Origin of the sequence: uncultured Aliivibrio sp., from assembly GCF_946479765.1 — a bacterium.
In the GTDB taxonomy this organism is placed as follows: Bacteria; Pseudomonadota; Gammaproteobacteria; order Enterobacterales; family Vibrionaceae; genus Aliivibrio.
The window spans coordinates 57,672-115,342 of sequence record NZ_CAMLHO010000001.1 but is presented as its reverse complement, the minus strand read 5'-3'; the positions used below and the strand labels follow the sequence as shown (position 1 = coordinate 115,342).

Annotated in this window: 52 protein-coding genes and 2 pseudogenes (2 of these 54 cut by a window edge); 15 read left to right on the top strand and 39 right to left on the bottom strand. The window is 38.4% G+C overall.

The annotated features are described in order from the left end of the window. On the top strand, positions 1 to 95 hold the end of the coding sequence (hemN, locus tag Q1K78_RS00555; protein ID WP_300173254.1) for an oxygen-independent coproporphyrinogen III oxidase. 1,279 nt of this gene lie to the left of the window's left edge; only the last 95 of its 1,374 coding nucleotides appear in the window; its start codon lies beyond the left edge, outside the window; the stop codon is at positions 93 to 95. A gap of 210 nt (positions 96 to 305) precedes the next feature. Here hemN and asnC read toward each other — a convergent pair whose 3' ends face one another. Then, positions 306 to 767, bottom strand: coding sequence for a transcriptional regulator AsnC (gene asnC, locus Q1K78_RS00550; protein WP_300173252.1), 462 nt, complete (start codon positions 765 to 767; stop codon positions 306 to 308). 162 nt (positions 768 to 929) lie between these two features. On the opposite strand from asnC, the gene Q1K78_RS00545 reads away from it, so the two are divergent. Further along, positions 930 to 1,706 (top strand): class I SAM-dependent methyltransferase, encoded by a 777-nt coding sequence (locus Q1K78_RS00545; RefSeq protein WP_300173249.1) that lies wholly within the window; start codon positions 930 to 932, stop codon positions 1,704 to 1,706. A gap of 17 nt (positions 1,707 to 1,723) precedes the next feature. Here Q1K78_RS00545 and Q1K78_RS00540 read toward each other — a convergent pair whose 3' ends face one another. Then, positions 1,724 to 2,152, bottom strand: a complete 429-nt coding sequence (locus tag Q1K78_RS00540; RefSeq protein WP_300173246.1) for a universal stress protein — start codon at positions 2,150 to 2,152, stop codon at positions 1,724 to 1,726. A gap of 182 nt (positions 2,153 to 2,334) precedes the next feature. Here Q1K78_RS00540 and ftnA point away from each other — a divergent pair, with 182 nt between their 5' ends. The 3 genes from ftnA (at position 2,335) to Q1K78_RS00525 (ending at position 4,542) form a co-directional block, all read left to right on the top strand. Next, the gene (gene ftnA, locus Q1K78_RS00535; protein WP_300173243.1) at positions 2,335 to 2,862 is read left to right on the top strand and encodes a non-heme ferritin; all 528 of its coding nucleotides are present in this window, start codon (positions 2,335 to 2,337) and stop codon (positions 2,860 to 2,862) included. Between the two features lie 107 nt (positions 2,863 to 2,969). Further along, a complete protein-coding gene (uspB, locus tag Q1K78_RS00530; protein WP_300173503.1) occupies positions 2,970 to 3,308 on the top strand; it encodes a universal stress protein UspB in 339 nt (112 codons plus the stop codon). A 49-nt stretch (positions 3,309 to 3,357) separates the two neighbouring features. After that, a complete protein-coding gene (locus Q1K78_RS00525) occupies positions 3,358 to 4,542 on the top strand; it encodes an NAD(P)/FAD-dependent oxidoreductase (protein WP_300173241.1) in 1,185 nt (394 codons plus the stop codon). 201 nt (positions 4,543 to 4,743) lie between these two features. Here the strand turns inward: Q1K78_RS00525 and Q1K78_RS00520 are convergent, their stop codons facing one another. After that, a complete protein-coding gene (locus Q1K78_RS00520; protein ID WP_300173238.1) occupies positions 4,744 to 5,352 on the bottom strand; it encodes a tRNA-uridine aminocarboxypropyltransferase in 609 nt (202 codons plus the stop codon). 2 nt (positions 5,353 to 5,354) lie between these two features. Next, positions 5,355 to 6,410: a hypothetical protein gene (locus tag Q1K78_RS00515; protein ID WP_300173236.1), complete on the bottom strand. Its 1,056-nt coding sequence runs from the start codon at positions 6,408 to 6,410 to the stop codon at positions 5,355 to 5,357. Positions 6,411 to 6,558: 148 nt separating this feature from the next. On the opposite strand from Q1K78_RS00515, the gene Q1K78_RS00510 reads away from it, so the two are divergent. After that, positions 6,559 to 7,194: a bifunctional 4-hydroxy-2-oxoglutarate aldolase/2-dehydro-3-deoxy-phosphogluconate aldolase gene (locus Q1K78_RS00510; protein WP_300173233.1), complete on the top strand. Its 636-nt coding sequence runs from the start codon at positions 6,559 to 6,561 to the stop codon at positions 7,192 to 7,194. 126 nt (positions 7,195 to 7,320) lie between these two features. On the opposite strand, the gene Q1K78_RS00505 is transcribed toward Q1K78_RS00510, so the two are convergent. The 22 genes from Q1K78_RS00505 to Q1K78_RS00400 all read right to left on the bottom strand — a co-directional run bounded on the left by Q1K78_RS00505 (position 7,321) and on the right by Q1K78_RS00400 (position 33,766). Continuing rightward, a complete protein-coding gene (locus Q1K78_RS00505) occupies positions 7,321 to 7,773 on the bottom strand; it encodes a low molecular weight protein-tyrosine-phosphatase (RefSeq protein ID WP_300173231.1) in 453 nt (150 codons plus the stop codon). Continuing rightward, a complete protein-coding gene (locus Q1K78_RS00500) occupies positions 7,766 to 8,920 on the bottom strand; it encodes an O-antigen ligase family protein (protein WP_366899235.1) in 1,155 nt (384 codons plus the stop codon). The genes Q1K78_RS00505 and Q1K78_RS00500 overlap by 8 nt, the downstream gene beginning before the upstream one ends. 373 nt (positions 8,921 to 9,293) lie before the next feature. Continuing rightward, positions 9,294 to 9,755, bottom strand: coding sequence for a hypothetical protein (locus Q1K78_RS00495; protein WP_300173226.1), 462 nt, complete (start codon positions 9,753 to 9,755; stop codon positions 9,294 to 9,296). 97 nt (positions 9,756 to 9,852) lie between these two features. Continuing rightward, positions 9,853 to 10,248, bottom strand: a complete 396-nt coding sequence (locus tag Q1K78_RS00490; RefSeq protein ID WP_300173224.1) for a VanZ family protein — start codon at positions 10,246 to 10,248, stop codon at positions 9,853 to 9,855. Beyond that, entirely contained in the window at positions 10,241 to 10,873 is a 633-nt protein-coding gene (locus tag Q1K78_RS00485; protein WP_300173221.1) for a hypothetical protein, read from the bottom strand. Before Q1K78_RS00485 ends, Q1K78_RS00490 begins: the two co-directional genes overlap by 8 nt. Positions 10,874 to 11,041: 168 nt before the next feature. Further along, positions 11,042 to 13,207, bottom strand: coding sequence for a choice-of-anchor A family protein (locus tag Q1K78_RS00480; RefSeq protein ID WP_300173219.1), 2,166 nt, complete (start codon positions 13,205 to 13,207; stop codon positions 11,042 to 11,044). A gap of 49 nt (positions 13,208 to 13,256) precedes the next feature. Beyond that, the gene (locus Q1K78_RS00475; RefSeq protein WP_300173216.1) at positions 13,257 to 14,021 is read right to left on the bottom strand and encodes a WecB/TagA/CpsF family glycosyltransferase; all 765 of its coding nucleotides are present in this window, start codon (positions 14,019 to 14,021) and stop codon (positions 13,257 to 13,259) included. Between the two features lie 17 nt (positions 14,022 to 14,038). Then, positions 14,039 to 15,226 (bottom strand): aspartate-semialdehyde dehydrogenase, encoded by a 1,188-nt coding sequence (locus tag Q1K78_RS00470; protein WP_300173214.1) that lies wholly within the window; start codon positions 15,224 to 15,226, stop codon positions 14,039 to 14,041. A gap of 3 nt (positions 15,227 to 15,229) precedes the next feature. Then, the gene (locus Q1K78_RS00465) at positions 15,230 to 16,285 is read right to left on the bottom strand and encodes a glycosyltransferase family 4 protein (protein ID WP_300173211.1); all 1,056 of its coding nucleotides are present in this window, start codon (positions 16,283 to 16,285) and stop codon (positions 15,230 to 15,232) included. A 1-nt stretch (position 16,286) separates the two neighbouring features. Continuing rightward, complete coding sequence (locus Q1K78_RS00460) at positions 16,287 to 17,423, bottom strand: sugar-transfer associated ATP-grasp domain-containing protein (RefSeq protein ID WP_300173208.1); 1,137 nt, start codon at positions 17,421 to 17,423, stop codon at positions 16,287 to 16,289. A gap of 7 nt (positions 17,424 to 17,430) precedes the next feature. After that, positions 17,431 to 18,762 carry a phenylacetate--CoA ligase family protein gene (locus Q1K78_RS00455; protein ID WP_300173206.1) on the bottom strand — a complete coding sequence of 444 codons (1,332 nt, stop codon included), beginning with the start codon at positions 18,760 to 18,762 and terminating at the stop codon, positions 17,431 to 17,433. A 373-nt stretch (positions 18,763 to 19,135) separates the two neighbouring features. After that, on the bottom strand, positions 19,136 to 20,218 hold the full coding sequence (locus tag Q1K78_RS00450) for a hypothetical protein (protein ID WP_300173203.1): 1,083 nt from the start codon (positions 20,216 to 20,218) through the stop codon (positions 19,136 to 19,138). Then, positions 20,215 to 21,519, bottom strand: a complete 1,305-nt coding sequence (locus Q1K78_RS00445) for a flippase (RefSeq protein ID WP_300173201.1) — start codon at positions 21,517 to 21,519, stop codon at positions 20,215 to 20,217. Before Q1K78_RS00445 ends, Q1K78_RS00450 begins: the two co-directional genes overlap by 4 nt. Before the next feature lie 412 nt (positions 21,520 to 21,931). Beyond that, positions 21,932 to 23,131, bottom strand: a complete 1,200-nt coding sequence (locus Q1K78_RS00440) for a VpsF family polysaccharide biosynthesis protein (protein ID WP_300173198.1) — start codon at positions 23,129 to 23,131, stop codon at positions 21,932 to 21,934. Then, positions 23,121 to 24,551: an oligosaccharide flippase family protein gene (locus Q1K78_RS00435; protein WP_300173196.1), complete on the bottom strand. Its 1,431-nt coding sequence runs from the start codon at positions 24,549 to 24,551 to the stop codon at positions 23,121 to 23,123. The genes Q1K78_RS00440 and Q1K78_RS00435 overlap by 11 nt, the downstream gene beginning before the upstream one ends. After that, positions 24,544 to 25,689 carry a VpsD family glycosyltransferase gene (locus Q1K78_RS00430; protein WP_300173193.1) on the bottom strand — a complete coding sequence of 382 codons (1,146 nt, stop codon included), beginning with the start codon at positions 25,687 to 25,689 and terminating at the stop codon, positions 24,544 to 24,546. The genes Q1K78_RS00435 and Q1K78_RS00430 overlap by 8 nt, the downstream gene beginning before the upstream one ends. 131 nt (positions 25,690 to 25,820) lie before the next feature. After that, positions 25,821 to 27,059, bottom strand: coding sequence for a UDP-N-acetyl-D-mannosamine dehydrogenase (gene wecC / locus Q1K78_RS00425; protein WP_300173190.1), 1,239 nt, complete (start codon positions 27,057 to 27,059; stop codon positions 25,821 to 25,823). Between the two features lie 106 nt (positions 27,060 to 27,165). Further along, positions 27,166 to 28,302 carry a UDP-N-acetylglucosamine 2-epimerase (non-hydrolyzing) gene (gene wecB / locus Q1K78_RS00420; RefSeq protein WP_300173188.1) on the bottom strand — a complete coding sequence of 379 codons (1,137 nt, stop codon included), beginning with the start codon at positions 28,300 to 28,302 and terminating at the stop codon, positions 27,166 to 27,168. Between the two features lie 9 nt (positions 28,303 to 28,311). Next, positions 28,312 to 30,537 (bottom strand): polysaccharide biosynthesis tyrosine autokinase, encoded by a 2,226-nt coding sequence (locus Q1K78_RS00415; RefSeq protein ID WP_300173186.1) that lies wholly within the window; start codon positions 30,535 to 30,537, stop codon positions 28,312 to 28,314. A 33-nt stretch (positions 30,538 to 30,570) separates the two neighbouring features. Continuing rightward, a complete protein-coding gene (locus tag Q1K78_RS00410; RefSeq protein WP_300173501.1) occupies positions 30,571 to 31,062 on the bottom strand; it encodes a polysaccharide biosynthesis/export family protein in 492 nt (163 codons plus the stop codon). Between the two features lie 57 nt (positions 31,063 to 31,119). Next, positions 31,120 to 32,352, bottom strand: a complete 1,233-nt coding sequence (locus tag Q1K78_RS00405; protein ID WP_300173184.1) for an outer membrane beta-barrel protein — start codon at positions 32,350 to 32,352, stop codon at positions 31,120 to 31,122. A 10-nt stretch (positions 32,353 to 32,362) separates the two neighbouring features. Continuing rightward, on the bottom strand, positions 32,363 to 33,766 hold the full coding sequence (locus Q1K78_RS00400) for an undecaprenyl-phosphate glucose phosphotransferase (protein ID WP_300173182.1): 1,404 nt from the start codon (positions 33,764 to 33,766) through the stop codon (positions 32,363 to 32,365). A gap of 558 nt (positions 33,767 to 34,324) precedes the next feature. Here Q1K78_RS00400 and Q1K78_RS00395 point away from each other — a divergent pair. After that, positions 34,325 to 35,122, top strand: a complete 798-nt coding sequence (locus Q1K78_RS00395; RefSeq protein ID WP_300173180.1) for an RbmA protein — start codon at positions 34,325 to 34,327, stop codon at positions 35,120 to 35,122. A 52-nt stretch (positions 35,123 to 35,174) separates the two neighbouring features. On the opposite strand, the gene Q1K78_RS00390 is transcribed toward Q1K78_RS00395, so the two are convergent. From Q1K78_RS00390 to glnA, 7 genes are all read right to left on the bottom strand, one after another. Then, the gene (locus Q1K78_RS00390; RefSeq protein WP_300173178.1) at positions 35,175 to 36,350 is read right to left on the bottom strand and encodes a right-handed parallel beta-helix repeat-containing protein; all 1,176 of its coding nucleotides are present in this window, start codon (positions 36,348 to 36,350) and stop codon (positions 35,175 to 35,177) included. 174 nt (positions 36,351 to 36,524) lie between these two features. Next, positions 36,525 to 37,526 carry an adenosine deaminase gene (gene add, locus Q1K78_RS00385; protein WP_300173176.1) on the bottom strand — a complete coding sequence of 334 codons (1,002 nt, stop codon included), beginning with the start codon at positions 37,524 to 37,526 and terminating at the stop codon, positions 36,525 to 36,527. 132 nt (positions 37,527 to 37,658) lie between these two features. Then, positions 37,659 to 40,211: an EAL domain-containing protein gene (locus Q1K78_RS00380; protein WP_300173174.1), complete on the bottom strand. Its 2,553-nt coding sequence runs from the start codon at positions 40,209 to 40,211 to the stop codon at positions 37,659 to 37,661. 28 nt (positions 40,212 to 40,239) lie between these two features. Continuing rightward, the gene (gene glnG, locus Q1K78_RS00375) at positions 40,240 to 41,637 is read right to left on the bottom strand and encodes a nitrogen regulation protein NR(I) (protein WP_300173172.1); all 1,398 of its coding nucleotides are present in this window, start codon (positions 41,635 to 41,637) and stop codon (positions 40,240 to 40,242) included. Positions 41,638 to 41,694: 57 nt separating this feature from the next. Beyond that, the gene (gene glnL / locus Q1K78_RS00370) at positions 41,695 to 42,738 is read right to left on the bottom strand and encodes a nitrogen regulation protein NR(II) (RefSeq protein WP_300173170.1); all 1,044 of its coding nucleotides are present in this window, start codon (positions 42,736 to 42,738) and stop codon (positions 41,695 to 41,697) included. A gap of 93 nt (positions 42,739 to 42,831) precedes the next feature. Next, positions 42,832 to 43,368, bottom strand: coding sequence for a DUF4124 domain-containing protein (locus tag Q1K78_RS00365; RefSeq protein ID WP_300173168.1), 537 nt, complete (start codon positions 43,366 to 43,368; stop codon positions 42,832 to 42,834). A 116-nt stretch (positions 43,369 to 43,484) separates the two neighbouring features. Further along, positions 43,485 to 44,894 carry a glutamate--ammonia ligase gene (gene glnA / locus Q1K78_RS00360; protein ID WP_300173166.1) on the bottom strand — a complete coding sequence of 470 codons (1,410 nt, stop codon included), beginning with the start codon at positions 44,892 to 44,894 and terminating at the stop codon, positions 43,485 to 43,487. Positions 44,895 to 45,453: 559 nt separating this feature from the next. Here glnA and typA point away from each other — a divergent pair. The 4 genes from typA (at position 45,454) to Q1K78_RS00340 (ending at position 49,925) form a co-directional block, all read left to right on the top strand. Beyond that, positions 45,454 to 47,289 (top strand): translational GTPase TypA, encoded by a 1,836-nt coding sequence (gene typA / locus Q1K78_RS00355; protein ID WP_300173163.1) that lies wholly within the window; start codon positions 45,454 to 45,456, stop codon positions 47,287 to 47,289. Between the two features lie 185 nt (positions 47,290 to 47,474). Then, positions 47,475 to 48,407 (top strand): virulence factor BrkB family protein, encoded by a 933-nt coding sequence (locus Q1K78_RS00350; RefSeq protein ID WP_300173160.1) that lies wholly within the window; start codon positions 47,475 to 47,477, stop codon positions 48,405 to 48,407. Continuing rightward, a complete protein-coding gene (dtd, locus tag Q1K78_RS00345; RefSeq protein WP_300173157.1) occupies positions 48,379 to 48,813 on the top strand; it encodes a D-aminoacyl-tRNA deacylase in 435 nt (144 codons plus the stop codon). Before Q1K78_RS00350 ends, dtd begins: the two co-directional genes overlap by 29 nt. A 212-nt stretch (positions 48,814 to 49,025) precedes the next feature. Beyond that, positions 49,026 to 49,925: a bifunctional GNAT family N-acetyltransferase/hotdog fold thioesterase gene (locus Q1K78_RS00340; RefSeq protein ID WP_300173154.1), complete on the top strand. Its 900-nt coding sequence runs from the start codon at positions 49,026 to 49,028 to the stop codon at positions 49,923 to 49,925. A 123-nt stretch (positions 49,926 to 50,048) separates the two neighbouring features. Here Q1K78_RS00340 and trmH read toward each other — a convergent pair whose 3' ends face one another. The 4 genes from trmH to gmk all read right to left on the bottom strand — a co-directional run bounded on the left by trmH (position 50,049) and on the right by gmk (position 54,037). After that, positions 50,049 to 50,735 (bottom strand): tRNA (guanosine(18)-2'-O)-methyltransferase TrmH, encoded by a 687-nt coding sequence (gene trmH, locus Q1K78_RS00335; protein WP_300173151.1) that lies wholly within the window; start codon positions 50,733 to 50,735, stop codon positions 50,049 to 50,051. Positions 50,736 to 50,852: 117 nt separating this feature from the next. Next, positions 50,853 to 52,979: a bifunctional GTP diphosphokinase/guanosine-3',5'-bis pyrophosphate 3'-pyrophosphohydrolase gene (spoT, locus tag Q1K78_RS00330; RefSeq protein WP_300173148.1), complete on the bottom strand. Its 2,127-nt coding sequence runs from the start codon at positions 52,977 to 52,979 to the stop codon at positions 50,853 to 50,855. Between the two features lie 53 nt (positions 52,980 to 53,032). Beyond that, positions 53,033 to 53,305, bottom strand: coding sequence for a DNA-directed RNA polymerase subunit omega (gene rpoZ, locus Q1K78_RS00325; protein WP_300173145.1), 273 nt, complete (start codon positions 53,303 to 53,305; stop codon positions 53,033 to 53,035). Between the two features lie 108 nt (positions 53,306 to 53,413). Further along, the gene (gene gmk, locus Q1K78_RS00320) at positions 53,414 to 54,037 is read right to left on the bottom strand and encodes a guanylate kinase (RefSeq protein ID WP_300173142.1); all 624 of its coding nucleotides are present in this window, start codon (positions 54,035 to 54,037) and stop codon (positions 53,414 to 53,416) included. 241 nt (positions 54,038 to 54,278) lie between these two features. Between gmk and Q1K78_RS00315 the strand changes: the two genes are divergently transcribed. From Q1K78_RS00315 to Q1K78_RS00305, 3 genes and pseudogenes are all read left to right on the top strand, one after another. After that, positions 54,279 to 54,707: a phosphate-starvation-inducible PsiE family protein gene (locus tag Q1K78_RS00315; RefSeq protein ID WP_300173139.1), complete on the top strand. Its 429-nt coding sequence runs from the start codon at positions 54,279 to 54,281 to the stop codon at positions 54,705 to 54,707. Positions 54,708 to 54,819: 112 nt separating this feature from the next. Further along, positions 54,820 to 55,110: a helix-turn-helix transcriptional regulator gene (locus Q1K78_RS00310; RefSeq protein WP_300173136.1), complete on the top strand. Its 291-nt coding sequence runs from the start codon at positions 54,820 to 54,822 to the stop codon at positions 55,108 to 55,110. Continuing rightward, positions 55,100 to 56,411: pseudogene (locus tag Q1K78_RS00305) on the top strand (type II toxin-antitoxin system HipA family toxin). The gene Q1K78_RS00310 and the pseudogene Q1K78_RS00305 overlap by 11 nt, the downstream one beginning before the upstream one ends. Before the next feature lie 204 nt (positions 56,412 to 56,615). Here Q1K78_RS00305 and Q1K78_RS00300 read toward each other — a convergent pair. Further along, positions 56,616 to 56,681: pseudogene (locus Q1K78_RS00300) on the bottom strand (DUF1732 domain-containing protein); the annotation flags it as partial. A gap of 70 nt (positions 56,682 to 56,751) precedes the next feature. Between Q1K78_RS00300 and Q1K78_RS00295 the strand changes: the two are divergent. Further along, the gene (locus Q1K78_RS00295; protein ID WP_300173133.1) at positions 56,752 to 57,354 is read left to right on the top strand and encodes a TetR/AcrR family transcriptional regulator; all 603 of its coding nucleotides are present in this window, start codon (positions 56,752 to 56,754) and stop codon (positions 57,352 to 57,354) included. A 66-nt stretch (positions 57,355 to 57,420) separates the two neighbouring features. On the opposite strand, the gene Q1K78_RS00290 is transcribed toward Q1K78_RS00295, so the two are convergent. After that, on the bottom strand, positions 57,421 to 57,671 hold the 3' end of the coding sequence (locus Q1K78_RS00290; protein ID WP_300173130.1) for an MFS transporter. 1,285 nt of this gene lie beyond the right edge of the window; only the last 251 of its 1,536 coding nucleotides appear in the window; the start codon falls outside the window, past its right edge — the gene reads right to left on this strand; the stop codon is at positions 57,421 to 57,423.

The following is a 57,671-nucleotide window of genomic DNA, read 5'->3' as shown; positions in this document are numbered from 1 at the left end:
TGCGCGGTCGTCTTCTAATTCGTAATATCTGTATGTGTTTTGATAAATACTTACGAGATCGTGCGCGTCAGCAGCAGTTTTCTAGAGTTATCTAAGAATAGAGTTATGTGATTCGTTTTGAAAATTTGAAGCCGTAGGTGTTGATGCACCTGCGGCTTTTTTTGGAAACTAGAATCTATACGCTGCGCTAACTAGAGGCTATAAGAGCCAGTATGATTGATGTGAATCGTATTTATTACATCGTTAGTGCTTTTGATTCTATAGTTTCTAGAGCGAAGCGTTCTAGTTAGCGCAGCGTATAGTCTCTACGGTTTCACATTCCTATTAATCGGATTCTGCAACGAAATCAGCGTCTCAGTCGACTGTACTTCCTCAATCGCTTGTAACTTATCAATCAACACATGCTGTAGCTCTTGAATGCTCTTACACATCAGCTTAACGAAGATATTGTAAGCACCTGTCGTGTAATAAGCCTCAACCACCTCCTCTAGGGCATCGAGTTTTGCTAATGCCGAATGGTAGTCTCGGGCCGCGTATAAATTAATCCCAATAAAACAACACACATCGTAGCCCAAGGTTTTAGGGTTCACGATCACTTCCGTGCCTTCAATGATGTTAGCCGCTTTCATTTTTTCAATACGAACGTGAATAGTCGCAGGGCTAACGTCAAAACGCTTAGCTAATTCAGCGTAAGGGGTTCGAGCGTCATTCATCAATGCTTGTAGAATAGATCGGTCAAGATCATCGATTTTACTGGTGTTGTTCATGAGGTGCTTTATCCCTGTGCCCAAAAGTGTTTTATATAAACTTACTATTTAAACTACTCTAAGATAAAGCGTTCAGCGAGCACTTTATCTAGTCGTTTTTATTAATATCTATTACCATAGGCGCTTGCTGTTCCTAATTGATTAAGCTTGTTGGAGTGCCCTGTGCAAATAGCGTTATTGTGTGAAGACCCAAACCGTCAACCTGAGTTAGAGGCGATAGCCACTCGCTGGGGATTAACGCATGACCAAGAAAATATCTTTGCTTTGGTATTAACTACAGAGCAATTAGAGCTTCATAAGCGTGATGAACCAAAGTTAGGGGCTATTTTTGTTGATTTAGTTTCTGGTGCTGTCGCTCATCGTCGTAAATTTGGTGGCGGTAAAGGACAATCTATAGCAAAAGCGGTCGGACTGAATAAAGGCGCAACGCCTGTCGTTCTTGATGGTACAGCAGGCCTAGGTCGTGATGCGTTTGTATTGGCATCGTTAGGTTGTAAAGTTCAAATGGTCGAACGTCACCCTGTGGTAGCGGCTTTGCTTGATGATGGATTAGCTCGCGCAAAAAAAGACGCAGAAATTGGTTGTTGGGTATCAGAGCGAATGTCCCTGCTGCACGCTTCAAGTCATGATGCCTTAGAGCAATTGATGGCTCAAGAAGCGTTTGAACAACCAGATGTGGTTTATCTTGACCCTATGTACCCGCATCCAGAGAACAAAAAGAAAAGCGCGCTAGTGAAAAAAGAGATGCGTGTATTTCAATCCTTGGTTGGCGCAGATAACGATGCCGATGCATTGTTAGCACCGGCACTGATCATGGCAAAAAAACGCGTGGTAGTAAAACGTCCAGATTACGCAGAATGGCTTGATAACCAAAAACCATCAATGGCGATAGAGACCAAAAAGAATCGCTTTGATGTTTATGTTAACGCCGCAATGTAATCCAACTACGTTACTATTTATTCGTTTTTAAATGGCACCACAAGTACATCAATTGGACAGGTATTAATGACTTGTCTGGTTGATGAGAGTAACTTACTCCAGAAATCTTGGTGATGGCCACACACTACCAAGTCAACATCTAGGTTTTCAATCGCCTCACACAACTCATTACTCAAATCACCACTGCTGACCAAGGTTTTATGGATTGGGTAATCAGCAAACTCAACCAAATGTCTCATGGCTTCTTTGGAGGCTTCCATCGCCTGATGCTGTGTTTCTGCAAGGTTGATATCAATTAAGCCTGTATATAGCTCTGCGTAGCTCACATCAATGTGAATAAAAGAAACTTTAGCCTCTAGCGCTTTGGCTAAGCCCGCCGCTTTAGTGACCAATGATTTACTCTCTTCTGTTAAATCGACAGCAACAAGAATATGTTGGTAACTCATGATGTTTCTCCTATTAATCCAATATTGAATCTATTCATAAACATAGATTAGCACCAGATCTATTCTTTTTTTGTCGCTTAGATCTCGTTCTGATTGATGATTATTGATTAATCAAGCTATAGGTGAGTTATGTTATAGTTGTATGAATTTCTAACAAATATTACTCATAAAGGAACGTGAATATGTTAGCAAAAACAATGATCGACCATCTAAATGCACAAATTAACCTAGAATTTTTCTCATCTAACCTATACTTACAAATGAGTGCTTGGTGTGAAGATAAAGGATTTGATGGCGCAGCCTCATTTTTTAGGGCGCATGCGACAGAAGAAATGGAGCACATGCAGCGTCTGTTTACTTATGTAAGCGAGACAGGAGCAATGCCTATTTTAGGAACGATTGAAGCACCGCAATCAGAGTTTTCTGGCTTAGGTGATGTATTTCGAACCACTCTTGAACATGAGCAAATGATCACACAAGAGATCAATAAATTGGCTCATGTGGCGTTTACTTCACAAGACTACTCAACGTTTAATTTTCTTCAGTGGTATGTTGCAGAGCAGCACGAAGAAGAAAAATTATTCAAAGGTATTTTAGATAAAATTGATTTAGTAGGTGAAGACGGTAAAGCATTGTTCTTTATTGATAAAGATTTAGCAGTATTAGCTAAATCTGGTTCAACATCTATTATGGATAGCACTGCTGGGTAAGTTTCAAATTCCCCACATGTAGTAAGCGTAGAGTGCTTTTTATAGGCATGTAAGCGTATTGGGTCGTTACTTACTAAGCACATAAGACAAGTATGTCAGAGGTGATTATGATAAGTGGCGACCTTATATTATTAGCATTATTTTCAGTAACGTGTATTAACATTATTCGTTATTTGAGCACGCTCAAAACCCTTCTTTTTGTAATGAAAGAAGTACATCCTATGCTGTATCAACAAGTGGATGGGCGAAGTTTCTTTACTACTCACGGTAACATCGGTAAGCAAACCAAATTATTTCAGTACCTATGGCAAGAAGAATATCTGGACCATTACGACACCCTTTTTGTGTTTAAATGCGAAAAAGCACGTTATCTTTTTATGCTATCTAGTGCCTTATTACTCGTGAGTGTTGCTGTGTTTTTCTTAGTAATTAGTTTGGGCATCTAGAGCTGATAATAGTACACTCCCTGCCAATTGAATTTGGGGTGAGAGTGAGATGAAAAAAGTAGACGTAGTGGTTATTGGCGCTGGTGCAGCAGGCCTAATGTGTGCAGCAGAAGCAGGCAAAAGAGGTCGCAGTGTATTGGTGGTCGATCATGCGAAAAAGCCAGGCCGAAAAATCCTGATCTCTGGTGGTGGTCGCTGTAACTTTACCAATTATGATGTCACTGCGCATAATTTCGTATGTAACAATACGCATTTTGTGAAATCTGCATTATCCCAATACACCAATTGGGACTTTATCTCCATGATATCTAAATATGGAATTGAGTTTGAAGAGCGCGATCATGGGCAACTGTTTTGTGTTGATTCAGCCAAAGAGATCGTCGGTATGCTGCTTAAAGAGTGCGAATTAGCAGGGGTTAATTACCGTTACAATTGTGATGTTCATAGCATAGAGAAAAAAGAGTCTGGCTTTACGCTTAAATTGGACACTGAGACTATAGAGTGTGAATCACTGGTTGTTGCAACGGGTGGTCTATCTATGCCGAAGCTAGGCGCGACCCCATTTGGTTATCAATTGGCTGAACAATTTGGTCTGTCTATGGTTCCAACATCGGCGGGACTTGTGCCATTTACATTACATAAAGAAGACAAAGAAGCCTTCTCTGAGCTGTCAGGTATCGCTGTTCCAGTGGTGGTTGAGTCTGAAAGTGGCGATAGTTTTAAAGAAAACCTATTGTTTACTCACCGTGGTTTATCTGGCCCATCTATTCTACAAATTTCCTCATATTGGAGTGCTGGTCAAAAAGTAATGATAGATCTATTACCTAATAACGACTTGTCTGAGGAATTAGATAAGATGCGTGAAGCTCATCCAAATCAAAGCGTTAAAAATTCATTGGCGAAGCTGTTACCAAAAAGAGTGGTAGAAACGTTATTAAATACGACGGTTTTTCAAGAACGCTCTCTAAAACAAGTCAACAATAAAGAGCAAGAGCAATTATGCACTCTGATCCATCAGTGGAAAGTTTTGCCTAATGGTACAGAAGGTTATCGTACGGCAGAAGTAACGCTAGGTGGGGTAAACACCGATGAGCTGTCTTCTAAAACAATGGAATCGAAAAAGGTACCGGGTCTTTATTTCGTTGGAGAGGTAATGGATGTCAGTGGTTGGCTTGGTGGCTATAATTTTCAATGGGCATGGTCAAGTGGCTACGTAGCAGGAATTAATGCGTAGTATAATATAATTGTGTCATTGCCTTTGGTTGTTATGGTTCAGTAAGTCATTACCGATTTTTTGACGCGTTCTTTGAAGTCCAATATACGCTTGATGCCAAAGTAGTGGCTGAGTTTGAACCCAACCAAGAGGTATGACTATTGTTGAATACATTATTTACAAGGTTACTTTTTAGGCGCACCTAAAGCACTAGATCTCTAGTTAACTTGATGGTGAATTTAAACGATGACCACTGCGCTCAGCCTGATATACCGCTAGAAATTGATCATAATAACAAGAAAGAGCGTGTGCATTCGCAGGCTCTTTTACCATCTCTAATACTTCAATTCCCGCTTCACAAGTGCATAAGTTCCCTTGGCTTTGATTACGACGTAAATGGTAGCGAGAGGCTTCATTTGGTGTAAGTTCAAGGCAAGGTAACGTTTTTAACCAAGGGCTTTTATTCACCATTTTTTTTGCTTCTTGCCACGTTGCATCTAACAAAATAAACAGCTGTTTTTTGTTTGAGTTTTTACGTTGTGGGTAATCTGAACTGAGTGTAGGAGCATCACTTGGAAACAATAACCAAGCCTCAACCTCTTCTTGGTTTATCTTGTTAATAAGCTCTGTAGGTTCCACTTTTCTTTGCCATAAATAGCTTTTAGCTTTAGGTAAGCTATTAAGTAATAACTTACCCGTATTAGTCAGCTTGTTGAGTTCATTCTCGTGATACAGCAGTGCAAATTCAACCTGTGAGTCTAAGCTTGGTTGGTAACCACAAATGCAGTTATGAACAAAACCACATGTTGGGCAAGAAGAGCTAATTTCCATGATTATTTATCCAATGTACTTTGGTTTAATGTGTTTTTGTTCAATGTACCACTCGTTGAGTAAAGAGTCAGCCCTGATTGAATAGGGAAGGTGACGCCATTGACCGTCTCTTTATCTGCGGATATTTGATTACCTTGTTGTGAGAATGTACGCTCAGAAATCAGATATTGGCGCTGATGGCGACTCATTAAGACGTGAAGTTTATCATCTTGAGTTGCTTGCCAAACGCCAGTTTCAACCAGCTGAGGCTCATCAGTATTGTAATCGTAAGTGGTTATTGCAGAGTGGTCTGAACCAAGTATTAATCCAATCGTTAACCCTGAATCTCCCACTGAACTGGTGCCTTGATAGGTGTTTACCCAGCGTTGTGTGGTGTCTTTGGCTGCAAGCGTAGCGCACCCTTGATATGTTTTACCTTTGATCTCTATTTCAGAGTTCCATCCGTAAATTGACTCAACCATGCTGTCTTTGCATAGTCCTTTGGTCATGGTTAATGAAAAATCATCGCTTTTATAATGGCGCTTAGTGACGCTAAATGTTTGGTCAATGATTGTCTGTTTCTGTGTTGGTTTTCCCATTTCAGCGAAAACTAATTCACCATTGATAACTTGTAAGTTCCAAAATGGTTCATTACCAAAGGCTTTGGTCGGTTGTACTTTTCTCTGACAAGATGCACCTTCACCAGCGACTAAGGTATTGATTTGCGATACCACAAAGCGAGCGGGGTAATCATTTGCAAAACCACCTTTTGGTGGTGCTTCAAAGTGACCAATTAATTCCCCATACATAGCTTGATAAGGAGAAGATTGAATGTCATTACTGGCTTGCCATTGTTCTGGTGATAGGTTTATCCAATATTGTTGATCGCTGCTGCAAGGTTGGATACTTTGGGATTCGTGCCCAATAATTACCGTGCCACGCAGCATAAAAGTATGAGGCACTTTTTGCTTAGCGGCTTGTGTGCTCTCTGGTGAATGATGAGAGTCCGGCGTGGACGAGTGCTGACTGCATCCTGCTAAAAATAATAAAGTACTTAAAGCCAGTAATGATGTTTTCATTCTATTTACCTTGCAGGATTAACGTGGATTCTAGTATGCCATAGGACAGTGAAAATGCGTGATAATTCACCTTTATCAGAGCTATTGAAATGAAATTAGCGTAAAATATCGGCGTCAATTAAACTGAGTAATAGAGAGCTAAAAGAATATGAGTTGGAACCTTTCGCCTTCAGACGTATTTAGTGCATCACCTGTTGTCCCTGTTATGGTTATCGAACAGCTGGAAGATGCAGTACCAATGGCTCAAGCTTTAGCTGCTGGTGGCATTAATGTATTTGAAGTTACATTACGAACGGCGGTTGCTCTAGAGGCAATTACAGCGATTCGTAAAGCCATGCCACAAGCATTGGTTGGTGCGGGTACGGTAATTAGTACTCAGCAATACGATCAAGCCGTAGAAGCCGGTGCTAAATTTATTATCTCTCCAGGTTTCACGCCAAGCTTATTAGCTCATGCAAAAACGGCTGATGTACCATTGATCCCCGGTGTAGCTACGCCATCAGAAGTCATTCGTGCGATTGAGTTAGGTTACACACATCTTAAGTTTTTCCCTGCGAGTGCATTTGGTGGCCCATCTGTTTTAAAAGCGATGGCAGCACCGTTACCGCAAGTTCAGTTTTGTCCTACTGGTGGCATTAATCCACAGAACGTTAATGATTACACAGCGTTAGAGTGCGTAGCGACGGTCGGTGGTTCTTGGATGTTACCAAAAGAGGCGATTGCTGCTAAAAATTGGGCTGAAATAACGAGATTGGCGAAAGAAGCGGTTGAGTTGATTAAGTAAGTTATTGAAAGATTAGAAACTATACGCTTCGCTAACTAGATATTATAAGAGCAAAAGAAGATTGCTTCTGCTCTTATAGAAGCGGAGCGTTCTAGTTTCTAGTTTCTAGTTTCTAGTTTCTAGTTTCTAGTTTCTAGTTTCTAGTTTCTGGCTCCAAGCATGACTTGCTCGGTTCAAGGTATTGAATAATAAATCAAATGCCTCTTTAGGTTTGTGGATAGGGTCGATTACCTCTCCCTGACCAATCCAATATCCGAGCAACATTGTTTTACTTCTAGACAAAGGAGCCAATTGAGCTACCTCTTCAATTTGTTCATGGGACATCACCAATATTAAATCAAAGTCATAGCAAAGTTCAGGTGTTAATTGGCGTGCCCTATGCCGTGAAATATCAACACCATTCTCATTACATACTTGCTGTGAATATGGGTGAGCACCCGCATTATTTAAATTACTTTTCGTGACAGAGATGCCCGCTGATTCAACAGTATTATTGGGAAGTTTTGCTTTTAATAAGACTTCTGCGATAGGGGATCGACAGATATTTCCTGTGCACACAACAAGGATACGGTTAAACATAAGAACGTCCACTTTCTAAATGTGAGTCTTCATTTTTTTGAACGCCTAATTGACCTACAGCCGGCAATACCGTCGTTGCATTGGCGAGAAATAATATCAAAATAAACGTAGCGGCATTAGCCATCGGTTGAAGATTGAAATCGACACTAATATGAATCAGCATACCTATAATTGTCATGATAGAGCCTAAGGCAATACCTTTCATCGTTCTGCTGTGTCGTGTTCTAATGCTCACTAATGCTCGCCAAAACGAATAAAGAACAATTGAGCCAAGGAGTAGGGTTGCAGGAATACCGGCTTCGACAATAAATTGAATGTAGTCGTTATGTGCATAGTCATAAAAACCGATATCAGCGTTTGAATACATAGGAAACACAGTATAAAAACTTGCCATTCCAGTTCCGGTGAATGGAAAATCTCGAATAATATCAAGTGACCAAATGACGACCTGGTCACGAGACTCTTCTGCTAATGATGTATCAATTAAACGTTGTTTCACTTTTTCTAGGCCAAACAAGGCCCCAACAATAATAGTATCGATGGCTATCACACTACCAACCAGCACGATCAGTGCGCGAGGTTTTTGTTTGTAAAAAAGTAATGCAATGATCCCTCCGATGGTTGTTGCAGCAAAAAAAGCCGTATTTCCCATTCTGGAACGAGTCATTACCAATGCAATAACCATGATAACTAGGCATAAACGAATATACATTTTTTGACTTAACATTCCTTCTAGTATCCGCCTGATAAATACAAACTGAGAGCCAGAAGGACTAGTATGAAGCTGAGCTACAATTAAGCCAAGGCCCATAGAAAGAGCCATCATAAGGTAATTAGCTAAATGATTTTTATAAACAAAAGAGCCCGTAGCAATGCCTTTTTCTGGGAATCCAAATATTGGACTTTCCGTCATATTTAATAGAACCATCATCGCAGCATAGAAGGCTTGTAAGGTTCCACTGACAACGATGATTAATACGACTTGTTTGATACGTTGACTGGAGTTAACTAAAAAAATCGCGTTGAGTACTAGTAGGGTGTAGCTCAACCCTCTAAGAAATGAGGTGAGCGTTATGCGAGAATCAAGAGAGATAAACCCTTCTTGGGCACCAACCAGCTGATATATTTCCGCACTTTTATGAGACAAAAATGTAAGTAACCCCCAAGGAAGCGGAAGAGTTTGGAAAAGAACCCATAACTGAAATAAAGCCAGACCAAACAATAGGAATTTATAATGCCTTACGAGCGTGAAGGGCAAATTTCCACGATAGGCAATAATCAGACTTATTGATTGTATGGCGATCCATATTTCAGCAATAGCCCAAGCCCAGGGCCGATTACTCCCAAGTGGGATCGGTAGCCAAATGATGAGAGCGAGTAGTGAATAAAATAAATATTTCTCAAGGGTAGGCATGTGGTAGCTCATTAATATAAAACGATAAAAAGCCCAACATACGCTGGGCTTTCATTATAGTATTAGCAATTTATTATTTGTGATTAGGCAATATATAAAGAATAACCTAGTTCGGGGAAATTACGCCGATACCACCACCACCTTGCCCTCCAACAGAAGGAGGAGAAGGCGGTGCGTTGTTAACTTCAACCGTTTGAACACCAGCCGCAGACGCTTCCGAAATTAGTGTCGGGTCTATTCCTGCCAATAGAGCAGCCAAGGTAATATCTTCATTACTTATTCCTGCATCACGAGCAATTTGTGCTATTTCTAGCGCTTTATTAGGCGCAGACCGCATTGCGGATTCAATGGCTTTTTGATTGTTTACAATGTATTGATTAAGCAGTACCGATAAAATATTAGGGGCAAGCTCGGGATAAGCTTGTAGAATATTTTGGTATATTAACTCGCTAGGGTTATTACCTAATTGTGATTTGATAAAATCGTGTTGCTCTTGCTTATTAAAAGCAAAGGTCAGTGATGAGAAAGCAATAGAAATAATGCTCAATATGGTCGCGGAAGTTTTCATAATATTCCCTTTAAATTAGTACTATTTCAGTGAGTAAAAAATTGATAATAGATATACAGAAAAAGTTTTAAATTAACTGTGTAAATGCACAATATTATTAGGATAAATTTTTTATATTTGATCTGAGCCGCAAAATTACATTAATAGTATAAGTTCCGGCCAGTACGCCAAATACGTTTACGAGCATGTCTAACCAAGAAAATTGTCGTAATGGAATAAAAAATTGAAGAGATTCATCTATTATCACCAATAGAACTAAGAGGATAGTTGTTGGAGGTAAGCCTAGGCATATATTATGTTTAGTAGCTAGACGACAAAAAGCCCCTAAGAGTAAAGATGCGCATAAATGTAGATAAATAGCGCCATTAATTGCGATTTCAACAGAATGTATTTCATTTCCTAATATACCTGATGATTTAAAAATAGAAGCACTGCCAAATAGAAAGATTAAAAGCATAAGAATAATGAAGGGTGTTTTATCTATCTTACCCACAAGCTTGCACCTTTAATTCATTGAATTTTAACATGTTACAAAGGCGTTGTTTACCTTTGGAATGAGCGATCATTTGGTTTAGTGAAGATCGATGACGCCAAATTTTAGTTATTTCGATAAGAGATTGAGAAGCCTTTATTTGGTGTGAAACCTCTCTATTTTGCCAGTGAGTAAACGTATTATCAATATAAAGTAAACGACTGGAAGGTGAATAAGGTCCAAATAGTATCGCTAACTGTTGATATTGATAAGCCTGCTGTGCATCTTTTGAGAGCTTAGCCAGTTCAACATAGGTATTTGACCATGTTGGTCTAATATGGCTACTCGCACTCAATAGAACTATTTCATGAGTTGATTCTAAATTTGTATTTTGAAGGTAAGAAACCCATTGGCTAAATAATACAAAACTATTCAATTGATGGGCAGATGTTGTTAGTGAACTAGGATTAGGTTCTCTGAATTTGGTATCATTTTCACGTACAGCAGGGGCTGAATAGTTAGAGAAATAATCCAATCTTGATTCTATTGCGTTGGTGATAAACACACTTTGTAAAGACAGATAGCCAGAACAAAGTAGTAACAAAGCAAATAAAAATGATATGGCACTTAGTAAATTAATTTTCATTGTTGTGTAATATTCTTTTTAACTTGAAATGTAAGAGTTTAAAAATATTAACTATAACCAATACTGAAGTTTACATTTCTAATTATGAATGTGAGATATTTTATAAATAGGAACGTAAATAAGTGATTGAGCTTGGCAGTAATATATTCCAAGCTCAATATGGTTAGTTTATTTTAGTGTGCTTGAGCGATAAGAGTTATTCAAAAGCCAACTTGGCTTCTCAATCAAGGGAATTTTCCCTTCTTGTGAAATATTTGTTTGGTGATAGGAGTGTTGATTCCAGATACGAGTAGCACCTTTCCATGGTTTTTTAGTTGAGGCTGATTCAAATACACGTACACCTGTATGAGTATTCCAGTTTGATGAGTAATCATTCGCGACAAAGATCAATTCGGCATTATCATCCCCTTCAAGATCGACAACAATAGGATATTCCCAAAGTGTTCCGGTAGAGTTTGCTGTTTCAAATAATGTCTTACCGGTTAGGGAATCCAAAATGGCTACTTTATTATGATCTTGATAAATAATTTCATCACGACCATCGCCATTGAAATCAAAGGCTGTTACGCCTATTTTACCGCTGCCAAAGTCATCAATTTCGATATCCCATACAAGATCACCATCGGCATTCAGCATCACTAACTTTTCATAGCCAGAATAAGCAATGCCAGGTTTACCCGCATCAAGGAAGGCACCAACAGCTTGAGCTCCACCACCATGAGCTGAGATGTTTCGTTTTTCCCATTTAACTGTGCCATCGTGCTCCAATACAGCGATAGAATGCGAAGTGGCAAATAAGCCAGGAATGGAAACAACGATTTCTGGTTGAGGATCTTGGTCGAGATTAGCGATTGAAGAGAACCATGCGACATCATGCCCCTCATATGACCAAAGTTTATTCCCAAAAGCATCATAAAGCATACCACTTGCGAAGATATTCTGAATACCATCTCCGTCTGCATCAAATACAGAGTAGTCAGGTTTAAATCCATTAAGAGTGTAAAGTAAGCCGGAAGAGTAGTTATAAACTGAGGTACCAGTTAGGATTTCAGCAACGCCATCGCCATCGAGATCGGCAATACTAATACTTCCTGTTGATTTATCATCTCTGGAGATAACTTTTTTTATCTCGCCTTCATTTGTGATGATGCGTATTTCGTTCGTTGCTTGATCTGACACAATTATATCAATTAAGCCATCATTATCTAAGTCAGCCAATGCAGGTGTATGGCGAGGGTCAGAGTAGACTGCGCCATTTTTATAATCCCAAAGCTCTTTACCATCAATACCACTAAGTGCTCTGACGATACCTGGTTTGGTATATTGACTTCCCTCAAAAGTAACCACAATCACATCTGCAACATCTGAGCTATCAATAATGCCATCGTTATTATCATCGTTTAACTGTGAAACAAGAGGGGTTCCCATTACCTGAGTATACTCAGGCATAAATTCGCTGCTTTGCCAGTGCCATTTTAACTCAGCGTTAATTGGGTCTGGTTCTATAGGGGAGTTTCCTATGAATGGAAGGTAACCTAAATACATAGAGCCTTTCCAACTGTTGGCAATAATGCCTACATTAGATGAGCCAGATGGAGCGTGTATATTGGACTTTGGAGCTAAAACAAGACCTTCAAGCGCAACACCTGAGATTTTTAATGAGGTAGCTTCATATAAGTTAAAGATAGTCTTTTGACGAAAAGGAATAAAATCAGCTAAGCTAATATTACTTAAAGGTTTGAAATTTGGTTTATTGCCACTAATGTTAATAATAATAGTCGCATTATCAGGTATACAGTTTAGTGCTAATGTGTGAGATTTTTCTAATTTATAACCATCTAGGTTAAATATTTGAATGTCGCTATTACAGTCACCATTTAAATATATACCTCCCCATTGGTAGGCGATGGTGCCAATATTTTCCTTTTGGCTTAATTGTAGTGAATAATCAAGACTACGTGTTTTTAACTGTTTAAAGTCAATAGGTAATTCTGAAGAGCCTTTAATCGTAGCATCATCAGCTAAACCTAAGTAAATATTTTTAGATACCTTAGATATATCGCCATTAACGATAATACTGCCTTGATATACGCGGCCATTTTTATATGATAAATCGCCACCAACAATTAATGAATAATCTTCAGCAGGAAAGTCAATATCATCATACATAATGCTGTAGCCATTCAAATCAGCATTATTACCAATGGCTAAAGGTCCCATATTTGCAGAGTGAGGAGAAGTGAAATCCTCAAAAACTAATGCACTGTATTCTGTGGTTATGGCGGAAGCATGAGAACTAAGCAGAACTAAGCTTGCACTAAGTATTTTTTTCATTTTCAATCCTTTAAATAAAAAAGTGATTAATCTAAGCTATTGCTATAAATCATTGATGAGAGGCGTAAGACGAGTTTTGTCTTTTCTTGCCTAGCTTGCTCTTTAGCAGTAGCCAAGCAAACGTAGAGTTGGTTACTAGATAGCGCTTCCACATGCGCCGTGGTTCCTGAATCACGCGATATAGCCATTCTAACCCTGCATTTTGCATCCATTTAGGAGCTCGGTTGACTTTTCCTGCTACGACATCAAAAGTACCGCCAACGCCCATTACAAAATCAACGCCTAATTTATCTTGCCATTTATTGATGAAATTTTCTTTTTTAGGGGAAGTAATAGCAACAAACAGCAATTTTGCCCCAGACTCGCGTATTTTGTTCACTACGGCTTCTTCATCATCCCAAAAATAACCATCATTAAAGCCTGCGACATTAAGATCTGGATATAACGATTTCACTTTTGTGGAGGTAGTTGTAACTACATCATCAGTTGCGCCTAATAGGAAAACTGGAAAGTCTCGTTTCGCACTCATTTTCAGTAACTCATGAAAGAGATCAACCCCAGCAACTCGCTCAGGAATATCGTGTCCTAAAAAACGCGCACCAAAGACCACTCCCATGCCATCAATATTAATCACATCACACGCTTTAACTGATTCAGCCAAAATCGGATCTTTTTGCATGTTGACGATTTTTGCAACATTAACAACGACATGTTGTAAAAAATAGCCTTGTGCGACTTGGTTTTCAATATGAGACACCGTCTCTTCCATTGTCGCTACATCCATTGGAGTGCCAAGAAATTCAATGCGTTTCATTATTGTTGATGTCCCTATTAATGATTATCAGATATCTGTGTGGTATCAGTGTGGCAATGTAAATAAGAAAATGAGTAGAACACCCAAGCTTGAGTCCATCGAATGTAGTCTACGTTATTGGTAAAAAATTTATTCTTTTGATAAATAAAGCGTTGTTGCTTAGGTAAATACAAGGTTTCAATCGAACGGTTGACAATTTTGTGTGCCATTGCGACATCTTCAGGTGTCTTCCCTACTTTTAGGAGAGTGAAGATCGCTTGAGAGACACAATGCATATCAAGAGGGTATTTATTAGTATTGTAATATTTAGCAGTACCATCGGCTTCAAATAGGTGCGTTTTATAGTATTGAAGTCCTTTCGTGATAGCATCATCAAAGTCGTTAATTTTCAGTGCATCACTTAATATTTGTAGAGCTTCCAAGTTATAACCTGTATGAAATCCATCAATAAATTGATGATGGTGGCGGGCACCATAAACCCAAGAGCCATCTGCTTGCTGCTCTTTTACTGACTGGGTTGCAACCGCTAATGCCAAGTATTTATAGTCGGTGTTGTTGGTCAGACTTGCTATTTTTGCTACCCAAGCTGCTCCCCATAAGCTCGCATTATGTACGAAGGCATCTTCATCTGGGATGTAAGCAAAATACGTTCTTCCATCTAATTCTTTATATAGTGTTTTCACGATAAAGTGAGCACTGTCTAACGCTGGATTGAGGTATTTATCTTGTTTTGTTACTTCACTTAATGCATATAACGCTTGAGATACATAAATGGTGGTTATGATGTTTGGTTTCCCTTTTGGAACAAAGAATGCACGCGCATTCCAATCAAAATGGTAACCCCAACAAGCGTGATCCCATACTGAATGGTCACCTTGCTGGGTAAGTAACCAATCCGCTAAATATATGGCTTCGGTTAAATGCGCTTGATCACCTGTCGACTTGTAGTTTTCAAGTAAACCTAAAATAAATAAGCCAATACCTTTTGGGTTACGTTTACGTTGAATTCCCAATATGGGACGTAAGTTGAATGGTAAGCGTTTGTGGATCTGTATCCACGCAAGACCGGTGATCCCTTTCTTTAAAGAGGGAAAAAGAGTGAAAATATGACTATTTAATCCATCGAAAGGGTCATATCCAGCATAGTCATTATTTGTGGCAGATAACTGCAATGCATTTGAGATTTTAATTAAACGACTATTCATTAGTTAGCTCTTAGATATTAATGATGTGTAGTATTCGGCCAGTTTTTTTGCGACGACGTGGACTTCAAAAGATTGGTGAAATTTTAATTTGGCATTACTTCCTAAGTATTCTCTTTTTTCTTTATCAGAAACAAGTTCATTTATAGCTGAGCAAATGCCATTTATATTTCCTGGGTCTACGAGTAAACCATGTACATGATCAGTAATGGCATCTTCAACAGAGCCTACGGGTGTGGTAATGACGGGCAAGCCGACGGACATCGCCTCTAAGATACTCATTGGCAACCCTTCTGCATAGCTAGGTAAGATGACAACGTCTGTTTTCGCTAATAACTCTTTTTTCTCGGTGTTATTGATCCAGCCTAAGAAGGAAACATTATTTTCAATCTTGAGTTCACGGCAACGTGATTTCAAATCATCGATATCACCATTACCTGCTACGAACAGTTTTGCATTTTCATGATCAGATTGAGAGAAGGCCTTTAGTAGATCATGAATTCCTTTTCTTTGAGATAATTCACCCATAAAGGTGAAATTACATGTGTTGTGGTTCATTTTTGAGATATCTAATTCAGGTACTGGATTAAAAAGAATATTCCACTTTTGGAGTGTTTTATCTTCGAATAATTGAGCCCCATTTGAGCCTAAACACAGCCGCAATGAACATAAGGAAAATATCGTTCTAATAACTTTTAATTGGAACTCGCTTTTTGAATTGAAATATTCTTCAACTTCAGCAGCATGACATTGATAGATTATTGGGGTATTGAATATTTTAAGCCATAGTAAGAAATAACTTTTCCTTAATAAACTTCCTTTTAGTGAGCCGTGTATATGGGCAACTTGAAAATTGCCTTTTAATAAAAAGAAAGGGAAGTATAGGCAGGAAATAAAAAAACTAAACCATTTGGATATGAGATTTTTTGGGTCGTTAGAGTGAAAGTAGTGAATATCGAAGTTAGTGTTCAAATATTCATTTTCCATAAATGTTGTTACGACGGTAGCAACACCTCCTTTCGCTAAATTGCTGACACTTATAACGAGTATTTTATTTTTCACTTTACATCCCTTTATAGTTATATATGTTCTGGTGATTTTTAGGGTCACCTTGTAAAAAAAAGTCTCTTACACCCCCAACGCTAGCTTGTGTGAGATCAATACCAAATAATGTATTGACTTCAATTATCTCAATGTCAGAATCTTTTACAGCTATATCCCAGCCTGATAGGTTTAATAAAGTTAATCTTTCAGCGGAATTAATAATATCATCTTTGATTTCGTCCCAATTTGGCATTTGGAATGATGAAAAATCGAATCCTGAATCAGGGTGATGAAAAAACTTTTCAGTTCCAATGCTATATGTTGCAAATGGCCTTAATGATTTACCTGTAGATAAGTCAACTCCTATCATAATACCGCCCAAAGAACCGTTATCAATTTCCTTTCCACCGACGCCCATTCGTAATGTTGCAGCAATAAGTTCAACCCGCCCGTCATCATGTCTAACGGTAATCGCTCGAATTGTGTTGACACTTTTATGGTAGATATTAGCTATATATGGATGCTGCTTAATCCCTGGTTCTATTACATAGTCTCCTTTAAGCGATGATAAATAATCATAATTGATGATTTTTCCATTAAAGAGGTAGCCTTCTCTCTGTTTTTTAGCAATAACAATGCCTTTACCGCCTCTTCCTAGTGCGGGTTTTATAAATAGCCTTTCGCACGATAATGAATTGAGAATATTATCGATGCTTTTTTTTGATAGCTCTTTATTGTTGATAGTAATTAGTTTATTTCCACTCTTTGCTATGATTACATTTGAATGTTTTAACCCTATTTCTTTAAAATATTGGGTCATTTTTATTTTATGTTCGACAATAGGAATAACGGAATTAACATTGTCATACTGTGGAACGATGACTTTATAAAAATAATAAGAAGGTATGTATTTTTTTATTTCTTCAGGTTCAAAGGTACTGCATTTTGAATAAAAATCGTGAGTGTAATATTGAGTCGGTATGCATCCCCAATAGTTTCGTAATTCTTTAAGTTCTTTGTTTATAGTTGATGATGTTTTTTTGTTTTTTGAGTATTTGAATCGTTTGATATTTATTATCATGCGTTCGTTTAATAGTAAGTGATAGTAAAACCGAATATGATCTAATAGCACATGTTTTATTTTTTTTAATTTCATATAGATCCTATAGTGTACAAATGGCTTGACGTGTCTTACCATTTTTTGTTTTTTGTATTTGATCGACAATAGTGACAAAGACATCCATTGATTTTCCTAATCTCTCTTTGGTATTTTCAATCAAAATGTGTTCTTGCTGTTGATCAAATAAACGACTATCGACAACGGCTTGTACTTCAATACGTTTTGGGTCATCTTGAATAAATTGTGTCGCAATAAGCCCGTCTACACCTTTTGGAATATGATTCAAAATATGCACTTTTTGTCCATCTTCTCCGATTAAGTAATCACCAATACGACCCTCAATTCGATCTATGATGGGGAATACTCGTCCACAAGGGCACGATGTTTTTTCTGAGAGATAAACATGATCACCTGTTCGATAACGAATGAGAGGTTGAAGGTCATTATTAAAATTAGTGCCGATAATTTCATGTCGTCCATCTCCTGCATCTACAAGTTCAACGTGAGAGTAATCGGTTAAGATATGATAATTACCATGCTCACAACTTCCTATGGCAGCTACACGCTCAAACAAACCATACCAATCAAAAACGACACAACCAAAGCGTTTTTCTACAAGTTTTTTATCTTCTTGGCTAAGAGATTCTGATGACGTTACGATGGACTTCAACTTATTTGGGTAATACTGGTCGTTTATTTCTAAGTGCTTAGCAAGAGTGACAATCGAGGATGGATAGGCTTGTATTATTTGCACTCCATGTGCAACCATTGCATCAATATAGCTTTGTAGATTGCTTGGTGCCATATGAAAAGAGGACAGCATTATCATATTTTCAAACCAAGAATAACGCCAAAACGGACCTTGCTTTTGTTCTAGAGGGACGATCATATCGCCACGGATCCACGCTCGTTTATCGCCAGATTCAAATCCTGCCCAGTTGAGGTGACGAGCAACAAAAGCTTGCTCTCGAATAACCGATGTCATATTTTGCTTAATAACAAGCGGAGTACCAGTGGTGCCACTTGTGGCTCCAGAAATAACAACACCATTATGATTATCGGCTAAGAAAGCATCCGCGCTATCTTTAATATCTACTTTATTTATTATAGGAAAATCCAGAAGCTCGCATTTTGATGACAGAATGAACTTTTTGTAAAAAGGAACATGTTTTGTCGCTTGTGTTAATGTGTGAGTTAGTTGGGCGCGAGCAAATGAATTCAATACCGACGTATCAAGATCATTTTTTTGTATTTCATCCAAAAGAGAGGCTTGATTTTTTCCTTCTCTTAAGATCTTTCTGATTAATGATCGGAGTGAAATAAGTTGGTTCTGGATAAAGACCGGAGAACGTTGATATAGGGAGTTAGTAAACATCAATAATAATCCTTTGGGTCTATATCTCGTTTGATAATTCGATTAAATAGATTTGGTAAATTGGATTCATCTATGTTATTAAAATAGTTAACTTTTTGTAATGTCATTATTTCGTCCTTTAAATAACTTAATAGATAATAATTGAGGAACCTCAATATATATAATCGTTTTCAGTATTGTATTTATATATTAAGTAATATTGAAATTTAGTATGACTCGTTGGTAATGAGATGATTATGGTATTGTTATTAAACTTCACAACTAAAAATAGGTGTTACCATGCATCTTTGATGCGAATCCTATAAGTTAAATAAGCAACTATAAATAAGAATAACAAGTATGATGTTTTGTGGTTAAATCATCATTGATTACTTTAATCGGAAATTAGTTCTATAAATCTTTCAGCTCTCTTATCAGCAGAGTTTTCTTTTGCAAGGAGTATTCTTTTGTTTACTTCAATAGGTAATCGTGCAATAGATATAGCATAGTTCATATTATCAATAAATCTATCAATGGTTTCTGATTCTAAAACACACTCATGCAGTTCTTCATAATCTTGATGAGTCTTAGTTCCTAAAACGGCCTTACCCAATGCAAGATATTGATAAACTTTATTATGATGAACATATTGTGACAATTCAAAAATGTTATCCAGCATTAAACACAAATCCCAACTTGCAACTTCTTGCTGAATCTTTTCGTAAGGAACAAAACCTAAGTATATTACATTAGCATAAGAGAAAATGTCCATAAATTGCAATTGTTCATATTCACTCTTAAAATTTATATTTCCAGCAAAGCGAAACTTAACATGTGGAAAATGAGCGACAACTTCTTTAATGAGAATTATATCAATAGTTATTTCATTCATATTACCAGCATAGCCAGCTGTAATATCACCAGATTGAATGGCCATATTTTTAAATAATGATATATCCCAGCGTGAAAGATCGGCCGTATTTGGCCAGTAATAGCCTGTTACATCAATTCCTAAGTGTTTCTTACAATAATCACTAGCTAGCATTTTACTTGTACACAGTAAATAATCAGATTTCGTTGCCATTAATATTTCATCTTTAGCTGTCGAACCATTATTCATAATAGAGTATGGGTCGACGAAGAGCGAAATTATTTTCTTTTTACGTAAAATAGGAATTAAGTAAGCAACATGAGTATTTGTCAATAATGCTGTATCATATTTACGCAATCGAGGAGCTATGATAACTTTTGAATATAAAGACTCAAGGCTTTCAAATAACTTTCTACGTCTTAACTTTTCTGGGAAAATAGAATATATATATTTAATATCTACATATTCGGATTTGCTTTTTTTCTTAAAAATATCTTTGATATTAATTTTTACAAAAACATCAATGTTGCCATATTTTTTTGCTATAGCTTCTATCGTTGCTCTATTTTGAAACTCGATCGTCGATACAATTGCTGCTATTTTCAAAGCTTAGATCCTAATAGTTTTTTTATGGTTAATAGAGGGGAGTTTAATCCATATAATGATTTTATAATCACAAATCTGACGATGGCTAATTTATTTACGAGAAAGTAAAAGGCAAAATCAGAAAAAACATAAGCTATTACAGATGATATTGCTGCACCTTCAATTGAATATAAGGGTATTAATATAGAGTTTAAAAAAACATTTAATAAAACTGCGAAAATTGCCTTAGGAAGTTCATACTTTGACAATCCTTTAATGATAAGGACTGAGCTAAAAAGTTTTGAAGGAATAACAATCGCAACAATAATGGAAAGAATCCTCATTACATCGATAGATTCTTGATAGCCATTGCCAAACATAATAAGAATTATGTATTCGGAAGTAAAAAATAAGAGGAAGGAAAAAAAGACTGATAGAAGTAGCATTGCTCTGCCAAACACTATAGCAACATCTAAAAATTCTGATTCACCATCTTTATTTCGAGAAACTAAGAGGGGGTAGACGGCTGACATAATCGCTACGCCGATAAAGCTCGATTGAAATATAAGTTTCATTGGTGCCGAATATAAGCCAACTTGTGCTTCATTTAAATAGTATGAGATCATGAGCACATCAGCTTGAATGAATATAGGAAATATAGCTCCAGAAAGCATAATTGGAAAAGCTCGTTTTAGATTCTCACATGCCCAAATTTTATTAAATGTAAATTTCTCTACTGTTTGACTATTTAAATTATAGAAATAAATCATGAGAAATAATCTAATAGCGCTTTGTATTGGAAGAAAAAGGCAGGTTATCAAGAGGTCTGCTTGAAATCGGATGGCTAAATATACATATATCAAGCTAATAATTCTTGAAATAATTAGTGAAATACTAAGTTCTTTTGCTTTACGTTTAGACTCTAAACTATATCGTACAACGATGACATGGATAAAAAAAGTCGTAATAGATTCGATAGCTGCGATGTATATATATATAGGTTCACTACTCCAATACCAGGTAAGGAGAAAAAGGCAGGCTGTGTAGAGAAGCCACCCTAAAAACCTGATGGTAGTCGCAGTATACTCAATAGCTTTGTTAGGTACTTCTCCTTCAACTAAATCCTTAACAATGAAACGATCTAGCCCTAGCGTAACCATGAACATTAAGGTAGCAGATAACGACTGTACAGTTGATAAAGCGCCCAAGTCAGCTGGACCAAATGCTCTTGCAATCAGAACAAAGCATAATAAACCAGAGATTATAGTTACGACTCTTTCAATGATATAGATAACAATGTTGTTCAAAACTTTATTCGTCATAATGCTATTCAATAATATTTTTAAAATTAATCAGTGATTTTATGTGGACTATTCTAAAAAAACTGCTCGTTTGATGTAGAGCGAATTCGAATATCCATACTGTTTATTTTCCAATTTTAGTGGTTCAGAGGAGATGATTATGTCTTTTCAGTTAGTAAACATCTGTAATAATCCTTTGGATCTATATCTCGTTTGATAATTCGAGCAGGAATACCCACTGCGATACAGTTATTTGGAATATTTGAAATTACAACAGCATTAGCTCCAATAACGGAGTTGTTACCAATACTAATGTCACCGAGAATTTTAGCTCCTATAATGCACCTTTATGTATAACAACGGCAATACCACCATAAGCAAACGTCGTCCTTTTTCCTATTTTTTCCTTGTTCATAAAACTGTCATATTGGTGTTATTTATTATTTTTAAGTTTATTAATTGTGTATAGTGCGGTAATCATAAGTAATAACGCTGGCGTTTTGGTTGTCAGAGAATTATTTGTTATAGAGACTAAAAAAAACACAGGAACCGCCATAAAAGCCAATCCCCCAACTTGTCGAGTTAAAGATCCAAACATGGTGATTAAAACAAGCAATAAAGGGATGGTACAGATAAGACCGAAACTAAAAACCCAAGCAATAATAAAGTTTTCAATTACGGAGATCCCTATATAAAGTTCAATTGCACCCTGTAAGTTTGCTGATGCACCAAATAACCATTCTGAGGGTGAAAGTTGCTCTAATAGATAGAAAACGTCGAATCGAGCTGATGCACTTTCATCAACGTGAAGTTTGTTCATTATTCTTTCAGTAATACCACTTTCGATAAGTACAAACCCAACTGCAATTATTGCAAAATAAAGGATACAGAGCATGACGGCAAATCGCTGTTTACTTATTTCAATTCCGTGTGAAAAAAAGCGAAAAACATAAGGAATGCAAGCAACGGTAGAGAATAGTAGTAAAATACCTATTGCAGCACGGCCACCAAAGGCAAACATAGCCAGTAAAATTATCGAAAGGTAAATAACATTAGGAATTCGTGTTTTATTAAATACTAATAACGTTAGTCCTGCTGTAATTAAGGCGTTATTTAAAGGGTGAGTTAATAGCGCAGTTGAACGGAAATAGGAAAATGCTGAAAACTCAATATTAACAATACTTGTACCAGAAACAAACTCAAGAATAGCGAGAATAGAGTTAAATAACAGAAGGCTAGCAATTAATGAGAGTAACTGTTTGCATTCATCCGTGTTTAAACGAGAGAGTAACAGTAAAAATAACAAAGGTGTAAAAAAGGTATCAATAATGTAAGCCATACCTGACGTGCCATAACGGAATAAGCCGTAGACGATAACAAAGCTCACCATGATGACAGAAAAAAGCCAAGGTGTAGCTAAAGTATCTAGACGATTTATTTGTTCTCTAACTCCTTCTTTTAATGTGAATAATCCAATTGCTAACAATATAATGTAGGAGTATAGATGTATTTTTAATAAAGGAGTTCCGCCTTCCGATACGTATTGAATTCCTATATCTTCAAGTAAATACCCACCGAAAAGAAAAGCAAGAATTATCACACTAGAGCAAATCAGATAAGTTTTAGGCATCATTTTTCCTTATCTTATTTTTAATAGAATTTCTTGTTCCCATTAAATTCATTGCTAAGGCCGATAGATAAAATGTTGGAATAGCAACAGCCATTGAAAGGATTATCTGTAAGGCTTCTGAAAGTGGCCAAAAAGTAACTTTTTGAATAAGATATAGCGCCAAAGCCATGTTTCCCACTGCAATAATAATTTTGACCATGTCAATGTTTAACCAATATTCATGACCTGCTCTTTTGGCTAATATAAAAGATAGGAGCAAGGCAACAATGTTACATATTAGCGAGGCGTAAGCGGCACCATATATTCCTAAGCTTGGTAATAAAGCAAAGAGTATTATTAAATTTAAAGATAATGAGGTGAACAAAATAAAGGGTAAAACCTTAGTTTTAGACGCGAATTGTAGGCCATGGTCGACATAATGCATCCGTAAATTAGAAACAAAAGCGGATGCAGCTAGTATCCAAAATAGTGATACTCCGGTTGAAAGAAAATCCTCACTTAAAAATAAGCTAATTAAAGGTTCGGCAATAAAACACAAACCAACGAGTGCTGGTAGGGAAATAGAAAACATCATTAATTGATATTTTTGATGAGCTTTAAAAAGTTGTTTTTTATCATCAGCTTTGCGGGCAAGATCAGGATAAAGAGGTAAGGCTACTACCATAAAGACCAATGCCATCAAACCTAGCAGCATATTTGAAAGGGCGGAGTAGATCCCAGCATCAGCGTAGCTAAGTTGCTCTGCAATAAAGAAGCGATCAATGCGAGATCCTGCGACGCCAATTAATCCCGAAAGCATCAAAGGCCAGCCATAGTTCACTAATTTGGATACCGCTGTTTTTTTTAAAGAGAGGGAAGCCAGAGATGGCAGAAACCATACAAATGGAAGTGAGATAAGGTAACTAAGAGTGAGCCCCAATATTGCTGCAACCACAGAGGGAGAATATTCAAGCGTTAGCCATGTTAATACCATTGCTAGTATGGATTGTGTAGCTGTTGTTTTTCGATATTGAGTGACGCGCTCATTGAGCCTAGCCATTTCTTGGAAAAAAATAAAGAAAGATTTCGTAATCAGTAATCCTAGAAGAGCAGCCAGAATGGACAATGAGGCATTACTAAAAAAGGTAAACAGAACCAGTGTAAAAATAAGACTAATTGGAAGAAATAATCCAACAATACCTGAGAATACAATGCTTGCATAAGTTTCTTTATCGGCGTTATTAGCGCCAGGGTAATGGCGTATTAGTGTTGTATTTAGCCATTGAGAGTAGATGGATCGTGTGATTTCAACAAGCACTAAATACACCGACAATACACCATATTCTTCAATACCGAGATAGCGGGTTTGTAGGGCTATTAATACAAAAATACTTAGAGCAGAAGCGATTTGCACGGGACCGTAGTGAAGTAGGGTTTTAAGCATTTAAGAGCGTCTTATAAATGGTGAAATATTGCTTATTAACAGCATTGACTGAAAACTCATTTTTTAAGGCATTGCAATCCACTTCTGGAAGGTTATCGATAAAAGACATCGCCTGAGAAAGTGATGCGTCTTCTTGGGTTGGGTCTATGATGCAAGTGCCGATAGAGGTAAAAAAATCAGGGCGTTCTTCAATAATACCAACTTCACTAGAAATTAAAGGCAGTCCACTAGCAAGCATCTCAAGAGGGGCAAGGCCAAAGGTTTCTTCAGATGAAAGAAAAATACCAATGCTTGAATGTTTATATAACTCATTTATTTCATAGGTATTTTTTCTTCCAGAGAAGAATATGTATTTATTCGCTTTTTTCTGGTTTACAAGATCATGAAGCTCTTGCCAGTATTGGTTATCAACATTAGGCCCTATAATAGTTAAATCAACATTCATACCAAGATCATGTAAGCGAATCACCAATTTTATAGATGCATCAATACGTTTTTTTCGACTTAGTAAAGCACAAGTAATAAACCTAATTGTAGGGGACTCGTTGATATTTCGAACAGAATTAAAATATGAGGGATTTAATGGATTTCCGATGATCGATACTGGTGTACTAACCTCTTTTTTAAGCGCAACTTCTAAAGTTTTTCCGACGCAAGTGTAATGATCAACATAAAAATCACACAACCAAGGTAATAATTTTGCATAGAAAAGATCATTGAGTAATGAAACTGATTTACGGCCGATATTTTTATAATTATGTAATGTAGCGACTCTTTTTACTCCACGGATACCGAGTAGCCAAGGTGCTAAATGTGCATGAATAATATCAGGGTGAAAATTGGCTACTTCTTGTCTCACGCGAATAAAATTAGAGACTATCCCTGGGACCTTAATCCCTTTAATTGTTTCATTGCTAGGGAAATGCAGAATCTCAACGCTAGGGGATAATGTGATTATTGATGAGTTAGGGCTTACTTTGGACTTTGGATCAAATGCCAATATGCGAATTTGATACTCGTTATATTCAGTGTCCACTAAATCTTTTAATAAAATTTGGCAGACTGAATCAACACCACCGGTTGTACTAGCGCCAAACTCTAAAGTGGAAAGAGGCACGATCAAAAGTATTTTTTTCACTAAATATCCCTATACGCGGTTATTGATGTAGCTTATCTATATTTATTCAGTTCAGTTTGTAAGGTGTATTTAAGTGAAGAGTTATCAAATCTAACGGTTTCACTTCTTTAGACGCACCTAACAAAAATAACTTAAATAATGCCGCGGGTATCAATCACAACTTTAGTTGTAAACTGAATTTTATCTGCTGCTTTAAATTGCTTATGATCAACTAATACTACAATGATATTTGCTTTTTCTAATGCCGTTTCAAGCGTGACTTGTTCAACGCCAGCGTGAACTAAGCTTTCTGGAAGTGAGTGAACATTTGGTTCGACAGCAAAGATCTGACCAATGTTTTTTCCAGCGAGTTCTTCGACGATTTGCAGCGCAGGGCTTTCACGTAAATCATCAATATCCGCTTTAAATGCCAAGCCTAAACAAGCAATAACCGGGCGTTTAAACTCATCTGCTGCTTTTTCGATTTGATCAATCACATAGTGAGGTTTCGCATCATTGGTTAAGCGAGCTTGACGAATAATCTTTGCCTCTTCTGGACAACTGTCTACGATAAACCAAGGGTCAACCGCAATACAGTGGCCGCCAACCCCTGGTCCCGGACTAAGTATGTTTACCCTTGGATGGCGGTTTGCTAGTTTGATCAATTCCCAAACATTAATTTTTAACTTATCACTGATAACAGACAGTTCATTTGCAAATGCAATATTCACATCACGGAATGAATTTTCTGTCAGCTTTGCCATTTCCGCAGTACGAGCATTAGTGATGATGCATTCACCACGAACAAATGTTTGGTATAGCTCAACCGCTCTTTCACTACAGGCTTTTGACATGCCACCAATTACACGGTCATTGGCTATTAACTCTTGTAATACGTAACCAGGTAATACACGTTCTGGGCAGTGTGCAACTTTGATGTCAGCACTGTCGCCAGCATCTTGTGGGAAACTTAGATCTGGACGAGCCTCTTTAAGCCAAGCTGATAGTTTTTCTGTTGCACCAACTGGCGAGGTTGACTCAAGAATTACTAAGTTGCCTTTTTCTAATACTGGAGCAATTGCCTTTGCTGCGGCTTCAATATATTTAAGATCTGGTGCATTATTTTCTTTAAATGGTGTAGGCACTGCAATCATAAAAGCGTCTGCAGATTCTGGTGTTGTTGTTGCGCGCAAATTGCCAGTACTAACAACGCCTCGAACGACAATGTCTAAATCCGGTTCTACAATGTGGATCTTACCTTGATTAATTGTATCCACAGCGTGTTGGTTCACATCAACACCAATAACTTCAATACCCCGAGAGGCAACGACAGCAGCGGTTGGAAGTCCAATATAGCCTAAACCAATAACGGAAACTTTTTTAAATGACATGGTTGTTCCTTAACAATGTTAGTGCCTTTATAGCATCTATAATTTTAAATTTAGAAATAGATAAATACGGACTTAGTGCCATAGCGATATTTATATAAAGGAGATACTAGGCAAAATGTTGCTTAATTTTTTCAATAATATGGTCGCACGCATTACCGTCTCCGTATGGGTTGTGTGCTCGGCTCATACTTTCATAATTGGCTTGATTAGTGAGTAGGTCTTCTACTGCATCTATAATCACTTGCTTATCTGTACCAACTAATTTTACGGTTCCCGCATCAACGGCTTCAGGTCTTTCAGTCGTATCACGCATAACTAAGACGGGCTTACCTAGTGATGGAGCTTCTTCTTGAATGCCACCAGAATCAGTTAAGATAATATGTGCCTGGTTCATTAAATAAACAAAAGGTAGATAGTCTTGCGGTTCAATTAGATGAACATTATCGACGCCTTTTAGGATGCGATTAACTGGCTCGCGTACATTTGGGTTGAGATGTACAGGGTAAAGGATTTGGCATTCAGGATGTTTTTGAGCAATATCAACGAGCGCTTCACAAATTCGTTCAAATCCATTGCCAAAACTTTCACGGCGATGTCCTGTAACAAGGATGAGTTTTTTATTTGGGTCTAGCACTGAAAAGTGAGCGGCCAATGTCGCATTAAGGTCTTGATCTTCTTTTAGCTTTTCTTTCACCAAGAACAGAGCATCAATAACGGTATTTCCAGTGGTTGAAATGCTGCTTTTAGCAATGCCTTCATTTAGTAAGTTTTGCTGTGATGTGCTCGTTGGTGCAAAATGTAAGGTAGCAATCGCCCCTGTTAATTTACGGTTACCTTCTTCTGGCCAAGGTGAGTAAATATTACCAGTACGTAGCCCCGCTTCTACATGGCCGACTGCTATTTGTTGATAATATGCCGCTAAACTGGTTGAAAGCGTCGTCGCGGTGTCACCGTGAACAAGTACAATGTCTGGTTGAAACTCTTCTAATACAGATTTAAGACCCATGAGGATATTTGATGTAACGTCATATAAAGACTGACCTGGCTTCATAATGTTTAGATCGAAGTCAGGTTTAATTTCAAATAAGTTGAGTACTTGATCAAGCATTTCACGGTGTTGTGCTGTAACGCATACCTTGCTTTCAATACATTGGTCGTCATTAAGTTTATGCACCAGTGGTGCCATCTTGATTGCTTCTGGACGAGTCCCAAAAACAGAAAGCACTCTAATTTGTCTCTTCATGGTTGTTCCTTAACCTTTATTAGTGTGGGCATATTGTGAGTATTCAGAATAGGTATGCGTGCCTTTTTTCGCTGGTTGTACTTTATTTAGTATTACACCATCGATCATTATTTGATGTTTTGTAAATAGGGCCATGGTGTGTTTATAAACAGACTTGCTGGTACTATTTACTTTGACGACCAGTAAAATCCCCTGAGTTAATTTACCCACAATAAACGCATCTTTTACGGGTAAAATGGGTGGAGTATCTAAAATGATACGGTCGTACTTACTTGCTAACTGATTGATTAGTTTTTCAAATGCAGCACTGCTTAATAGCTCTTGAGGATTTGGAGTCAACATGCCAGCACTTAGAACATCTAAATTAGAGTTATTTACGGTAGCGATACACTCTTGTAGTGGTGTATTCATTAATAAAATATTACTCAAACCTGGGTGGCTTTTTGCTAAACCAAAGCGGTCACCAACTGAGGGTTTTCTTAAATCACAGTCAATGATTAGTACTTTTTCTAACTGGGAGAAAGAATTAGCCAAACTGATTGCTGTTGTGGTTTTGCCCTCCCCAGGAACCGAAGAAGAAATCGCTAATAATTTTCTTTCTGATTTAGGAAGAACTAAATACAGAGAGGTGCGTATTGAATCGATCGATTCCTGAAATAAGGTAAATTTACTATTGCCGAAGATGTTGGCATCAATAGGTGTTTTTTTGTACTGTTTGTCTTTGATTTCTGGAATGGTTCCTGTTGGTAAAAGACCAAGCTTACTTTCAAAATCACGAGCAGAGGTAATCGTGTTATTAAATGCATCTAGGCAGATCACTAAGATGATGGCAAAGCTAGCACTTGCAAATAAAGCCAATATTACAATCAGTTTTCGATTTGGTTTACTTGGATTCTCTGGCACTAGAGCATAGTCACTGAAACGTGCATTTGCTGCACTAAAGCCGCTGGTTGCCGAGGTTTCTTTTTGGCGAATTAAGAATAAATCATACAGTTTTGCATTACTGCTTATTTCACGTTTAAGTGAATCATATTCACTTTTCACGACGCTTAATGCCTGGAATTCCCCTTTCTTACTTAATAGTTCATTTTTAAGTACACGCTCTTGCTCTCTGGCGCTAATCAGTTCTTCCTTGATGCCGCTGACAAGCTTACTGGTTAATTTTTTTATACGAGTATGAATAGATTGTAGCTGAGCTTTTGCTTGTATCATCTTATCGTGCTTAGGGCCGTAGCGCTTAGAAAGTTCACTGACTTCTTTTTCAGCATTAGACTCGGCTAAGCGGATATCACGTATTTGCGGATGATTGGATATTAAAGAATTAGCACCAAGGGAATCTAAATTTCCGTTATTATTCCCTTTTAGTGCATTGTATAGTGCTTGTGCTTCAATACGCTTATCCGCGGCTTCTGCAATACGGTTAGTTAAACTTGATAATTCTGAACTGGTTAAAGCAGAGATCCCGCTATTATCAATCAACTTTTGTTGTTGTAAAAATTGCAATAGTGCCTGTTCTGAGTTATTTAAATTTTGTTTTAATTCATTGAGCCTTTGGTTAATCCACCCTGTTGCTTGCTCTGTTGCTAACAGTTTTGATTCCAAGTTATTTTCAATAAATGCTAAACCAACAGCATTGGCAATTTTTGCGGCTAATTTTGGATCTTGAGATTCAAAAGAAATATGAACAAGTTGAGTTTTTCTAATTGGTGAAATAGTTAGGCGTGATTTGAATATTTTTAGCGCCGTGCGATTGATAGCTTCTTGCTGGGCTAAGATATTTATGTTGTCATCAGTTTTTTGAGAAAAGTGTGCTTCAATTAATGGATGTGATAATAATTCCTTTTTAAGGTTATCAATAAAGCTTGGTTCAGTTGCGATAAGTTTTGGATTAAACTCTGCTACTTGCTCTAGTTTTAATTTTTCAATGACGCGTTGCGCCACCTGATTAGATTTTAAAATTTCAAATTGAGTTAGGTAGTATTCTTTTGCGCTAGTATCAATGCCAACAACCTCTTCGATAGATATTGCTCTTTGTTGAGATGATTCAATTAACAGTGTGGCAGTTGCTCGATAAGTTGGGGTAATTGATAAAGCAATTAATACAGCAATAGCTGTACACAAGACAGTAAATAGTGAAATGGAAACCCAACGTTTTTTTATCAGATGGACATAATATCCAAAATCAATCAGTTGTTCTTGTTGTAGAGAGTCATTTTTAAGGCTAGCCAACATCATTCAATCCATTATTTAGGTGCAAAAGGTAAAGTATTAGAAAAAGCTTTGTTCGATAACAATAATGTCACCAGGAGATACAGCGGAAGATAGCTTTGCTTTGTTTTTAAGATCGTCTTTACCTGATTGTCCAATATAGACTTTGTTTCGTGCTGCTCGATCAGTAAAGCCTCCCGCAAGAGCAATTGCTTTGTCTACGGTTAGTCCGGGTTGGTATTCATACCCTCCAGGTTTTTTAACTTCACCATTTACATAAATGCTTCTGAACCCAATGATGCTAACTCGTACTTTAGGTGAGATAAGATAGTCCCCCTTTAGTCCATTAATGATGGTGTTTTTCAGTTGCTCAACCGTTTTTCCTAACGGGTTTAATTGACCTAAATAGGGATATTCAAATGTGCCACTATTATCAATATATAAATCATCAATAGAGAGATTATCCTCACCATAAACGGATATCTGGATCCTATCTCCGGCTCCAATCGTATAATTATTGTTTAGTGCCATAGATTGAAATGAAATAACCATGAGAAACATTAGTAATAAACTGAACGTAGAAATACGAGTCATTGTGGTGTCCGTTGGTTAAAAAATTAAGTTAGTGGCGAGGTAAAACACATTCTGTTGATAGCTATTAACAGCAATAGATGAATCATTATTTTCGTAGCGCCAACCTGCTGTGATTTCTGCATAATCTCTTAGCTCATATCCGAAAAATAATGCCGTTTCTAATAGGTCATCCTTACGGTTGCTACTAGAATAGTCATCATTAACTAGGTTTAAACTGATGTTGCTGTAAAAGTGTGTTAACCAGTAGTGCTGCCAAGAGCCATCAAAGCGGGTTTCATTAATATAATTAGAACCTTGGTCTGGATTTTTTGCTCGTTGAGAGGCAGAGACATTGATCGTAGAGTAATTTATTGGCTTCCAGGTGAAATCTAAATCCCAACTAAATCCACTAAAATCTTCTCTATCATGGTCTTTATATTTTTTATTTTGTAAGCCAAATCGTAATTTGCCAGCCGTTTTGCCTGTTATATCCCATTTGGTACCGACTAAGTAATACGCATTAAGATCGTCTTGTGATTTGTTACTAAAGGGATCATTGAGCTGGTAGTTTCGTTCGGCAAGGTCAATTTCAAACAGTAAATCGGTTGCAGGTTTTATATCGTAGTAAAAGGCGACAGCACCACCAAATTCATCATAATCATTAAATTTAGTGCTAAGTGGTTGGAGTTTCTCTGTCGTTAGATCCCTATAATTTTTATAGGTTTTTTTCTCATATCTTAAATTGGATTCAATTCTACCTTTGGCACGTTTAGCACCATAAACATGAGTGATGCTAGTGTTATGAAGAGCATATACAGCTGGTTCATTAGCGATAGTTGATAGTTGGTCACCAGCTAAAATTCCTGTCCCTCTCTCTTCATGTAATTGGAGATAGGTATAGTTGAAACCAATCCCATTTCGTTGACTGATTTGTATAAAATTATTGGTGGTAAAGCGGTGATCTAGGTAGTCATCATCATGACTATCAAAATAGCGACCAGAAGCTATTTGATAAGCAACTTGATATAAATTGCCGTTTCGGTCTGATTCCAACATCAAACCAGGTTTTACTTCAAGAATACTTGAGGAGTCTGGTTGTTGTGATGATGAGTAACGACCAATATTGTCATTATGCTCTAATTTGGCTTCAAACAGAGGAGTAACTTTGAAACCTAACTCAGTTATATGCCCCTCACTCTCATTTGCAATAACGGCAGGGCATGAACTTAATATTACTCCAGTTATCAGCGTTTTTTTCAAGATGTTCATTACTAATCCTTTAGTAGGCCGTTTTACCCGTAAAGCCTTTGAAAATGGTCATGAAAATAATTTTTATATCCAACCATGTTGACCATGATTGAATGTATTTAAGGTCAAATTCAACACGTTTTTGCATTTTATCAAGAGTATCTGTTTCACCACGGAACCCTTTTACTTGTGCAAGTCCAGTGATCCCCGGCTTAACTTTGTGTCGTAGCATATAGCGTTCAACAATTGGTCGATATTCTTCATTATGGGCGACTGCATGAGGTCGTGGTCCCACGATAGACATACGTCCTTGCAGTACATTGAAAAATTGTGGGAGTTCATCAAGAGACGTTCTACGAATGAAAGCACCAAAAGGCGTAATTCGTGGGTCATTTTTGGTTGCTTGCTTAACGACATTACCGTTATCTAGCGTGCTCATAGAGCGAAATTTCCACACTTTTATCCGGCGGCCATCAAGCCCGTATCTATACTGTTTAAAGATAACGGGGCCAGGAGAGGAGAGTTTTACACCAATCGAAACAGCAAGGAGTATTGGACTGATAAGTATAATAATACCGATCGAAACTATGATGTCTTGAGCTCTTTTTAACCAACTATTAGAACCGTAGAATGGTGTATCATGAATGCTAATGGTTGGAATGTTTCCAATTGAACTTAGACGTGACTGCATCAGATTATAGATAAAAAAATCAGGGATAAGATAAGTATTGGCCGTAGTATCTGAGAAGATATTTAGGTATTGCTTGATCCGTTCATTTGCTTTCATTGGCATTGATATATAGACGTGTTGAACAAGTCCTTTTTTTGAAAGCTTCAATGCTTTTGATACTTTGCCTTTAAAGGGGGCGGGCAAATTATCTAGATTCAGTCGTTCTTCTTCACGGTCATCATAAAAGCCAATGACATTAATACTCAGCTCTGGCTGATTTTTTAGTTGGTTAGCAAGTTGAATACCATTATCTGTTACGCCAATAATAACGGCATCTTTTCTATTGTAACCATAAGAACATAAGGTTTTTAATATTTGCTTAGCGACATATCGCCATATCGTAAGTAATATAGGGGTTATAATTAACCAAAGGCCACCGACTACCCGAGAATAATCAGCACTCACTTTGGAAAAAAAAGCAATAACAACAAGCACAAGAAAAGTAACAAACCAAGCTCGGCTTAAATTAAAAATATCATCAATAAAACGATACACACGCCATGAACGATATAAGTCATCTCTTTCGGCTATTATTAAATATATCAATATGGCGTAAGTTACTGTTAAAAGGTGACTTTTACTAAATGTATCTGTATAAAAAAGTGAGATGCAATAGAAGGTAGAAAAGATGATAATAGAGTCAATAACCCTGTAAATTAGGCTAAGTCCGCTATTATTACTGTGTAATTTAAGATTAGTTTCCATACTATATAACCAACAAGATATTAAATAGTCCTTGAATGGCAGTATATTTTAAACATGCTACCGCCCGTGAGTTTTCGGCTCCCAATATGCCATCTTGATTTAGGTTGTTATTATTTCATGTCAAAAAAGACAGTGTAGCTTTTCGTTGTATTTATGGCGTCAATATACTGACTTGTTATTGCCTGTCAACTTTAGATTGCCGTTAAGTTATTTTTTTTGCGGCTTGTCGCATTAATTGATTTTTGTTGATTGTATTATTGACTTAATTATTATCTGCGTTTTTCATGATATATTTATTTTAAATAAATATATGATGGTTGCAGTCTCATTTTTGATTCACGCATTAACCTCAAAAAAGAGACTGGTGGTTTTTTTTATAATATATATTTTCATTAGTATGTTAATTAGTCTATTTTTATTCGGTAAATATAAAGTAAGCTTGATTAATACTTAGAATTATTAATTTCATGAAATGTATTAATGAAATGGAATTTCAAATTAAATAGGAATGTCAGTGTACTAAATTTACATATTATTTAAATAAAACATGGAGTTATTATGAACAGTATGTATAAGTCTTTTTTTGTTGGCGGGTTACTTTTATCGTCGCCATTTATTACAAGTGCAGCAGAGCCTGCAACATTTGCATTAAATGCATCAATAGAGCTTTCTAATACACAATTAGATGCTAATGGTGGTTATCTTAACGCTTCAGTCAATATGGAAAACGTAGGTGATATTGATGCAAATATCAAATACTGGATTTCGGTAAAGGGACCTCAAGGGCTTTCATTTCCAGCGAAAGCTGTCGTGAATACTAATAGTTCTGAATTTGAAGTTGATGAAGTGGAGGAAGGGGCTAGCTTGGCCTTTAACCGTGGTATTTGGATTTATGACTATATGAATAATGGTGATTATGTCGTTAGTCTTGAAGGTGTAAATACAGATACTGGAGATATATTCCAATATTCAGCAGAGTTTACAAAAGGTACTGGTGTAGATGGTACAAAAAAAGTCGGAGATCTAGAGGTTAATGCTCTGTTAATTGGTGCAGATAACTTCCCGGTAGAAGGTGGTTATACTGCATTATCTTTTGCTATTGATAATACAGGGATGTCAGCTTCTGAGGTGGAATTTTGGATAAATGCTCAAGCGCCAAATGGATTAGATATTCCAGTGTTCTCTAGGGTTTCTCGTGTTTTACAGCCGGGAGATAATTATTTTGTTGTTCGTGGTTTTTGGCTTGATGAGAACTACCCGAATGGAGAATATATTATTAAACCCCAGCTATATAATAAGCAATCAGGAAAGCGCGTAGAGTATGAGTTAAAGGTCTACAAAGGCGAACCTAGATAGCCTTAAAGCTTATTAAAAAGTTATTTTAAAATGACATATAAAGCCCTGAATTTTAGGGCTTTATTTTTTTCAGTACTCTAGGCATGCTTTTATTATCTTCTATTGAAATATGACTATCTTTAGCATCTAGGCTTAAGAAATCACAGCCCTGATTTATAGTGAATTTATTCTTATTTATAGTGATATTTTCAAAAGACAGTGTTGGATGTTGACTATAGGTCCTAATCAATTGTTTATATTTATTTTCTACTCCAGTACAAGATATGTTCAGAAAGACATTATTTGTAATAGATAAATTTTGTATGGCGATATCAGCAACTTCAGAAGAAGAAAAACTTTGCAATCTAATACCTAGGGTTGAATTATCAAATGTATTGTCTGCTATTTTAATATCTCCCCACTTGACGGGATACGGAGCTCGGGTGTTCGGGTAGATATTTATAGCAAAACCAGAGTTTAGTTCGAATTGATTGTGTGAAATGCTTAAGTTGCTGTAATAACATGACTCTAAAGCAGTTCCTTTATTATTTTTAAAGTGATTATTGAAAATTGTTGCTTCTTCTGTCGCTTTACGGGCACATAATTTTAACGTGCAGTTATCAAATGTATTTGATGAGAACGTAATATTATGCGTACTTGCCACATTTACGTCCCCAGAAGATTGTGATTGAGTTGTGGTAACTTGAGTACAATTAGAAAATTGGTTATTAATGATGGTTGCGTTTCTTGACTCAGTCACATTATTGTTTGGGCTTGTTGTTATCCTAAGCGCAGCGTCCCCGAAATTATCGAATGTATTATTAGCGATCATACTATTGGTTGTGCTTGCTAGATAAATGCCTTGTTTGCCCCATTGTGGGGTATCTCCACCATTAAACAGTCCAATAAAATGAAGATTTGATATGTTAAGTTTTTCGGTTCTTTTTACATAAAGTAAATACTCACCATTAAAATTAGGGCACTTTTTTAAAATAGCGCCTTTACTGCCAAGGAGAGCAATATTTACGCTATCAGAAATAAATAATGTATTGCAGATGTCATACTCACCGGGTGGGATCGTAATGTTGCTGTTATCGCTAAGGGAGGACAACGCTAAATTGAAAGCAACACTATCATCAATGCCATCATTAGGTATTGCGCCAAAATGTATGACAGAGTTGCTAATATTCGCGGCGAGCATATTTGGTGAAAAAAAGCTGGTTATGAGTACTAATATTTTGATGTGCATAAAGAATCCATTCTTTTCTATGTGATGACTTGATTAGTTTGTGTTGAGTGTAGTCTATTGGGCAGAATATGAATGGTAATGAGATGATTTTTTACTATAGTTAATTCTTATGTCATCTTTAAGACAGTTGGGGGATAACTGTCTTAAAGTGATGATAATTTACGTTGATAAAAATTAACGCTTTGCTGCCATTTCACGCAGTGCTTGCTTCTCTGCATCAGACAAGAAAGCCAGATCTAAACCATTAATTTGAATTTGACGAAGCTGTTCTTGAGTCAGGCCTACTTTTGGTGCAGCAACTTCATATTCATAAGGAAGTTCAATCCCCTCAACAGCAGGATCATCCGTATTAAGACAAACCTTAACGCCATAGTTAAGGAAAGTTTTGATAGGGTGCGATTCAAACGAAGCAACCGTACTGGTTTGGATATTTGATGTTAAGCAAGACTCAATACCAATATTATTCTTCGCTAAGAACGCCATCAGTTTTGGATCTTCAATAGCTTTAACTCCGTGACCAATACGTACCGCACCCAATTCATTAATTGCTTGCCACATGCTTTCTGCACCCGCAGCTTCACCAGCGTGCACAGTGACACGAAGACCTGCATCACGCACTTGTTTAAAGTGAGTAACAAAGCGATCGCCCGGTTGGCCTAGTTCATCACCGGCAAGATCAATCGCAACTAATTTATTCTTTTGAGTTAGCAGGCCATCAAGCTCTTGCTGACATGCATCTTGACCAAAAGTACGGCTCATAATACCGATTAGATTGGCCTTGATACCAAAGTCTTTACAGCCAGCTTCAACACCGTCAACGACTGCTTCAGCAACCCCTGCAATTGATAGGTTATGTTTCATTGCCATGTAGTATGGTGAGAAGCGCAATTCTGCATAATCAATTTTTGCATTCATTGCATCTTGTACGTTTTCATAAGCAACACGACGACAAGCATCAAGATCACCTAATACGGCAACACCCCAATCCAGTTTTGATAGGAAGGCAACTAGGCTTGGTTCCGCTTCTACGATTTGAACGTGTGGACGTAGTGCTTCAAGATCATAAGCAGGTAACTCAAGACCAAATTTTTGGCCTAAGTCTAAAATAGTTTCAATACGAATGTTGCCATCAAGGTGGCGGTGAAGATCCGTAAGAGGGAGTGTTTTAGTTATCATAATGAACGGTTCCTACAAAGAAGACTGAATACGTATAAATATTAAGAATGAGTATAGAGAGTCGAGAGGGTGATGTCAGTAGTAAAACGGGTAAAAACAGCGCAATTTTAGTGATTGCGCTGTGATGTTAACTTATTTTGTTGGCCACTCATTTAATGGTAGGGGGCGGCTATAAAGAAAGCCTTGAGCGTGGTCATAATTAAGCTTTGATACTATTTCTGCTTGTTCTGCCGTTTCAATACCTTCCGCAACCAATGTAATATTGTAGCCTTTAGTCATGTTGGTAATAGCAGCCGCAATTGATGAACCTGCATTTTCTGTATTAAGTATATTAATAAATGAACGGTCTACTTTTAATACATCAAAAGGCAATTTATGAATATAAGCTAACGATGAATAACCGGTACCAAAGTCATCAATTGCAATTTGCACACCCAAGTCTCGAATTTTTTGCATTTTTCTAGTTGCAGGGCTATCGTGACTTACTAGACGAGATTCTGTTATTTCCAAAGTGAGATTTTTAGGTAGCATCCCTGTTTTCAATAAAATGTCATTTAAGGTCGAAAGGAAATCATGTTTAGTTAATTGATAGACTGATAAGTTAACATGCATGTGGAAATTTGAAGGCCAAACTCCAGATTTAATTTGCGTGACAGTATCAATACAGGCTTGCATGAGAACGCTATTACCAATAGGTATAATCATACCGTTATCTTCAGCAATAGGGATAAAATCTAATGGGGAAATTATCCCTTCTTGTGGATGAATCCAGCGCACTAGAGCTTCAGCACCAATGATGTCCCCTGTTTTCATATCAATGATAGGTTGATAGTAAGGAACCATTTCATTATTGGTGACAGCAGAAGATAGCTCACGAGTTAAGTGTGCCTTTTTGGTGGATGACTCCACCATATTGGGGTGATAAATGGCATAACTGACGTCGTTTGCCTTAGCTTGAGTCAAGGTAATACTTGCGTGTTGTAACCATGCTTCCATTGAGTCTGACGTAATCTGACCAAACACAGAGCCGATAGAAATACGCAGCGGAACCATATTGCTTGGCGTATAAAAGGGTGAAATAAATATAGCTTCTGTTTTAATTATTAATTTTGTCAGTTCATTTATACTGTCGATGTTAGTGAAAAAGAGTGCAAATTCATCACCGACAATACGAGCAATGTGAACCGAGCTATCAGGGAAAGTGAATTTCAATCGCTCCGCGACATGTTGTAGAATGAGATCCCCTTCAGTCATTCCTAATGAATCATTAACATCACGGAAGTTTTTTAATCCAATTAAAAGTAATCCTTGTGAAGATGTTACTTGCTCTAGTTGGAGTGATTCTTCAATTAACCCTTGTCGAGTTAATACCTTTGTCATTGGGTCAAAAATGATTTGTTGGCGAATATCATCAAAAGAGAGTTGTATTTTTTTACTCATATCATTAAATGAGTTTATTAAAATTGAGGTTTCGTAAATTCGGCTTTTAACGGTAATGTTATTATTAGTTAATTTACCATTGGCAATGTTTTGTACAGCATCAATAGCGATATTAATAGGTTTTATCGTTAATGTTACGATGTAAACACTTGCTAGAGAGCATATTATCGCTAACGTAAGGCTAATTATGAAACTATTCTCTTGCTCTTTAGTTAGAGTACCAAGAATTTCATCTTCTGAAATGATAGTAACAATATACCAGTTAATACCATCAATTGAATTAAATGGTGTGAATTGGTTAAAATAGCGTTTATTGTTATGCGTAAATGTAAATAACTCATTGCTATTTTGATTTACTAATTGGTGTTGTTGAATATAAAAAGCACTTTGTCTAATTTCAGTGTTATCACTTTCAAAAGCAAATGGACGAATGTCTCGCGTATGATTATTAATAGTATTGATATTTAAAATACTATTTGATTCAGAGTGGGCAATTAAACGGTGCTGTTGATCAATTAAGTAAATAGCCCCTTTCGTTAATTGGCTCTCTTTAAATAAAAAATCATTTAAAGTATCTAAATTTATAGTCGCTTCAATCACACCTAAAAACTCACCATTTTTTAATATGGAGTGAGTCGCAGATATATTTATTTCTTGTTTATCGTCCACGTTCTTATAAATATCAGACCAATTAGTCTGTAATGTGTTCATTGCGGCTGAATACCATGGGCGAACATGGGGGTCATAATCGAGCTTTTGAAAAATTTCAGGTGAAGAGGTGTTATTACCAGAATAGATGATTAATGCATCTTTTGTGCGATGATCTTTTAGCATTAAATGAAATTCGGTATCTTGATTTTCTCGGCGATATCCAACGTATTCTTTATTTTTACCACCAAAGGCAATGGATTTAATTTGATGTGAATCATTATAAAGTAATGATAAATTATTAACGATTAGCTCTTGAATTAGTAGAAGGTTAGATTCTTTATATAAGTCATATTTTTCTATTTGATGACTTAAGTTTTTTACTGCTAATTCTGGTGTGTATAAGAAGTTATCCAGTTTTGTTTGTACATTTAATGTATAGAATTGAAGTACTTTTTGACTTAAATTATTTATTAATTTTTCGCTACTTATCTTTTGGGAATAAAAAACAACAGAGAGTATTAAACATAAAATAAGAGCTAATGGTAAAATGAGCACTGTTTTTAAGGAAAAGAGTTTTTTTGTTAATAGTGGCATTGCTGTATTATTCCGTGGGATCGAAAAATCAAAGGCTCTTTAGCTTTCTTGCTAAGGTATTTCTACCAATGCCTAATAATTTTGCAGCTTGTTGTTTATGTCCCTGGGTATACGCAAGGGCATTATTGTGGGTGATAGAATCAACTTTTTCGCTAATATAATCGAAAATGGTGAAGTTACCTAGTTCAAGTTGCGTTTTTATCCATAAATCTAATGTATCTTCCCATTCAGTATTGTCTTCTTTTTCACATGTATCGTGAGGTATGCACTCTCTAGGAAGATCTGATAATAATATTTCTTGCCCACTAGCCATTACCGTTAACCAGCGACATGTGTTTTCTAATTGCCTAACATTGCCCGGCCATTCGCATTTTTCCAATTGACGACAAGCGTCATTACTTAATAATTTACATTCAACATGGAGCTCTTTTGCCGCTAATCGTAAAAAGTGATTGGTAAGTTGTTTGATATCTTCTTGACGCTCACGCAATGCCGGAATGTGCACACGAATAACGTTTAATCGATGATATAAATCTTCTCGAAAGCCTCCATCGGAAACTAATTTTTCTAAGTTTTGGTGTGTTGCGGCTATGATCCTCACATCGACTTGGATAGGAGAGTGCCCGCCGACACGATAAAATTGCCCATCAGCTAAAACACGAAGCAGTCGAGTTTGGATATCTAATGGCATATCACCGATTTCGTCTAAAAATAAGGTGCCACCATTGGCCTGTTCGAATCGACCTTTACGAACCGAATTTGCGCCAGTAAACGCCCCTTTTTCATGGCCAAATAGTTCAGATTCAATTAAATCTTTAGGGATCGCCGCCATATTCAGTGCAATGAATTCATTTTTTGCTCGTGGGCTATGGCGATGCAGTGCGTGAGCAACTAATTCTTTACCGGTTCCTGATTCCCCATTAATCAATACTGATATGGAGGAGCGAGATAAACGACCTATGGCACGAAACACTTCCTGCATGGCTGGTGCTTCGCCGATGATTTCAGGAACATGGTGATCTTTACTTGGCTTGGTATTATTTTTCTTTTTTTGCTCTTGGCTATGAGCGAGAGCTCGTTCTACAAGTGTGAGTGCTTCATCAATATCAAAAGGCTTTGGTAGGTATTCAAACGCTCCTTTTTGATAGGCACTGACCGCAGCGTCTAAATCAGAATGTGCCGTCATGATGATAACGGGTAATTCTGGGTAGTTTTCTTGAACATGATTTAATAGGGATAAACCATCCATTCCCGGCATACGAATATCCGAGATGATCACATCTGGCACATTACGTTCTAGCGCTTGAATCACACTTTCTGCATCACCAAAGCTTTCACACATCATATTGGTACTGGTTAATGTTTTTTCTAATACCCAACGAATAGAGCTGTCATCATCAACAACCCAAATAAATCCTTTGCTCATAAACTATTTCTCCTTAATCCACTTATAAATTGTATTTATAAGTGGTGGTTATTTTTATTATTTAAGTGGTAGATAAACCGTAAACACAGTTTTACCTGGCCAGCTGGTGACATCAATTTTACCGTTGTGTTGGTCGATCAGGTTTTGTGAAATAGAGAGCCCAAGCCCTGTGCCTCCCGCGCGCGCGCTGACCATGGGGTAAAATAACGTATCTTGGATATGAGTTGGAATGCCTGGCCCATTATCTATGATCTCTATTTTGGCGGTGAGTCGATGGCGTTGTCCGTGAATATTGGTTTGATAGTCAGTACGCGTTCGTAGGGTGATGGTGCCATCAGGTTGATCTTTTAATACCTCAGCGGCATTGCTGATAATATTCAAGAGTGCTTGTTCAATTTGCTCAGAATCCATATCAAAATCAGGCAGGCTAGGATCATAATCTCGAATGATACCCACTTGGTAACTTGAGTTTAATTCAATGAGTTGACGTACTTTCTCGATAATAGCATGTAGGTTTTCAGGTTTTTTTTGACCTAATTTTTGTGGCCCTAAGAGGCGGTCAACTAAATTACGTAATCGGTCTGCTTGTTCAATAATGATTTGAGTGTATTCATGTAATTCCACATTTGGCAGCATACGTTCGAGTAATTGTGCTGCGCCACGTAACCCACCCAAAGGATTTTTTATCTCGTGTGCCAAGCTACGAACCAACACTTTGGCTGCTTGTTGTTGAGCGTGTTGATTGATCTCTTGAGATAAGCGACGTTGTTGTTCTATTTGGCGGATTTCTACCAAAAGATACAACGATTTCTTGATTTCAATAGGGCTTGAGGTGACTTCAATATAGAGCGGGCTGTTGTTTATTATCATACACACATCGCTGTCTGTGACACTTTGTCCTGTATCTAAGGGGATCATTAATGTCGATAAATCAAACCTAGTATATTGAAAAAGATCATCAAAAACATGCGCAGCCATTCGTTGGGCGCTTTGTGAAAAAAGTTGTTCGGCCGCAGGGTTGGCATAATGAATGTTACGCTGGTCATCAAGTAATAAAATGGCAGTGACTTGATATTCGAGTATTTGTGTTGCGAGATCCATAGTTAACATCATCATCCTTAATAGAAAAATCAACCACTGCACCATTATAGTGCATCAAGCCTTACCTGTCAGAAAGGAACGATGAAAATTCCTTTAATTTACAGAAGGGCGATGCAGGTAAATCGTAATAATAAGAGATGATGCAATTCTCTTGCCGTCTTTAAGAGCAACCACGGTGATAAGGTGAGTACCTCGGTTTACGTTTTTTAGTGTCCATTCTGTTGATGTTTGAGGCAAACCATAGGGAGAACCATCTAAGAGTAATTGTAGCTTTTCATTACTATGGAGTTTACGTGTGAGTGTGGTTAATACCGTAATGTGACCTCGAGAGCTACGGATTGTGTCTTCTTGTTCGAGGTTGTTGATTGAGATGGCTAAGCTTGTGTGTTTATTTTCAGTCGAGTTGGGTATGGATTTTTTTTGTGTAATTTCCTTTGGTTGCAATGGGTTAACGGATGGGATTTCTATTGTCTCTGTTGGTGATAGAGAGAGGTGAGTTACTGGGAGCGTTTCGGTGGGTGGGTAATCACTAAAGTGCCGAGAGCCTTTACTGTCTTCCCATGTGTACACGGTATTAGCAAGACTCGGTGTGGAGAATAAGATAAAAAACATCAAATAGTTATAAAGCAAAGTATCACCATGACATTGGTATTGTACCAATATAAAAAAGGCTCGCCTGTGAAGCGAGCCTAAAAAATAATGCCAAACTACGTACTCAATACATTGAGTGTAGAGAGGGAGTGAAATTATACAGAGTAGTACATTTCAAACTCAAGTGGGTGAACCGCCGTGTTGATTGCTTCAACATCTTGATACTTAAGTTTGATGTAAGAATCAATAAAATCACTAGAGAAAACACCACCTGCGGTTAAGAACTCACGGTCCTCATCAAGTGCTTTTAATGCGATATCTAGAGATTCAGCTACTTTTGGAATTTCAGCTGCTTCTTCTGCTGGAAGGTCGTATAGATCTTTATCCATTGCTTCGCCAGGGTGGATCTTGTTCTTAATACCGTCAAGACCAGCCATTAGCATTGCTGAGTAGCTTAAGTATGGGTTTGCTGCTGGGTCACCAAAACGAACTTCGATACGACGAGCTTTCGGGCTTGGTACCACAGGGATACGGATAGACGCTGAACGGTTACGAGCAGAATATGCAAGCATTACCGGTGCTTCAAAGCCAGGAACAAGACGCTTGTATGAGTTAGTTGTTGGGTTAGCAAATGCGTTGATAGCACGAGCGTGTTTAATGATACCGCCAATGAAGAAGATAGCCATTTCTGATAGGCCGCCGTACTTATCGCCAGCAAATAAGTTTTGTCCATCTTTGTTCAATGACATATGAACGTGCATGCCTGAACCGTTGTCACCAACAAGAGGTTTTGGCATGAAAGTCGCTGTTTTACCGTAAGCGTGAGCTACGTTATGAACAACATACTTATAGATTTGAGTTTCATCTGCTTTGTTTGTTAGCGTGTTGAAGCGTGTTGCGATCTCATTTTGACCCGCAGTTGCTACTTCGTGGTGATGTGCTTCAACAACAAGGCCCATTTCTTCCATGATTAAACACATAGCAGAACGGATATCTTGAGATGAATCAACAGGAGCGACTGGAAAGTAACCGCCTTTAACGCCAGGACGGTGACCTTTGTTGCCGCCTTCGTATTCAGTACCTGAGTTCCACGCGGCTTCGATATCATCAATCTTAAAGAAAGAACCTGACATATCAGTGCTAAAGCGAACGTCATCAAATAGGAAGAATTCTGGTTCTGGACCGACTAAAACCGTGTCAGCAAGACCTGTCGAGCGTAAGTAGTCTTCAGAGCGTTTTGCAATTGAGCGAGGGTCACGATCGTAACCTTGCATTGTCGTTGGTTCAAGGATATCACAACGAATATTTAGGGTTGCATCAGCTGTGAATGGGTCAAGAACCGCACTTGCAGCATCTGGCATCATTACCATGTCAGATTCATTAATGCCTTTCCAGCCTGCAACTGAAGAACCATCAAACATTTTGCCGTCTTCGAAGAAGTCTGCATCAACTTGATGAGAAGGAATTGAGATATGTTGCTCTTTACCTTTTGTATCGGTAAAGCGTAAATCAATAAATTTTACTTCGTTTTCTTGAATTAGAGCTAATACGTTTTCTACTGACATGTAGGGTAACCTCCGATGTTATAATATAAATATTGGCCAGCTAAGCTGTTATTTACTATATAGCTAGAACTGTGCCAAAAGTAATAATCCTTTAATATTAATGACTTGGCTGGTTTTTTATCGCAAGAAGACTTGCTTTTGCACCAAGTTGGACTCTAGTTGCACCAATATTGTGCAGATAAAGAAAGTTGGTGGATAAAAAATTAATTCGTCATTAATTACTTCTATTTTCTATTCAGCAGTGAAACGCCATATTTGTCAATAAAATTCCCTAATAAAATTCTTAGGAAATTAAATGGGTATTAGTTAACTTACTGATAAGAAACTGTTTTTGTTTTTTGTTAGAAAAAATAAAGCGACGAAGATAATTATCTATATTTTTACTGTTTTGGTTATATTTTCAGCATTTTTGTGGGCTTGATTGAATAAATTGAAAAAAAATTGTGTCTTCAATCACATATTTCGTGGGTTTTGCTCTAAAATCTGTTAAATTATTGACCGTTTTTAAACCAAAGTAGCGCCAATGGTGGCTCTACCCGCTCTGAGTGAATTTGAATCCATGTCTACTCCACAGATTGATAAACTAAGAAATATCGCAATTATTGCGCACGTTGACCACGGTAAAACAACACTGGTTGATAAGCTATTACAACAATCAGGCACACTAGAATCATCTCGTGGTGAGACTGAAGAACGCGTAATGGACTCGAACGACATCGAGAAAGAGCGTGGTATTACGATCCTTGCTAAAAATACAGCAATTAACTGGAACGATTACCGCATCAACATCGTAGATACTCCTGGACACGCCGATTTCGGTGGTGAAGTTGAGCGTATTATGTCTATGGTTGATTCTGTTCTTCTTATCGTAGATGCAGTTGACGGTCCAATGCCTCAAACGCGTTTCGTTACACAAAAAGCATTCGCACATGGTCTTAAGCCAATCGTTGTTATCAACAAGATTGACCGCCCTGGTGCTCGTCCTGATTGGGTTATGGATCAAATCTTTGACCTATTCGACAACCTAGGCGCAACTGATGAGCAACTAGACTTCACTACTGTTTACGCATCAGCACTTAACGGCTGGGCTACAATGGAAGAAGGCGTAGTTGGCGAGAACATGGAACCATTGTTCCAAGCTGTAGTTGATACAGTAGATGCGCCAAACGTAGACATCGATGGTGCTCTACAAATGCAAGTTTCTCAACTTGATTACAACTCTTATGTTGGTGTAATCGGTGTTTGTCGTGTTACTCGTGGTTCTGTAAAAGCAAACCAACAAGTAACTATCGTTGGTGCTGATGGCAAACAACGTAACGGTAAAGTAGGTACAGTTCTTGGTTACCTAGGTCTAGACCGTCACGAAGTTGAAGCTGGTAATGCAGGCGACATCATTGCAATTACAGGTCTTGGTGAACTGAAAATTTCAGACACAATCTGTGATGTAAACAACGTTGAAGCGATGACTCCACTGTCTGTTGATGAACCAACAGTAACAATGACTTTCCAAGTAAACAACTCTCCTTTTGCTGGTAAAGAAGGTAAGTTCGTTACTTCACGTAACATCCTTGAACGTCTAGAAAAAGAACTAGTTCACAACGTAGCACTACGTGTTGAACAAGCGTCAGATCCAGATAAATTCCGCGTATCAGGCCGTGGTGAACTTCACCTATCTATCCTGATCGAAAACATGCGTCGTGAAGGTTTCGAGCTAGCAGTATCTCGTCCAGAAGTTATCATCAAAAAAGATGAAAACGGCAACCTAACAGAACCGTTTGAAACCGTAACTATCGATGTTATGGAAGAGCACCAAGGTTCAATCATGGAAAATATCGGTATCCGTAAGGGTGAACTAACGGATATGGCTCCTGATGGTAAAGGCCGTATTCGTATGGACTTCATGATGCCTTCTCGTGGTCTTATCGGTTTCCAAACTGAATTCCTAACAATGACTTCTGGTTCTGGTCTAATCTACCACTCATTTGATCACTACGGTCCACACAAAGGCGGCGAAATTGGCCAACGTGCTAACGGCGTATTAATCTCGAACGGTATGGGTAAAGCAGTAACTTACTCTCTATTCAACCTTCAAGAGCGTGGTCGTCTATTTGCTGAACACGGTGACGAAGTATACGAAGGTCAAATCATCGGCATTCATAACCGTGCAAACGATCTGACTATCAACTGTCTACGTGGTAAGCAACTGACTAACGTACGTGCATCTGGTACTGATGAAGCACAAACGCTTTCTCCTGCTATTAAGTACACTCTGGAGCAAGCTCTAGAATTCATCGATGATGATGAGCTAGTAGAAGTAACACCAGCAAGCATCCGTATCCGTAAGCGTCATCTTACAGAGAACGATCGTAAGCGTGCAGGTCGTGGTCCTAAGTAATTATTAATTTTTGATTTAGCTTTATTGTTAAATTGTAAATTGAATAAATATCAAATCCCTTTGTAGGCAACTGCAAAGGGATTTTTTTATCTGCTATGATGTAATACCAATGACAGTAATAAATAGATCATCTAAGTAATTACATTGGTATAAAAAACATAAATTAGAGTTCAGAGATAAAATAGATGGAAGAACAAGTTAAGCACAAGCTAAGGATTAGCTGGTCCTATTTACTTTTTTTAAAACAGCGAATTATTCACGATAGACTCACAGTAAGTGCAGGTTACATGGCTTACATTACCTTGTTGTCGTTGGTGCCATTGGTGACGGTTCTACTTTCGGTGTTGTCTCAGTTTCCTATTTTTTCTGGAGCAGGAGAGACAATACAAGCGTTTGTTATTCAAAACTTTGTTCCAGCCGCCAGTGATGCGGTTGAAGCGAGCCTGAAAGAGTTTATTTCTAACACCGGGAAAATGACCGCGGTGGGCTCTGGCTTTTTATTTGTAGCCTCTGTGATGTTGATATCAGCAATTGATCGCAGCCTGAACTACATTTGGCGAGTGAAAAAAAAGCGCCGTCAGATGTATTCATTCTCACTGTATTGGATGATTTTAACGTTAGGCCCCTTACTGGTAGGCGCAAGCTTAGCTGCTACATCGTATTTGACCTCATTAAAAATCATGGACGATGAAATAGTATCGAGTTTTTATCGGACTTTGCTAGGTTGGCTGCCTATCATATTGTCATTTTCAGCATTTGTTGGTTTGTATTTATTCGTTCCAAATAAAAAAATAAAAGTCAAACACGCTTTGGTGGGAGCAATATCTGCTGGGTGTTTGTTTGAAATCAGCAAGATTGTGTTTGCTCAATACATTACGCAATTTCCATCTTATGAAGTCATCTATGGTGCCTTAGCCGCCGTACCTATTTTGTTTGTTTGGGTTTATTTGTGCTGGATTATCGTTTTAATTGGTGCCGAGATTACCGCAAGCTTAGGGGAATTTGACGAGTGGTTAGCAGGGAAAGTCGGTACTAACGTATTGCAATCAGATATTACAGCATTAACCAAACAGCAAGGATTTATAGAAAGTGATAGCACTGATCCAGAGAGTAAGTGAAGCCGCCGTAAAAGTTGATGGCGAGATCACAGGTGAGATTAATCAAGGGTTATTAATTTTACTGGGTGTAGAAAGAGAAGATGATGAAGCCAAAGCAAAGCGCTTAATGGAGCGAGTTCTGACTTATCGAATTTTTGAAGATGATGACGGTAAGATGAACTTAAATGTGCAACAAGTGAATGGTAGTGTATTGGTGGTTTCACAATTCACATTACCCGCGGATACTAAAAAAGGCACGCGTCCTGGTTTCTCTAAAGGCGCTAACCCAGTAGACGCTGAACGCTTGTATGATTATTTTTCAGATTTATGTGAAGAGAAATTAAATACGCAAAGAGGCCGATTTGCGGCGGACATGAAGGTGTCATTAGTGAATGATGGGCCAGTGACGTTTTGGTTACAGGTGTAGAGCAGGGACTAGGTCAAGAACTAGCAGCGTATAATCAAGGTAGATTGGTATTTAATTCTACCTGTATCGCAATAACCCCTCCCTAACCCTCCCCTTGTTAAGGGGAGGGAACAGTATTGTGAACGCTGAAATCACAACGATCACTCCTGAACTCAGCAAGGGAGCTTGCGACCGATCTGAACTCTCGTTTCAACAACAATAAAAGGATTTATATGTTTCGATTGATCACCCCAACCACAGACGCTGAACTTAACGCCTACTACCATTTTCGTTGGCAAGTATTGCGTGAACCTTTGCGTCAGCCTGTTGGCTCAGAGCGTGATGCGTATGATGATACAAGTCAGCATCGAATGATCCTAGATGGTCGAGGACAGCCGATAGCGGTAGGGCGTTTGTATTTAACCCCCGATAATGACGGCCAAATTCGCTATATGGCGGTTTCATCAAGTTATCGAGGGAAAGGCATAGGTGCACTGATAATGGTCGCCCTAGAGTCTTACGCGCGCCAAGAAGGGGCAAAGCGGTTAGTGTGTAATGCTCGTGAAGAGGCAATTCCGTTTTATGTTCGAAATGGATTTGAAAGCCAAGGCGAGCTAACTGATGAGCGAGGCCCTATTCGCCATCAACAAATGCTCAAGCAACTTGACCCTCTTGCTGATGTGTTACGTCGTCCAGATTGGTGCGCAGAATTACAAGGCCGCTGGGAAAATGAAATCCCAATCAGTGACAAAATGGGCATTAAAATCACCCAATATACGGGCTATCGATTTGAAGTCAGTGCGGTTTTAAATGCCAACCTTAATCCTCACAATACCATGTTTGCAGGCAGCATATTTACTATGGGAACGTTAACTGCATGGGGAATGGTGTGGTTATTACTCAAAGAGCGTGGTTTGGACTCAGCTAGCATTATGTTAGTTGATAGTCATATTCGTTATCGTCAGCCTATTACTGAAAATCCGAAAGGCATTACGTCGTTGAATTGCTTACAAGGTGATTTCGACCGTTTGAAATCAGGTAAACGAGCGCGTGTAAAAGTAACGGTTGCTTTGTGTAATGGTGACACGCCTGCGGCTGAGTTTTCAGGAACGTTTATGTTGATGAGAAACTAGACCCCTCCCTAACCCTCCCCTTATTAAGGGGAGGGAACAGTACTGTGATCGCTGCGGTTACAACGATCACCCCTGAACTCTGCAAGGGAGCTTGCGACCGATCTGAACCCTAAGTTTTTACTCTTATTTCGCCTGCATCGCTGCCCACCATGCCTCATCCGCAACAATCTGTCCCGTTCCATCTAATTGAGGGTAAGGCAGCTTCTTACGTTTTGCGACACGAGCAAGCACGGGGTGGCCACGTTCAAACAAGACATTATTAATATACTCTGCTGGCAACGCACTCTCTTCACGGTCATACATCCCCGCCAAATCACGCTGACGCTGTGCTTCATATAAAATCAAGGCACTGGCTACAGATACATTTAACGACTGCACCATACCAACCATAGGAATGATAATGTCATGGTCAGCCATTGCTAATGCTTTTTTGCTGATGCCCGTTTTTTCACTGCCCAGAATAATAGCCGTTGGTTTGGTGTAATCGATGTCACGAAAATCAACCGCAGTATCAGACAAGTTAGTCGCAAGGATCTGCATGCCTTGGGCTTTCAATACCGCAAACGCCTCGTCAATGTTCTTATGTGTTTCAACTTCAACCCAATTGCGTGCGCCAGCAGACGTATGAGCCAAGGTTTTCATTTGTTCAGTTGGCCAAACCGCGTGAACTTTATGTACACCTGTGGCGTCAGCAGTACGAATAATGGCAGAGACATTATTAGGTTTATGCACTTCTTCTAAGCAAAGCGTAAGATCAGTTTGACGAGATTTTAATACAGAAGTAATTCGTTGATAGCGTTCTAGGTTCATGATTTTAATTTCTTGAGATAGGTGAGAGGGGCTAGGGATAAGTAAGGGGGAAGCTAGCTATACGCTGCGCTGACTATATCGGCACTTATAGTCTCTAGTTAGCGTAGCGTATAGTTTCTAGTTCTTATGTCTACGAACTTTCAGCACGTGCGACATAACACGAATACGACGCATAATTTCCGCTAAGTGCGTACGATCTTTTGTCGTTAATTCGACAGTCACCGTATATAAACGACCATCTTTTTCTTCGGTAGTGATGCCACGGATATTGGACCCAGTGCTCGCAATTACATTAGCTAAGTCCGCTAATACACCTTGATGATTTTGAATGTCAATATTTAATGCGGTTGTGAATTCTTGATCGAACTCATCTGCCCATTCAACCCCCATGTATTTATCAAGTTCTTTTTGATAGCCACGAACGTTAGCACATTCTTCCATGTGAACCACAAGGCCACGGCCAGGGCTTACATGAGCAATAATGTGATCACCAGGAATAGGACGACAACAGTTAGCAAATGTCAGTAAGATCCCATCAGCACCACGGATTGGTAATTTCTTACCCGTCGAGGTTTCAATGTTTGATGGATTTTGCTCTGTCAGTTCATCAGCATCACCAAGGAGACGACGAGCAACAACAATGCTCATTAACTCACCAAGACCAATGGCTGCAAGTAAATCATCCAGCTCTGCCAGTTTTAGATCAGAGAGAACATGGTTGATGTTCTCTTGTGAAACATCATCCAGCGACAAGTTATGGCCCAGTGCGTGGTTAAGTAGACGGCGACCTAAAATCACAGAGTCTTCTTTACGCATTGTTTTAAGCACTTGGCGGATCTTGGTACGAGCTTTCGACGTCACTACATAGTTTAACCAAGCCGCATTTGGACGCGCCCCTGGAGCACTAATGATCTCAACCGTTTGACCACTCTTCAGCGGTTTACTTAACGGATAAGGTTGACGGTCAACACGAGAGCCAACACAGCTGTTACCAACATCAGAGTGAACAGCATAGGCGAAATCAACCGCAGTTGCTCCCACCGGCAATTCAAAAATACGCCCTTTAGGGGTGAAAACGTAAATTTCGTTCGGGAATAAATCCGATTTTACATTTTCAATAAATTCAAATGAGCTACCTGCGCTTTGTTGCAGTTCAAGCAAGCTTTGCATCCAACGTTGAGCGCGGATCTGTGCTGTAGTACTTGAATTATCACCGTCTTTATAAGACCAGTGAGCCGCCACACCTTTATTTGCCATTTGTTCCATATCTTCAGTACGGATCTGAACTTCAACAGGGACCCCGTGAGGACCTACCATTGAGGTATGAAGAGATTGGTAACCATTGGCTTTTGGTACGGCAATGTAATCTTTAATGCGACCAGGACGAGGTTTATAGATGCCATGCACCTGACCCAATGCACGATAACAGGTATCGATATTGTCGGTAATTACACGGAATGCATAGATATCCATAATGGTATGGAAGCGCTGTTCTTTATTTTTCATCTTATGATAAATAGCAAACAGGTTTTTCTCACGACCCACAACTCGACCTTTAATGCCAGCCTCAGCAAGGCGGCCTTCGATCTCTGAGTGGATTTTTTGGATCATCTCTTTACGATTACCACGAGCCGATTTTACTACTTTCTTCAATACGCGATAGCGATTTGGGTAAAGGGCTTCAAAACCTAACTCTTCAAGTTCAGTTTTAATATTGTGGATACCAAGGCGATGCGCCAAAGGAGAGAAAATTTCTAAGGTTTCACGAGCGATACGACGGCGTTTATCAGGGCGTAGGGCACCCAATGTGCGCATATTGTGAGTACGGTCAGCAAGTTTGATCAAAATAACGCGGATGTCTTGCACCATCGCCATGACCATTTTTCGGAAGTTTTCGGCCTGTGCTTCTTTTTTATCGCGGAACTTAAGTTTGTCCAGCTTAGAAACGCCATCCACTAATTCAGCAACGGTATCGCCAAATTGTTCTGCTAGCTCTTCCTTGCTAACCTCAGTGTCTTCAATAACATCATGAAGTAGTGCAGCCATTAGCGTTTTATGGTCGAGTCGCATTTCTGCAAGGATCCGAGCCACAGCTACTGGGTGAATGATATAAGGTTCGCCACTTGAGCGAGTCTGCCCTTCATGGGCCTCTTTTGCTACCAGATAAGATCGACGAAGAGCCTCAATGTGAGGCTCTGGCAGGTAATCTTTGGCAACATCTTTCAGGCTATCGAATAAATCCAAATTTCGCCCCGTCAGGTATGCTTTAATTTATAATCTATAAAAGATTATAGAGATTAACGATTGTGAGTGATTGAGCTAACTGCTGCTAATTCAGCGGCATCTTGCTCTTGTTGCTCTTGACGTTCACGAGCATCAAGTAGATCTTTTGTGATCAGGCCTTCTTCAATTTCACGAAGAGCGATAACAGTTGGTTTATCGTTCTCTTCAGGCACTAGCGCATCTTTACCGCCAGTTTGTAGTTGGCGTGCGCGACGAGATGATACTAAAACAAGGTCGAAACGGTTGCCGATTTTCGCAACTGCGTCTTGAACGGTTACACGTGCCATGAGGACTCCAATTTATTAACAAAAATAGTTATATGATGAGAAAGTATACAAGTAACCCGCAGAAGTTTCTAGCTAGGGTTACGAGATACTAATAGAAATACGAAGAAATTAGTCTGCTAACAGTGCATCTAACATGCCTTTGTATTTCATTGTTTGTTTGTCTTGCTTTAAGCGCTCTGCACGAATAATAGAACGAAAGTCCATTTGTGCAGTATCAAAGTCATCATTAATGATCACATAATCATATTCATCATAATGTGATATTTCTGACTTTGCTTCACTCATGCGCTTAGCAATAACAGCATCGCTGTCTTGACCACGTGCATTTAAGCGTCGTTCTAATTCCCCGTTTGATGGAGGAAGAATAAACACACTTTTTGCTAAAGGCATTTGTTCACGAATTTGACGGGCACCTTGCCAATCAATATCTAAGAACACATCAATGCCTTTATCAAGAGTTTCTTCGATCCATACGCGAGAAGTACCATAGTAGTTACCAAATACTTCTGCATATTCTAGGAATTCATTTTTTTCGATCAGATCTTCAAAATGCTCTTTCTGCATAAAATGGTAATGAACACCATCTGATTCTCCTGGGCGCATACCACGAGTAGTATGAGACACCGAGACTTTCATAGCATAAGTTGGGTTGCTTTCTAACAGTGCCGAGATCAAACTCGACTTACCAGCACCACTTGGCGCTGACACAATATAAAGTGTACCTTTACTCATGATAGATTCTCTTGGGAGTAATGACATTTCTCTCTAAAATTACCTTTTAAAAGTAAAATAAAGATGAATGCGAAGCATAGAAAATTGGGTGGCGAAGAATAGCACAATTAAGAATTAATTTGAATGAAATAAATACACTAATTGAAATAATAATTTTGTGTTAACTTGGCTTAGCACTATCATTAGATCGTAAACAATTAATTATCATCCTTATTACAGCTACCATGGCGGAAAACCTCTTATGCCTTCTCATCTACCCAAGTCGTTTAGTAAACCTTTCTTAAAAGTATTCCATATATTAGAAGCAGTGTTATTGGTAGCCATCACGTTAGCTACCTTATTTGCCATGATGAATGAATTTGTTCATGTTTTTTCAGAAAAGCAAATTCAATTGACTGATATATTGTTGATGTTTATCTATCTTGAAGTGCTCGCGATGGTGCAGCAATTTGTGATGAACGGTAAGATCCCAGTGCGTTACCCTATCTATATCGCGATGATGGCGATTGCTCGTTATATTACATTAGGTATGAAGGAGTTAGACGCTGTATTAGTGGTATGGTTAGCGCTCGCCGCCTTTATTTTAGCCGCGGCAACGTTATTGATCCGAGCGGGGCATTATTATTGGCCGTATGAGGTTCATGAGAACAGTAAAAAATATGATGAGTAATACCAATTCCAGTAATTATCTGATAGTTATTCATATTTCGATGGACATTATTGTGCCTATTAATTTTAAAATAACGCTACAATAGACATTATTGTATCCACTTTGGTTGCGTATGAACTTTTCACTTTTAGATGATACCGATGTAAGCCAAGCTTTTGCTACTCATTTGCGGGGCTTGCGTAAACAAGCGAAGCTATCGCGAGAGTCGCTAGCCCAGCGTAGTTGTGTACCGGCTTCGACCATAAAAAAGTTTGAACTCACCGGACAAATTTCATTTCGTCAGTTACTGCTTTTGTGGCAGTCGCTGGACTCACTAGACAGGCTTTATCAACTGACACAAACAACGGCTGACCGTACCGCTTTACCGACCAGTATAGAAGAGGTGCTTAAAGATGAGCTTTAAATCCATTCAAAAGTTGAATGTGGAGCGCACTCTCACAACGGGCGAAACTGTATCGGTGGGTATATTAGCGCAAAACCGCCAAGGTGTTTTCTTTCAGTATGATGACATTTACCTAAGCACGTTTGGCAATTTATCCCCTTTATACTCTTCAAGGAGATGTGCGCTTACAGCAAGCACCGAAAGTGCCACACCAAGGCATTCACGGTGTTTTTGGTGATAGTCTTCCCGATGGTTGGGGTTTGTTGTTGCAAGATCGTGTGTTCCGCCAACAAGGTATTTTACCTGCGCAAGTGACAGCAATGGATAGACTGGCTTTTGTTGGCCAGCAAGGTATGGGGGCATTGTCTTTTACGCCTATATCAGAGCTCTCATTAGATCAGCGTTCAGATATTGATTTGGAAACACTTGGGCTTGAAGCCCAAACCTTGTTCGACCAGTCCCTCTCTGATGAGTTAGACGGTAGCACTCAGCAAGTGTTAGCAACGTTGGTAGTAGTCGGTAGCTCCGGCGGTGCCCGCCCTAAAGCGCAAATTTACATGCCTGCTGGCGACGCGACGCAATGCCGTACCTATTCACAGCCTGGCGATGAAGCATGGTTAGTTAAGTTTACTTCGAAGAACTTAGCATTGGGCCACGAAGAGGGTTTGTGTGAAGCCGTTTATTTACAAATGGCTGAAAAAGCAAAATGTCAGCCACCGAGCTGGCAGCTAATTGAAGCACCAGCAAGCAGTGGCGCTAAAGCATGGCTTGCGTTAAAGCGCTTCGATTACTTACCCGCGCATGAGAAGGCTGGACGTTTACATATGCACAGTGCTTGCGGCTTATTGGATGCCGACTTCCGAAGTCCTAGCTTAGACTACAGCGATCTTATTAAAGCCAGCCGTCAACTGTGTAAATCACCTGCTGCTGGGCAACTTCAATTTCGTCGCGCAATCTTTAACTTGTTTGCAGCGAACCAAGACGATCACAGTAAAAACTGGGGATTTTTACAAGCAGATGATGGAAGTTGGCAACTCGCACCATTTTACGATGTGACGTTTAGTCCTCACCCTTTTAACGAGCATGCAACCGCCTTTGCCGGGTACGGAAAAGCGCCACCACTCAAAGCGATGCAAAAGCTAGCGGCTAGTGCAGGTTTTGCTAATTGGAAGCAAGCACAGCAATGCATTCAAGAGGTCGTTGATGCCATTAGTCGGTTTAGGGTGCTTGCTGAGCAACACGGGGTTAGTAAGACCACTGTGGTCGCGATAGAAAAAATACTCGCAGAGCGTAAGCAAGAAAATGCAGCACTCTTGGTTTGAGATAACGTTTTTTAAGGTGACGTAGCAACAAGATAAATAAGGCGAGTAGATAAAGCATGGAATCAGGTCTAAATTAAACGCCTCCCACCACATTAACCACCAGTTGGTGGTTAATGGTGTATTAAAGAATACGGTGGTGGAAGGTGTTTTAAGGTAAGTTGTTGTATTTTAATTATTTAATGCAATGAAATACAACATTAACTATTACTCAATGTTCTGAATTTGCTCGCGCATTTGTTCGATAAGCACTTTCAGCTCAACGCCAGATGCCGTTACATACTTGTGTTAACTTAAGCAAAATTGTACTGTAGTTAACTCTTTATTTAGGCTAGATTTTGTTATGCGCGTATCTGTTGAAAAGAAAAGAACTCGAATCATCGAAGTGGCAACAACGCTCTTTATTGAGCAAGGGTATAAGAATACGTCACTTGATCAAATCGTCTCAATTTGTGGTGGTTCAAAGCAAACCTTGTATCGTTATTTCTCCAATAAAGAGGGGATGTTTGTCGAAGTTTTAACGCATAACACAAAAAACAGTTTGGAATCTGTTTTTCAGTTGGCAGATAAACATAATGAACCTTTGGAAGAGACGTTAGTCGATTTTTCGAAGAAATATCTGACTGGTATTTGCTCTAATCCAGTGTTATCGCTCTATCGTATTATTTCTGCCGATTTTAATAAGCATGATACGGTGCCAAACCAATTTTGGCAGAAAGGACCACTGCGCATTCATCAATACTTGGTCGAATTTCTAAAAACTGAGCAAGCTGTTCAGCAACTGTCTATTGATAACCATGATTTAGCTTGTAGGCAGCTACTCGCTCTGATTAAGCTTGATTACCAGAATATGGCGCTAATTGGTTTTGATTTTCTCAGTGACGAAGAGTTGGAGATTCATGCAAAACAAGCAGTGAAATCCTTCTTAATGATCTATCAAAGATAAGCGATGTGTTGCCTTAATATATGATATCAAAGGGAGATCGCATTCTCCCTTTGATATTTTCAACGGTTATAAAGTTGCTTCTTGTTTTGCGGCCAGTTTCTTTGAAATTAGTAAGATTGGCGTAAGAGCAATAATGGATATAATGAACACGAGCAGTGAATTACTTAGCGCCAAGGTTGCGGCTTGCTCTTTTACCGCAGAACTAATTTGGCTCATACTCAATGCGGTATTGGGTAATCGTCCGTGTGTCAGAATCGCATTATTCAACGCGTGTTCGTATGCTGCAAAAGAATAATTAGTACGATCCAATGTTCTCC

What these genes read in the sequence shown, in the direction of transcription:
- asnC (WP_300173252.1), bottom strand. Translation starts at nt 767, where the DNA reads ATGAACAACACCAGTAAAATCGATGATCTTGACCGATCTATTCTACAA.
- Q1K78_RS00540 (WP_300173246.1), bottom strand. Translation starts at nt 2,152, where the DNA reads ATGAGTTACCAACATATTCTTGTTGCTGTCGATTTAACAGAAGAGAGT.
- ftnA (WP_300173243.1), top strand. Translation starts at nt 2,335, where the DNA reads ATGTTAGCAAAAACAATGATCGACCATCTAAATGCACAAATTAACCTA.
- uspB (WP_300173503.1), top strand. Translation starts at nt 2,970, where the DNA reads ATGATAAGTGGCGACCTTATATTATTAGCATTATTTTCAGTAACGTGT.
- Q1K78_RS00525 (WP_300173241.1), top strand. Translation starts at nt 3,358, where the DNA reads ATGAAAAAAGTAGACGTAGTGGTTATTGGCGCTGGTGCAGCAGGCCTA.
- Q1K78_RS00520 (WP_300173238.1), bottom strand. Translation starts at nt 5,352, where the DNA reads ATGGAAATTAGCTCTTCTTGCCCAACATGTGGTTTTGTTCATAACTGC.
- Q1K78_RS00515 (WP_300173236.1), bottom strand. Translation starts at nt 6,410, where the DNA reads ATGAAAACATCATTACTGGCTTTAAGTACTTTATTATTTTTAGCAGGA.
- Q1K78_RS00510 (WP_300173233.1), top strand. Translation starts at nt 6,559, where the DNA reads ATGAGTTGGAACCTTTCGCCTTCAGACGTATTTAGTGCATCACCTGTT.
- Q1K78_RS00505 (WP_300173231.1), bottom strand. Translation starts at nt 7,773, where the DNA reads ATGTTTAACCGTATCCTTGTTGTGTGCACAGGAAATATCTGTCGATCC.
- Q1K78_RS00495 (WP_300173226.1), bottom strand. Translation starts at nt 9,755, where the DNA reads ATGAAAACTTCCGCGACCATATTGAGCATTATTTCTATTGCTTTCTCA.
- Q1K78_RS00485 (WP_300173221.1), bottom strand. Translation starts at nt 10,873, where the DNA reads ATGAAAATTAATTTACTAAGTGCCATATCATTTTTATTTGCTTTGTTA.
- Q1K78_RS00480 (WP_300173219.1), bottom strand. Translation starts at nt 13,207, where the DNA reads ATGAAAAAAATACTTAGTGCAAGCTTAGTTCTGCTTAGTTCTCATGCT.
- Q1K78_RS00475 (WP_300173216.1), bottom strand. Translation starts at nt 14,021, where the DNA reads ATGAAACGCATTGAATTTCTTGGCACTCCAATGGATGTAGCGACAATG.
- Q1K78_RS00470 (WP_300173214.1), bottom strand. Translation starts at nt 15,226, where the DNA reads ATGAATAGTCGTTTAATTAAAATCTCAAATGCATTGCAGTTATCTGCC.
- Q1K78_RS00460 (WP_300173208.1), bottom strand. Translation starts at nt 17,423, where the DNA reads ATGAAATTAAAAAAAATAAAACATGTGCTATTAGATCATATTCGGTTT.
- Q1K78_RS00455 (WP_300173206.1), bottom strand. Translation starts at nt 18,762, where the DNA reads ATGTTTACTAACTCCCTATATCAACGTTCTCCGGTCTTTATCCAGAAC.
- Q1K78_RS00445 (WP_300173201.1), bottom strand. Translation starts at nt 21,519, where the DNA reads ATGACGAATAAAGTTTTGAACAACATTGTTATCTATATCATTGAAAGA.
- Q1K78_RS00440 (WP_300173198.1), bottom strand. Translation starts at nt 23,131, where the DNA reads ATGATGCCTAAAACTTATCTGATTTGCTCTAGTGTGATAATTCTTGCT.
- Q1K78_RS00435 (WP_300173196.1), bottom strand. Translation starts at nt 24,551, where the DNA reads ATGCTTAAAACCCTACTTCACTACGGTCCCGTGCAAATCGCTTCTGCT.
- wecC (WP_300173190.1), bottom strand. Translation starts at nt 27,059, where the DNA reads ATGTCATTTAAAAAAGTTTCCGTTATTGGTTTAGGCTATATTGGACTT.
- wecB (WP_300173188.1), bottom strand. Translation starts at nt 28,302, where the DNA reads ATGAAGAGACAAATTAGAGTGCTTTCTGTTTTTGGGACTCGTCCAGAA.
- Q1K78_RS00415 (WP_300173186.1), bottom strand. Translation starts at nt 30,537, where the DNA reads ATGATGTTGGCTAGCCTTAAAAATGACTCTCTACAACAAGAACAACTG.
- Q1K78_RS00410 (WP_300173501.1), bottom strand. Translation starts at nt 31,062, where the DNA reads ATGGTTATTTCATTTCAATCTATGGCACTAAACAATAATTATACGATT.
- Q1K78_RS00405 (WP_300173184.1), bottom strand. Translation starts at nt 32,352, where the DNA reads ATGAACATCTTGAAAAAAACGCTGATAACTGGAGTAATATTAAGTTCA.
- Q1K78_RS00400 (WP_300173182.1), bottom strand. Translation starts at nt 33,766, where the DNA reads ATGGAAACTAATCTTAAATTACACAGTAATAATAGCGGACTTAGCCTA.
- Q1K78_RS00395 (WP_300173180.1), top strand. Translation starts at nt 34,325, where the DNA reads ATGAACAGTATGTATAAGTCTTTTTTTGTTGGCGGGTTACTTTTATCG.
- Q1K78_RS00390 (WP_300173178.1), bottom strand. Translation starts at nt 36,350, where the DNA reads ATGCACATCAAAATATTAGTACTCATAACCAGCTTTTTTTCACCAAAT.
- add (WP_300173176.1), bottom strand. Translation starts at nt 37,526, where the DNA reads ATGATAACTAAAACACTCCCTCTTACGGATCTTCACCGCCACCTTGAT.
- Q1K78_RS00380 (WP_300173174.1), bottom strand. Translation starts at nt 40,211, where the DNA reads ATGCCACTATTAACAAAAAAACTCTTTTCCTTAAAAACAGTGCTCATT.
- glnG (WP_300173172.1), bottom strand. Translation starts at nt 41,637, where the DNA reads ATGAGCAAAGGATTTATTTGGGTTGTTGATGATGACAGCTCTATTCGT.
- glnL (WP_300173170.1), bottom strand. Translation starts at nt 42,738, where the DNA reads ATGGATCTCGCAACACAAATACTCGAATATCAAGTCACTGCCATTTTA.
- glnA (WP_300173166.1), bottom strand. Translation starts at nt 44,894, where the DNA reads ATGTCAGTAGAAAACGTATTAGCTCTAATTCAAGAAAACGAAGTAAAA.
- typA (WP_300173163.1), top strand. Translation starts at nt 45,454, where the DNA reads ATGTCTACTCCACAGATTGATAAACTAAGAAATATCGCAATTATTGCG.
- Q1K78_RS00350 (WP_300173160.1), top strand. Translation starts at nt 47,475, where the DNA reads ATGGAAGAACAAGTTAAGCACAAGCTAAGGATTAGCTGGTCCTATTTA.
- Q1K78_RS00340 (WP_300173154.1), top strand. Translation starts at nt 49,026, where the DNA reads ATGTTTCGATTGATCACCCCAACCACAGACGCTGAACTTAACGCCTAC.
- trmH (WP_300173151.1), bottom strand. Translation starts at nt 50,735, where the DNA reads ATGAACCTAGAACGCTATCAACGAATTACTTCTGTATTAAAATCTCGT.
- rpoZ (WP_300173145.1), bottom strand. Translation starts at nt 53,305, where the DNA reads ATGGCACGTGTAACCGTTCAAGACGCAGTTGCGAAAATCGGCAACCGT.
- gmk (WP_300173142.1), bottom strand. Translation starts at nt 54,037, where the DNA reads ATGAGTAAAGGTACACTTTATATTGTGTCAGCGCCAAGTGGTGCTGGT.
- Q1K78_RS00315 (WP_300173139.1), top strand. Translation starts at nt 54,279, where the DNA reads ATGCCTTCTCATCTACCCAAGTCGTTTAGTAAACCTTTCTTAAAAGTA.
- Q1K78_RS00310 (WP_300173136.1), top strand. Translation starts at nt 54,820, where the DNA reads ATGAACTTTTCACTTTTAGATGATACCGATGTAAGCCAAGCTTTTGCT.
- Q1K78_RS00295 (WP_300173133.1), top strand. Translation starts at nt 56,752, where the DNA reads ATGCGCGTATCTGTTGAAAAGAAAAGAACTCGAATCATCGAAGTGGCA.